The following is a 43,802-nucleotide window of genomic DNA, read 5'->3' as shown; positions in this document are numbered from 1 at the left end:
GATGGGTGGCGCTGAGCGAATTGCGGCGCATGCTTGAGGTGGCACGTTTGGGCCGTTTCCAACCCTGCAGCGCCTGCGATGCAGGCAGTTATTTCGTATGCTGCAAGATTGTGACTCTAGCGAGATCCGATGGCGTGACGAATCCTCTCGTTTCCGTTGTAATACCGCTCTACAACAAAGCCCACTGTATCCTGAAGACGCTTTCTTCAGTGGCAAGCCAGGGCCGAACTGATTTTGAGTTGATCGTCGTCGACGACGGATCAACGGAGGGGAGCGCTGAGCTGGTGAAGGCGGCAGGCGTTCCCGACTTGCGTCTCATCCAGCAGGAGAATGCAGGCGTATCGGCGGCCAGGAATCGCAGCAGCGCAGGGGAAATGGATCGCATTCCTGGATGGCGACGACCTGTGGTCACCCGGCCATCTGGAGAGCCTGCAGCGGCCTACGGACAAGACTGCGGCAATCGCCGTCATCAGCAATCTGCGATTGGAAAGCCGCACCGGTCACCCGTTGATCGATCCAGCGGTGCTGCCGCAAGGGGTGGATGACTATTTTACATTCGCACTTTCCAGCGGGGACTATCCCGCGAGTTCAAGCTCGATCATGGTTCGCAAGGACGAACTGTTCGCGGCAGGGCTCTTTGCGGAAGGAATCGCGTCCGGCGAAGATATCGACATGTGGTGCCGGTTAGCCTGCCGAGGCCCGTTCTTCTACAACGCGAGATTGTCGGCAACTTATACCGGCGCCTGCTCATCGAGCAACCGCGCCGCCGCTCCAATCTTTGCGCAGCGCCTTCCCGGGTTAATAGGAGATGGCAGGGTTCCGCCGGCATTGGTCAAGAGTGCCAAACGATATGCAAATTTCCTGATGCTCGAGTATGCGCGCGCCAGTTACTCACGAAGGATATACGGAAGCGCGTGCAGTCCTGCTTAATGATTGCGTTGCAAGCTACGATGCCCGACGCTTTTTCAAGCGCTTGATGAGGACCTCGTCTCTCGGGCGAATGCTTTCTCGGCTCCGCCCGCTCGGTAGAAGGTCGACAGTTCAGCACGACCCTAGTGCCGAAGTCGAGGCCGTCCGATCCGCTCGGCCCTGATCCATGGCATTCGTTGTCCACGAGCCAGTGTCATGATTGGCCTCATCACGATGTGTCGTGGTAGTAGTTGCTTGAGGGCCAGCTCGAGGCCAACGAGCATGTCCCTCGGCCAGGTGTCCCGTCGTGAACAAATCAGGCCTGACGAGCTGCCACGGCATTGCCATTCCCGTTCCGAGCAGATGACAGGGAAGGCCGAGGCGGAAGCGTGCGTCCGGCCCCGAATTCGCATATGTACGCAGCCCGGAGCGTCGCACCCATAGCGGAGCGCGCTTTTGCAGGATAATACGCGCCACCAGCTCTCGCTGGTCGCGACTCAGCGATGGGGTCCACGTGGGCGGTTCCAGTAGAGCGCGCGTTGCCGGCAGGGCAGCGAAGCGAAAGAAATCATCAGCTCGGATTGCGATCTCCTCGTCATCTCCCCTCGGCATGTTGAGCCTCTATCTGCTCGCGCAGTGGGGGAAGTCGGGGCGCAAAGGCGTCGTGTTTCTGGCCGAAAACGAGAATAAGGCGGAGCGGCTGGGGGCCATCATTCATGCCCTCGACGCCTCGTGCGAAGTACTGGTTTTCCCGCGGCTGGACACGCTGCCGTTCGATCAAATGGAGCCGTCGCACGAAATCGCAGGTCGACGAAGCGCGGTCCTGAGGCGTCTTGCCAAACCCGAGAAGCCCATCCTTCTCGTGTCCACTGCCGAGGCCGTGATGGAGCGCCTGCCAACGCCGGCAAGTTGGTCTCGGCTGACGCTCCGTCTGAAAGTGGGCACGGAGTTCTCCGAGCAAGATCTCCGGGCGCGGTTCGAGGCTCTCGGATACGAGCTCGATGAGGATGCCCGCTATCCCGGTGATGCGCTTTTTCACGGCCAGACATTCGAGATATTTCCCGCCGGAGCCCTCGGGCCATTCAGGGTAGAGCATTCCGGCCGGTTGATACGTCGGATTGTGGCATTCGATCCGATCGAGCATCACATCGTTTTTGAGACCAAAGAGCTGCTCATCGATCCGATGTCGGAGCGGATGATGCTGGGAAACAGGCGCGGAAAACGTTCTACCCTGTTCGAGTATTGCGGCCGGGCCAAGTGGATTGCGGATGCCGGCGTTCAGGTTCACGCCGACAATTGGCTGAGCACGATCGAGGAGGCGGCTGGTCGCGCCGATAGGGAGCACACTTACCTCGGACGGCGCGAATGGAGGGATGCGATCAAGCGCATGGACATCTTGCCGCGACAGGCTCCGTTCCGTCCTGTCCCAGACTTTTCGAAGGCTGCATCACCGAGGAAGGCGCTACGCACGTTCGTCGACGAGACGCGAAGTGCCGGCTTTCGGCTGGCTTTTGTCGCAGCGCAGGAAGATGACCTGCGTGTGATGGAGCGAATGAGCGGAGTCAAGGCGGAGCGCTTTGTGGGTTGGAGTCAGGCGGCGGCGGCACGCAATCGAGAAGCTGCACTTCTCGCCGACTTCGACGCCGGTTTTGTCGTGCCTGACAGTAAACCTCTTGTCGTCGTTACGGCTTCCGACGTGCTCGGCAGCAAGGCTCATCATCCCCAGCCTTTGGCGAGAACCTGGGGTGCCGGTTTCAGCCATCTGAATATGCCGGAGCAGGGTGCTGTGGTCATTCATCTGCAGCGGGGATTAGCCCTGCTCGACGGACTGCAGACTGTGGCGACGGGAGGTGGTGCCTCGCGAGAAATGATCAGGCTCGTCTTTGCGGGTGACAATGCCGTTCTCGTTCCGCCCGCCGACCTCGCCTTGATCTGGCCCTATGCTTCCGAACTGGGCAGGCTGTCATTGGATAAAGCGGACGGAAGTACGTGGTTCGCGCGCCGCACGGAGGCCGAGCACGAGATTCAGATTGCGGGCAGGCAACTCGCCAAACATATCAGCCAGCGTCGCCGTCGGCGGGCTTCGAAACTCGTCCCTCCGGGGCCCCTCTATGAGAGGTTTGTCGCACGCTTTCCGTTCTTCACGACAGTCGATCAGGCGAAGGCCATTCGCGACGTCCTGGATGATCTTGCGGCCGGTCATCCCATGGATCGGGTGATTTGCGGCGATGTCGGGTTCGGAAAGACTGAGGTGGCTTTGCGGGCGGCGGCAGCCGTCGTGCTGTCAGGACGGCAGGTGGCGATCGCGGTGCCGACGACCGTCCTAGCGAGGCAGCATGTCGCGACGTTCCGCAAGCGATTTGCTGCCTTCGATATCGAAGTGGGAAGCTTGTCGCGCGCCACATCGACCTCGGAGCTGAGGGAGACGAAGGAGGGGCTGAAGAGCGGAAGATTGAAGGTCGTAGTTGGAACTCACGCTCTTGTCTCGAAGGACGTGAAGTTCCGCGATCTCGGCTTGGTCATTATCGACGAGGAGCAGCATTTTGGCGCGGCCGAAAAGGCAAAGCTATCAGGGCTCGCCAAGGGTGTTCATGCCCTCTGGATGAGCGCTACGCCGATACCGCGGACCCTCGCGGCAGGCCTCGCGGGCTTCAGGGATCTCAGCGTCATTGCCTCTCCACCCGCTCACCGGCTTCCGGTCGCCACGAGAATTGCGCCGCTTTCCGATGCTGCCATTGCCGCGGCGTTGTTGCGCGAGCAGAGGCGCCACGGGCAAAGCTTCCTGATCTGCCCGCGTATTCAGGATCTCGATCCGATGCTGGTGCGCGTGCAAACGCTGGCCCCGGATCTGCGCATTGTCTGTCTCCATGGCAGGTTAAGCGCAGACGAAATGGACGACCGGATGATGACCTTCGTCGAAGGCGAGGCGGATGTTCTGCTCGCGACCAACATCGTGGAGAGCGGCCTGGATATCCCGCGCGCAAATACGATCGTGGTCTGCTGGCCCGAAAGGTTCGGTCTCGCTCAGCTCCATCAGCTCAGGGGCAGGGTGGGGCGCGGCGGCATACGCGCGTTTGCGTATCTGTTGACCGAGTCGGATGCGGCGCGATCCGAGAAGCGGCTTGCGGTTATGGAGGAGTTCAGCAGGCCTGGTGCCGGTTTTGCAATCAGTGCGCGGGACCTGGACCTCAGAGGAGCGGGAGATCTGCTCTCGGAGCGGCAGTCCGGCCACGTTCAGGTGTTCGGGCCCGTGCTCTACAGCCATCTCTTGAAGCTGGCCTCGGAGAAGGTCGACGACAGAACGGCCGACCTGTGGGTGCCCGACCTGAATCTTCCGATCGCCGACATGTTGCCGGCAGACTATGTGCAATCGGAAGCCGTTCGGCTCGAAATCTACGCCCGCGCCTCTCGGTGCCGAAGCGAGGATGAGCTGGACGACCTCGAAGAGGAGACTCTCCGTCGTTTTGGAAAGTTGCCGCCAGCGGCGCTCGAATTCTTCGCTGCAGCAAGGCTTAGGATCGATTGCAGGCGAAGAGGGATCATAAGGCTGGATGTCGGAGCAGAAGCGGTCGCCGCGACATTCCTTCCGGGACGATTGCGAAAGTCCAAGGCGCGATCGCTGCAGCGTGACGGCGATCGGGTCGTCTATGCCAGCAACGGAGCTGATGGGCCGCTCGGAAAAGTCGAAAACCTCTTCGATGTCCTGGACGAATGATCGCGCTGTCGGCGCAGCGGACGAAAGCGTAACCGCGGAAGGCCGGCACGTTGCACGCGCGACGCCTCGTCCCTTCGAACTAGCGCTCGCGCTCGAAGCTTGTGTCAGCGCCTCCGGGTGAGCCTTGCGAGTTACTTTCCTGCTCCCGTGGTCAGGCCGCTGACAATATAGCGCTCGAGGAAAATGCCGACCAGGACGAGCGGCGCGATCGCCGCCGTCGACAGCGCCGCCATCGACCACCAATTGATGCCCTGCGAGCCAGTCTGGCTGGCCACCATCACGGGGAGTGTCTTCGCGTCCGTGCTCGTCAACAGCGCCGCGAAGAAGTATTCGTTCCAGCACAGCACCAGCGAGAGGATGAATGCGGCCACCATTCCTGGAACGGCGAGCGGCAGAATGATGCGCAGGAAGGCGCCCCAGGTCGACAGGCCGTCGACGAAGGCGGCTTCGTCGAGCTCGATCGGAATCGCGTTGAACTGATCGCGCATGATCCAGATGACGATCGGCAGCACCGTTAGGGTGTAGAGCAGGACAAGACCGAAGCGCGTGTCGAGCAGGGCCAATGCCTTGTAGAGGACGAGGAACGGCAGCGCGAGCACGACCGGCGGCAGGATCAATTGGGACATGAAGAAGAACAGGATATCGTCGTTGCGCATCCAGGCGAATTTGTAGCGGAAGCGGCTCAGGCCATAGGCTGCCAGCGATCCTAAGATCAGCGCTAGCAAGGATGCGCCGACCGACGTGATGACGCTGTTGACGAAGCGGTTCACGAATTCGGAGCGGGCAGTCGAGGTGCCGAACAGTGTATCTGGTGACAGGCCAAGCGAGCGCCATCCTTTCCAGTCCGGCTGAAAATCGACCCAGGGAATCAGGTGGGCTTGCGTCACGTCGACCGCCGATTTGAACGAGGTGGTGACGGTCCAGTAGATTGGGAACAGACAGATAAGCGTCCAGAACAGGAGTGCAGCGTAGATCAGCAAGCGGCCAAGCATCCGCTTGGCGCGCGGCGCTGCGGAATGCTTTCGGACCGGGTTTGATGCCACACTCGACATAGCCAATCGCTCAAACTCCCTTGGTTGGGTCCTAGATAACCTTCTGTGTCCAGCGCTTCGACAGTCGTAACATCACGGTGAGCAGCACGATGATCAACAGCAGATAGACCATGGCGAGCGCCGTGCCGTATCCGACATTCGAGCGGTCGCGGTAGACGCGATAGATGAAGCTCGACACAGTGTCGGTGGCGCCGCCCGGACCTCCGGCGGTGACGTTGATCACGATGTCGGCGAGCTTCAGCTTGAAGATGATGCGGATGATCAGGACGGTGATGCTGACTGGCAGCATGATCGGGAACGTGACGTGCCAGAATGATTGCCAGCCATTCGCGCCATCGACCTTGGCCGCTTCCTGCACCTCCTTTGGCATCGCTTGCAGGCCTGCGAGCAGAATGATCATGATGAACGGGATCGACACCCAGGCGTCCATCGCCTGGATACTCAAGCGCGCCATCCAGGGCGATGCAAAGAAGGCCGGATTATCCCATCCGAGATAGCGCGCAAGCGTCGCTGCAGGGCCAAATCGATATTCCAGGAGGGATTTGCCGACCATCCAGCTCACTGCGACCGGGCTAAGCATCATCGGCAGAAGGAAGACCACACGAAAGAATTTTCGCGCCCGGATATCGGCGCTGAGCAGCAGCGCCAGCCCGAATGCGATCGCGTACTCGCCGAGCACCGCAACCGTGTAGAAGACCATGTTGCCGAGCGCGTTCCAGTAGTAGGTGTCGCTCAGCATTCCTCTAAGATTGTCGAAGCCGCTGAAGCGCGGTCCGTCGATCGATGAGAGATTCCAGTCCAGTGACGCGATGTAGATCCCGAAAATCGTGGGAAATATCACGACTGCAACCGTGAAGAACACGGCCGGCAGCAGAAACAGCGCGCGCTGACCACGTTCGCCGCGGATGATGATTTGCCCGATTCCAAACGCGATAGCCCACAGCACATAGGCGATCATGATCGGGCGCCAATCCGAGAATCCGGTCGCGATTGTACCGGTTGCGTGCAGCCCCTGAAGGAGGATCACGAGCAGGAGGCCGAGCGAAGCGAGCGCGACCAGCGCCCGGCCAGCGTTCTTCCGGCTGACGCTCGCGCGCCGGGGGGCGGGCGCGAGGCGCTCATTGCCCAAATCGACCGAACTCTGCATCGCAATCCGACTCTGCCGATTCTTGCTAAAGTGCGGCTGGCGTCTGAAGCGGCGCCAGCCGGGTCTGGATGGTTCTCGCAGTCGAAGAAGCTACGCGCCGAGCGAGGCCTTGTAGAGCCCGATCTGTCGCTCGCGGCCGATCTGGTCGGTCAGCTTCTCCCAGGCGGCGGCGATGTTGTTCGCGCCGGTCTGGGCATCGACCTTGCCGGCGAAAATCTTCGTCAGCTCATCTTCGGCGATGCTGTAATACTGGAAGATGCCGGGGATGCGCGGCTCCACTGCGCGGTTGGGATGATTATAGGAGCCGAGCTGCGAGTTCAGATAGGACGTGATGTATTTGCGGTCGTAGCCCGCGGCGACCCACTCGTCGAATTGGAAGTGGCTGGTGCGGTGGGCCTGGAAGCCCGACGGATACATCACCATCCAGAGCGACAGGTCCTTGCCGCCGAGATGCGCGGCCGCGCTCCAGGCAGCCTTGTGCTTCTTCTCGTCACCGTTGACCCGTGCCATGACGTAAACGCCCCAGCCGAGATAGGCGCAATTCGGTGCATGATTCGGGCCGCTTGCGAGCTTGTCCCATTTTCCGGTCTTGGCGTTATAGACATCGTCCGAGCCCGGCAGGATGTCGAAGCCGACGACGTCGCCGATCACGGAGGTGTCGCTCGCCTTCGCCACCTGGCCGATGTCGCCCCACCAGGGAATCATTGAGCCGATGCCGGCCAGGAATTGCTGGAAGCCGGTGGTGTTCGGATCGGCATTGAGCTGATCGGCGGGTTCGAATGGCAGCGCGTCGATCACGTCCTGGATGGCGCGCACCCAGGCGGGATTGTTGATGCGCGGCTTCATCGTGTCGATGTCGAACAGCCAGGCCTTGTCGTCGGGGTGCTTGGCATAGGCCGAGGCACGACTGGCCAGGAAATAGAAGCCGAACCCGCCCCAGGGCTTTGGCGCATCGAGGTAGCCGAACGCATTCTGGTTCTTGATCTTCTTGCCCTTGAGGAATTTTGTCACCGCCTGTACCTGCTGCCAGGTTTTCGGCACGCCCCATTCGCTCGAATTGCCCGCGTCTTTCCACGCCTTGGCGAGGGTTGGGTCGGAGAAGACGTCAGTGCGGTAGTTGAAGTTGTGGCAGTCGCCGTCGATGGTGACGCGATAGGTCTTGCCGTTCCAGGTGCCGACGGGCGGCTTCAGGTAGTCGACATAATCGTCGATATCGATCTGCTTCTTGACCCAGTCCGGCATCTCCGACGCCAGCCCTTTGCCGCAGACGTCGCCCTCGAACGGCGCGCCCATCTCGAGGATGTCGAAGTCGACCGTGCCGGTCGCGATCGCTTGCTGTAAGCGCGGATTGTAGTCGGCCTGGGCGAGATCGATCCAGGAAATTTTCGCACCGGTATACGCTTCCCATGGCTTCAGGAAGCCGCGAAACAGGAGATTGTGGAGGTTTTGATTGTTCAGCCCCATGAAGGAGAGCTCGACGCCCTTGAATTCGCCTTCCTTGATGCTCGCCTTGGTCGGGCCGAGGCAGAGCTCGCCGACTTTCTGCCAGTCGGCGTCGGTTGGCGCACCTTTGCCGACACCGGGAATTTGCGTGATCTGGGCGCGCAGATTGGCTTGCGCCAAGGCAAGCTCGGAGAACGTGCCGAGCGCGCCCGTCGTGCCCAACGCGGCGGCGCTGGCCGCGCCTTTCAGCACCGTGCGCCGGTTCGGCCGGAGTGCGGGATGCTGATCATGCTCTTGCTGTTTCATTGCGTAACCTCCCTTCGTTGACGTTATCGTGTCAAGTTATTGGGTTATTGGGCCGCCTGAACAGCATGGTCTGAGGACATGACGCTCGCAGATCTCTTGTCGTCAAGGTGCTGACGGAGGCCGCGTCGAGTATGCAACGACGCAAATCAATGTCAACGAATCCACGCACGAGCAGAAGCTCGGCAGGGCTGCATCAGCTAGTCTGCGTCAGGTGGGATGACGCCTTTCTTGAAGATGAAGCAGCCATAGAAGCGCCGCTCGCCGGTCTGGATGACGCAATAGGATTTCTTGGCGAGGTCATAGAAGGCGAAGCGCTCGATCGAACCCAAGGGGAGAGGGCGGGCTTCGGCGGCGTTGATCTCCTTTTGCACCTCCGCCTGCACAGGCGGAACTTCGTCGGGATGGCCGACGATTTCCATACGCAAGGCGGGTCTATCGACGAAGGAATCGAGGGGCAGTACCGACAGGATCGCGCGCGCGGCGCGAGCTGCGGTGACGTTGTCGATGCGTAGCAGCCGCCCTAGCACGGTTTGGCGGGCGACCGAGTCGGCGGGAAAATTGGTGTCGCAGAGCACGAGATCGTCGCCATGCCCCATCGACCGCAGTGCATAAAGGATATCGGCATTCAGGATGGGGTCGATCGACTTCAGCATGCAGCGCCTCCTTTTGATCAGCTCTTTGGATTGACGACTATCCGACGTCGGGGGCGCCGGTGTCCATATCGGCGTGCAAATGCTGGAGTCTGGTTCAACCGAGATTGAACCAGATTCCTTGGGCGGCTAAGTCGCGTCTGTAAGCTGCCAGATCAGAGCAGTCCGTTCTTCTTCAGGATATCAGGCGCATTTTCCTTCGTGATCAGCATCGTGGGCAGGGTGATCACCGGTTCCAGCTTCTCGCCCTTCAGGAGCTTGACCGCCTGGCGCAGGCCTTCCGCGCCCGGCGTTGCGTAGAGGAATGTCGCCGAAAGCTGTCCCTTCGAGACCCAGGTGACGCCTTCATCCGGCAGCCCATCGATGCCGATGATGAACTTGATGTCCTTGTCTCGCCCCGCGTCCTTGGCGGCGAGATAGGCACCGTAGGCCATCGGATCGTTATGACCATAGACCAGATCGATCTTCTCGTTATTGCGCAGCGCGGTGGTCATGATGTTGTAGGCCTTGTCCTGCTTCCAGTCCCCCGACTGGTTGTTCAGCAGGTACTTGATGCCCGGCTCCTTGTCGGTGAAGGCATGGAAGCCGTCGTGGCGATCATGCGCGGGTTGGGTGCCCATGCCGCCCCAGATCTCGACGACATTGCCGGCCGCCTTGCCTGGTCCGCCGAGGAGCTTCACCGCATGTTCGCCGGCTGCCTTGCCGATCGCGACGTTGTCACCGCCGATAAATTGGGCGATCCGCTTGGTCTCGACGTTGCGATCGAGCACAATGACCGGGATCTTGGCGTCGATCGCCTTCTCGACAACGCCGGTCAGTCCCGCCGACTCCTTCGGCGAAATCAAGAGGACGTTGACCTGTTGCACGATCAGGTTTTCGCAATCGGCAACCTGTTTCTCGGTCTTGTCTTGACCATCGGTAATGATGAGGTCGACATCCGGATGGTTCTTCGCCTCAGCCTGGATGTCCTTGTTGAATTGCACGCGCCACGGCTCCAGCGTGGTGCACTGGCTGAAGCCAACCTTCCACTTGGTGGCGGCCTTGGCAGGACGCCATCCGGTGGGCATGTAGAACGTCATTGTTGCGCCGGCCACAGTAGCCGACAGTTTCAAGAATTCACGACGCTTCATCCAGATCCTCCCTCGCAAATTGCGCCTTGGCAGCGCCTGGCAGCCGATAGGATTCGGCTGTTTTCGGGTCGGCGCGCAGTTTGCCCGATCGGCTGAACCGCCATCGGGCCATGAGCTGGCCGAGATTCTGCTCCTGCACCAGCACGGTGCAGACGATGATCAACCCCTTCATCAGAAGTTGCACATTAGAGTCGATGTTTTGGAGCTGAAGGATATCCGACAGCAGGCCGAAAATCAGAACGCCAACGAAGGTGCCGGCGAGGCCGCCGCGACCGCCCATCAGGCTGGTGCCGCCGATCACCACGGCGGCGATCGCATCGAGTTCGAGGCCGGCGCCGGCATCGGGCTTGCCCTGCCGGTATTGCGCGACGAACAGTACACCGGCAATTCCCGCGAGCAGCCCCGAAATTAGATAGGCGGTAAGCTGGACCTGCGCGACCTTGATGCCGGACAGTTTGGCGGCCTCGACATTGCCGCCGATCGCGTAGGCATAGCGGCCGAAGCTCGTGAACCGCAGGATCGCGCCGAACAGGACGATTGCCGCCAGGAAGAACACGCTCGGCACCGGCAACACGCCCCAGAGCATCGAGCGCAGCATCTCGAAGGCCTCGGTGGCGTTGGTGCCGGTATAAACCGGCACGACGGCATTGTCTTGCCCCGCGGTGAGTCGGGCGACGCCAAGCGCGCTGACCATCATCGCCAGCGTGACGATGAAGGGCTGTAGCCGCCCGGAGACGATCAGGAATCCGTTGATGGCGCCGAGCAGCAGAGCCAAGCAAGGTGCGATCAGCAGAACACCAAGCACGCCGAACTTGGTCTGCACCTGGGTTGTCAGCCACCAAGCAATCGCAATCGCGACGGCAACGCCGATCAGCGTGGGAATCCATACGCTGCGCCAGTGAGAGAGCGCAATCGGTGGGCGTCGCCCCGCGCTAACATCGTGGCCGCGCGCAAGACCCCGGAAGACGAAGCGCACGAAAAGCGCTACCACGGCTCCACCGACCAGGGTTGCTGCCGGAATGCCCATCATCGAGGCCGCAGTCCAGCCCGGCTTGGTGAGCAACATCGCGCAGATCACGGTCGCGAATCCCATGACTGAGCCGACCGACAAATCGATTCCACCGAGGAGAATGACCATGGTCATACCGGTTGCTACCAGGCCTGTGATCGAGACCTGGCGCAGAACGTCGGTCAGGTTGGCGTAGGATAGAAAAATGTTGTTGCCGGAAGAGGTATGCGGCGAGGTAAGTGCGCCGATCAGACAGATAGTCAGCAAGCCCCAATAGAGCTTGGTCCGGGACAAAAGGCGAAGCGTTGCTTTCATGAGGCCGTCTCCTGCGCCCAAGCCGCCATGCCCGGCGCGGCAAGGCGCATCACCGCCTCCTGCGTCGCGCTCTCGCGCGAAAGGATTCCGGTCTGCCGTCCCTCGCACATCACAAGGATCCGGTCGGAGAGCAGCAACAGTTCCGGCAGCTCCGAGGTCACTACGACGATGCCGAGGCCTTGCGCGGCGAGATCGAAGATCAGCCGGTAGATTTCCTGCTTGGCGCCGATGTCGATACCGCGGGTCGGCTCATCGAGCAAAAGAATACGAGGCTCGGTGGCCAGCCATTTGCCGATCACGACCTTCTGCTGGTTGCCGCCCGAGAGCGCCGCGGCTTGCTGGCTGATGCCGGTGCAACGGACCGAGAGCCGGCGGACCATTTCGGCCGCCAAGGCGCGTTCCGCAGCAAAAGCACGTAGGCCAAAGCGCGACATCGCGCTGATCGAGGGCAGCGCGATATTGTCACAGATCGAGGCGGTAAGGTGCAGGCCACGTTCCTTGCGGTCCTCGCTGACGAGCGCCACGCCGAGGCGATAGGCGTCGGCCGGCGAACCAATCTCGACGGCTACGCCATCAATGGCGATCTCGCCGCCCCGCCAGCCGCGTGCAACGCCGAAGATCGACTCCAGGATCTCCGTCCGTCCGGCGCCGAGCAGGCCGCCGATGCCCAGCACCTCGCCGCGTCTGAGTTCAAAACTTATGCCGTGCAGCGTTCTTTTCCATCCATGAGGGCCGAGTGTGTCAAGTGTCAGATCGGACACGGAGAGGACGATCGCGCCGTTTTGCGCCACGGTGCCGCGGTCGCTTGCGATCATGTCGCGGCCCACCATCGCCGAGATGATAGCGCCGCGTGACAATTCGCCGATCGAAGCCGTGACGACCCGCCTGCCGTCGCGCAAGACCGTCACCCGATCGGCGAGATCGAGCACCTCCTCGATGCGATGCGATGTGTAGATGATGGCGACGCCTTCGGACGCGAGCTGCCGCACGATCTTGAACAGCGTCCCGCATTCCGACGACGAAAGTGCCGAGGTCGGCTCGTCCATGATCAGGATGCGGGCATTGAGCGATAGCGCCTTGGCGATCTCGACCAATTGCTGCTCACCGACGCGCAATTCGGCAACGCGGCTTTCGGCGGCGATCGTGACGCCGAGGCGCTGCAGCAGGCGTTCTGCCGCTCTCACCATGCGGCGGCCATCGATGAGCATGCCTCCGATCAGCGGCTCGCGACCAAGAAAGATATTGTCGGCTACGCTCAACTCGGGAACGAGATTGAGCTCCTGATGAATGATCGCAATGCCGGCATTCTCGGCGTCGCGCACGCCGGTGAACGATGCCGTGCAGCCCTCGACCAGAATGGCGCCCTGATAGTCAGTGTGCACGCCAGCGAGGATCTTCATCAACGTGCTCTTGCCGGCACCGTTTTCGCCCATCAGCGCGTGCACCTCGCCGCGACGCAGATCGAAGTCGACATCTTGGAGCGCCTTCACCCCAGCGAAGGATTTGGAGACTCGATCGGCAAGCAGCACGACCTCACCGGAGTGCGCGCCGGCCGCTGACTTCTTGCCGATCTCGACAAGCGGAGAGGGCGGGGACGCGCGTCGCCCTTCACGCGCTTTGACGGCGCCGAAGCGTGTCTCCATCTGGATTTCCTCCCGGGTCCGCTTTGCCCCCGCGTCCAGTCGTCCCAGGGGTAGGCTGCCCATTGCTCTTTTGCTGATATGCTAGTTATATCAGCCGTCACCCGTCAAGCGTTTGTCCGCGGAATTGAGCTTCGCAATCTGAAAAAGTGAAAATTAGCCTCGGGGAATCACAGCATGCATTCAGTCGGCGGGTTCAGCCGAGGCACCGTTGCCGCACGAGCACGCAATGCGGGCGGCTCGAAGGTCGACCGGGCTTACGTGGCGCTGAAGCGGGCCATCGTCTCGGGCGTGCTCGCGCCGGAAACTCCGATCAACAAGAATGAGTGGTGCGCCACTTTCGATGTGTCGAGACTTTCCATCACGACGGCGATCAATCGGCTCGCCTTCGAGGGGCTTGTCATCGTCGAGCCGCAGCGCGGCTCCTACGTCGCAAAGATCCGCCTTGAGGATGTGCGGCAATGGATGTTGATGCGCCGCGCGCTGGAGATGGAGGTTGTTGCGGTCTGTGCGGCCGACATGTCGGCTGATGCGACCGAAGCCCTCGGCCAAAATATCGCCTACCAAAGGGCTGCGATCAGCAGCGGAGATCTCGAGGGCTTCCACGAGCTCGACACCAGGTTTCATCGTCAGATGACCGAGAGCCTTGCCCTTGCGCGCGTTGGCGAGGTGCTTGATTCGATCCGCACCCATCTCGAACGCGTGCGCCGGACGCTGCTTCCCGAGCCCGGGCGGCCCGAGGGAACTTTCCGCGAGCACGAAGCCATCTATCGGGCGATTGCCGCGCACGCACCGGAGCAGGCAAGGAGCGAAATGGCCAATCATCTCGATCGTGTGTCGCGGGAGCTGCAGGCCTTTGTCGCGAAACATCCCGGCTTCTTCGAGGAATAGGGCCGTATCGACCGACATCGCGCTTCAGGCAAAAGCATCAATGTATCTCGGCATCGATCTCGGCACCTCGGCGGTCAAGACCGTTCTCGTTGACGGCACCCAGCGCGTGATTGCAAGCGAGAGCCGGCCGTTGACGACCGCCTCGCCGCAGCCCGGCTATTTTGAGCAGGATCCCGCGCAGTGGATCGATGCGACCTTTGCCACGCTGGATGCCTTGAAGGAGACGCATGCCGGCGAATTGGCGGCGGTCGAAGGCATCGGGCTGTCCGGCCAGATGCATGGCGCCACGCTGCTCGATGCGCGCTCAAGGCCGTTGCGGCCTTGCATCCTCTGGAATGACGGACGCTCCGCCACTGAGTGTCGTATTCTGGAGCAACGCTGGCCCGCCTTGCGTACGACGTCGGGCAACAAAGCGATGCCCGGATTCACGGCGCCGAAGCTGCTCTGGATCGCGACGCACGAACCTGAGATTTTTGCGGCCACGAAACTCGTCCTGCTTCCCAAGGCCTACCTGCGCCTGGTCCTGACCGGCGAAGCGATCGAGGACGTCTCGGACGCGTCGGGATCGTTGTGGCTCGACGTCGCGCGCCGGGATTGGTCGGATGCAGCATTGGCGGCGACCGGCCTGTCGCGCAAGCACATGCCGCGTCTGGTCGAGGGTTGCGCGCCCGCAGCAACACTGCGCAGCGAGCTGGCGCGGCGCTGGGGCATGACCAGACGGCCGATGATCGCGGGCGGCGCCGGCGACAACCCGGCGGGTGCCGTCGGCATCGGCGCGATCCGGCCGGGAACCGCGTTCGTGTCGCTGGGAACCTCGGGTGCCTTGCTGGTGCCGACCAACAGAATTGCCGCCAACCCCGATCGCGTCGTGCACACCTTCTGCCACGCCATTCCCGCAATGTGGATTCAGGCCGGTGCGATCCTCTCGGCGGCGTCCTGCCTCGCCTGGATCGCGCAGTTGTTCGGCGTCGCCGAGGCCGAACTGCTGGCGCCGCTCGGGTCGCGCCCGCAGGAGCCGTCCCCCGTGAGCTTCTTGCCTTATCTCGCGGGCGAGCGGACGCCGCACGACGATCCCGTCGTGCGCGGCATGCTCGGTGGTTTGAGCCATGGCACCGATCGTGGAACGATCGTGCAGGCCGTCCTCGAGGGCGTTGCCTTTGCGCTGGCCGATTGCCGCGATGCGCTCGTGGATGCCGGCCTTGCGGTCGCGGAAGCCGACGCCATCGGCGGCGGTTCGCGGTCCCGGTTCTGGCTGTCGGTGCTGGCAAACGTTCTGGATGTTCCGATCCATCGCTTTGCCGGTGGTGAAACAGGAGCGGCATTTGGTGCGGCGAGATTGGGGCGGCTTGCTGTCACGGGCGAAGCGATCGAGGCCGTCTGCACGCCGCCGCGACGCATCGAGACATTCGAACCTGAACGGGCGCTCGTCGATGCCTATGCCGAGCGGATTCCTGCGTGGCGCGAACTGTACCGGCCGCGCCACTAGCATCGATCTGGCGTTGCACATACTTCGGTATGCCGTCTTCGGTATTGCTCTGTGCCGCGGCGTTTTGTTTAATGCGCGAACCGCGCTGGCAAAAATCGAGACGCGGGTGGGAAACGCATTGTGCGTCGGGAGGCACGATGGACGATCCGATCCTCGAGATGCGCGGGGTCTCAAAATCCTTTTTCGGCATCAAGGCGCTGCGTGCGGTCGATCTCACCGTCTATGCTGGCGAGATCCATGCGCTGATGGGCGAGAACGGCGCCGGCAAATCGACGCTGATGAAGATATTGTCCGGTGCCTACAGGCCCGATCCCGGCGGGGAGATCCGCATCGAGGGTAGGCCGGTGCGGATCGAAGGCCCGCTCGGCGGCCGCGCTGCGGGCATCTCCATCATCTATCAGGAGCTATCTTTAGCCCCCAATCTCAGTGTCGCCGAGAATATTTATCTCGGCCGCGAGATATCGCGTTCAGGTTTGTTGGCGCGCGGCGCCATGCGCCAGGGCGTCGGTCCGATCCTGGAACGGCTGGGCGCAGACTTCTTGCCATCGACGCTGGTGGCGCATCTGTCCATGGGCCAGCGGCAACTCGTCGAGATCGCGCGTGCGCTGCACGCGCGATCAAAAATCCTGATCATGGACGAGCCGACCACCGCTTTGTCGGCCGGCGAGAGCGAGCGGCTGTTCGCGCTAATCCGGCAGCTCCGGGCGGAGGGGCTTGCCATTATCTACATCTCGCACCGCATGGACGAGGTCTACGCGCTCGGCGACCGCGTCACCGTGCTGCGCGACGGCCGGCTGGTCGGCTCGCTCGACAAGCAGGACATCCGCGCCGACACCATCGTCCGCATGATGGTCGGGCGTGACGTCTCCTCGTTCTACAAGAAGGATCATGATCCCGAAGCGGGGCGCGGGCACCCCGTGCTTGTGGCAGTCGATATGGCCGATGGACAGCGCGTCAAAGGTTGCTCGCTCACCGTGCACGCAGGTGAGGTGGTGGGGCTCGCAGGCCTCATCGGCGCGGGTCGCACCGAGCTTGCGCATCTCATCATCGGCGCGTCGCCCAAGACCTCCGGTCGTCTCGAGTTGGAAGGACACCCGGTCGAGATCCGCACGCCTGGTGAGGCGCTCGACGCCGGGATCGCCTATCTGACCGAAGACAGGAAGGCGCTCGGCCTATTCCTGGACATGTCGTGCCTGGACAACATCAATCTCGCGATGCTCGGCCGGGATGCCAGGCTCGGCTATGTCCTCGACCGCGACAAGGCCCGCGACCGTGCCAACAGGGCATTTGCGGCGCTCGGCATTCGTGCCGCCAATGTCGGCGTCACCGTCGGCACGCTGTCCGGCGGCAACCAGCAGAAGGTGCTGCTGTCGCGCTTGCTCGCGATCCGGCCAAAGGTCCTGATTCTCGACGAGCCGACGCGCGGCGTCGACGTCGGTGCCAAGTCCGAGATTTATGCGATCATCGACAATCTCGCCAAGGCTGGCGCCGCGATTCTCGTCATCTCGTCCGACCTGCCGGAGATCATCGGCATCTGCGACCGCGTAATCGTCATGCGAAGCGGGCACATCGCCGGGGAGATCAGGCGCGAGGCGACGGCGCCCTTGAACCAAGAAGACATCATGGCTCTCGCCACGGGTATGGAGCAGCTCGATGCATGACAGCCCTCCGAAGGCAGAAGCCGCCACCGCTGCAGGGCTTGTCGCCGCGCAGGAAACCAAGCGTCAGCGCATCAGGCTTCTGATCCGCGCGGCTGGCATGCTACCGGTTCTGCTGATCCTCTGTATCGGGTTTCATTTCCTCTCCGATGGCCGCTTCTTCACCGGACAAAACCTCGGCATCGTGTTGCAACAGGCCGCCGTCAACACCGTGCTCGCCGCGGGCATGACTTTCGTCATTCTTACCGGCGGCATCGACCTCTCGGTCGGCTCGATCCTGGCGGCCTCTGCGATGGCCGGGCTGACGGTCTCCAAGCTGCCCGACCTCGGCGCGCTCTGGCTGCCGGCCGCGGTTCTCACTGGCCTCGGCTTCGGCGTCATCAACGGTGCGCTGATTGCACTCCTCCGCCTGCCGCCATTCATTGTCACGCTCGGTTCCCTCACCGCCGTACGGGGGCTCGCGCGGTTGCTCGGCGCCGATACCACTGTGTTCAATCCTTCAATTCCTTATGCCTTCATCGGCAACGGCTCGCTGACGCTCGTTCCCGGCGTCGTGTCGATCCCATGGCTTTCAGTAATCGCCTTGCTCGTCATTCTCGTCTCATGGCTGGTGCTGCGCCGAACCGTGCTCGGCGTGCATATTTATGCGGTAGGCGGCAATGAGAGTGCGGCGCGGCTTGCCGGCATCAAGGTCTGGGCCGTGCTGACCTTCGTCTACGGCGTGTCGGGACTTTTCGCGGGGCTCGGCGGCGCCATGCAGGCCGCGCGGCTTTATGCGGCCAATGGCTTGCAGCTTGGCCAGTCCTATGAGCTCGACGCGATCACCGCCGTGATCCTCGGCGGCACTTCATTCGTCGGCGGTATTGGCTCGATCTGGGGCACGCTGGTTGGCGCGCTGATCATCGCCGTTCTCTCGAACGGCCTCATCCTCATCGGTGTCTCCGACATCTGGCAATACGTGATCAAGGGTCTGGTGATCATCGGCGCCGTGGCGCTTGATCGTTACCGGCTGCAAGGCTCGGCGCGCACCTGAGTGCGCAAGGCCCGATACGAAGTTTCCGTTGCGGCAACTGGTCTGCCGTGCCGGGGATGAAGACAGACCAGGGAGGAAGCCAATGTTTAAGACGATCACGCTCGCCGGCGCCGCGATGGCGCTTGCCCTAAGTACCGCGCCATCCTTCGCCAAGGAGCTCAAGTCGATCGGCGTCTCGCTCGGCTCGATGGGTAACCCATTCTTCGTCGCGCTGTCGAAGGGCGCCGAGTTCGAGGCCAAGAAGACCAATCCCAATGTGAAGATCACCACGGTCGGCTTCGAATACGACCTCGGCAAGCAGGTCACCCAGATCGACAATTTCATTGCTGCCGGCGTCGACCTGATCCTGTTGAACCCAGGCGATCCCAAGGCGATCGGGCCGGCAATCAAGAAGGCGCAGGCAGCAGGTATCGTCGTCGTCGCGGTCGACACCGCGGCAGAAGGAGCCGATGCTACCGTGACCACGAACAACGTCCAGGCCGGCGAAATCTCCTGCCAGTACATCGTCGACAAGTTGGGCGGCAAGGGCGAAGTCATCATCGAGAACGGGCCGCAGGTCTCTGCCGTGATCGACCGCGTCGTCGGCTGTAAGAGCGTTTTCTCGAAGAATCCCGGCATCAAGGTGTTGTCCAGCGACCAGGACGGCAAGGGCTCGCGCGAAGGTGGCCTCACCGTCGCGCAGGGCTATCTGACCCGCTTCCCCAAGATCGACGCCATCTTCGCCATCAACGATCCGCAGGCGATCGGCACCGACCTTGCGGCGCGCCAGCAAAGCCGGAGCGGCATTGTCATCACCGCGGTGGACGGCGCGCCCGACATCGAGGCCGCACTCAAGGACCCCGCGGCGCCGCAGATCCAGGCTTCCGCTTCGCAGGACCCGTTCTTCATGGCGCGGCGCGCCGTGCAGGTCGGTGTCGGCATCCTCAATGGCCAGAAGCCGGCCTCGACCGTCGAGCTCTTGCCGTCGAAGCTCGTGACCCGCGACAACGTCAAGGATTACAAGGGCTGGACCTCGGACCGGTCGCAATAGCCACTCCACATCGGCTCTAGCGGTCCGAGGCGCTCAGGCGGTGCCTGGCTGACAAAGCCCGCGCTTCGGAGATCCTAGCGATTGCATCGATCGACCGACGTAAGGAGCCTCACGCGACTAGTCGTGTGAGGCCCCGGCGGAGCCGTTGACCGCCGCTGGTGTCGGATAAGGCTACAAGGTCCTTTGTTCAAAAGGACCTTGACCCGAAGCCCCTGCTTGACCTGCAACGGGCCGGACCGCTCTCGGGCGCGAGGCACACAGAGAGGCGAGCGCTCCAGCGGAGCTTCGTCAGCGATGAGCGGTCAATTGTCGCCGGTAGTGTTCGGCGTCCCAATTCAAAAGCGCTTGCTCATTCTCGACCGAGAGGTAGCCGATCTCGGCACTCAGAGGTAAGCGACTGGTCACAAGCGCTAGACAGGTCAACAAGGCCTCAGCCCCAGAGCTGGCGTCCTTCCGAATGACGGCGCCAATGCCTGCAGTGAGAGCGGCAACGGGCAGGGGCAGTCGATTGGCGCTGGCGTGCGCCGTCATGGCAGCCAGGTCTTTGCCTTCATCCAATCTTGGCAGACCCGGACCGAGGAAGACCACGTGGTCTGGGTACAGCGAGCCGCCTGTCGCAATCGCACGGCTAAAGCGGTCGGTGCCAATGCTGTGGCATAGCGGATCTGCTGGCAAGCGGTAGTCTGTCCCCGTGCATATCTTGCGAAGCGCTTGCGCGTTCACCGGTGGCGCGCGGCGCGGCGCTAGCGCGAGTCGCTTTTCCACCTCGTAGACCAGGGCTTCCGCCGCGTCGCAGTCTGCCGCGCCGACCACCAGGCCGTGATTGCCGAGGATCAGGACATCGATCGCATTCTGTGCGATGACGGCGTTCACGGCACGCGCCAATGGTAATCCCGGGTGAAAATAGTCGAGGCGATGCCAAGCCAACCCATCTAGTCGTTGAGCAAGCTCATCGGGCGCGTCGGTTCGCACCGCCCATGCGATCGTGTTGACCGAGTGGACATGCAGGACAACCGGATGCGGCATCAGTGCGTGGAGCGACGTCTCGATCGAGGCGCGCAATGTCGTCGTGGCATGCGGCGCAAGCGGCACCCGCTCGTCCCCCTGCGCCAGCGCGACGCGTGCGGCTGAAAGCGAGACCGGCACGAAAATGTCCTTGGCTTCTGCATCCGCAAGCCAGGTGCCCGACGCCTTTACCCAGAGCACGTCGTCGTGCTTGATCGACGAATTGCCACCGGCAGCCTGCACCAGCAGCATGTTGTTGCCGACGCGTGCCGACATGCGACGAAGATCTCCGAGTTGGGCAGGGGCTTGCATCGCGGTTGTCTCACCAGGCTAGACGGCTCATGATCCAATTCGGCGTGCGGCTCTGCGAGCCGGCCAGCGCGTAGATCGCTGTCGGCGTATCGGGCGCCCATGCCAGCGCCTCCCTGTGCACGCCTGAGGTGAGGAGCAGCGTCAGCATCCCGGCGGCCCTCGCGCCAGCGATATCGTGATCAAGGGAATCGCCGACCATCAGAACGCGCTTTGGATCGGGCCGGCCCAATCGTTCCAGCGCCGCATCAAAGATCGGCGCGTGCGGCTTGCCGACATATCTCACGTGGCCGCCAAGTGTCTCATAGAATTTCGCCAAGGCTCCTGGTGCCGGAATCAATCGGTCTGCGCTGAACATGGTCAGGTCAGGATTGGCGCAGAGCATCGGCAGCCGGCGTGTCGCAGCCGAGATCAGGACGTTGCGCCAGTGCTTTGGTTCGGCGACGGCATCGTCAAGGCCGCCCAGCAGAATGAACTCGGCCTTCCGTACGTCGGTCGCGACCGCGAGATCGAGTCCATCAATGATGGAATGATCGCCGCCGCGCGTAATGACCAAACAAGAGCGGCCGAGACCGGCGAACGGCTCGCGGTCTCGCGCGTACAGACCGCTCCAGGTCACTTCGCCCGACGTCAGAATGCCATCATAGGCGGCTGGCGGCAGCCCGAGTTGCTCCAGCCGCTCTTCATTGCTGCGTGCACGCTTGCCGGAGTTGGAGAGCACCAGCACGCGCTTGCCAGCGCTTCTGAGTCTTGCCACGCAGTCGCGCGCCGGCGGAAAGACGGGGCCGCCCTCGTGCAGCGTGCCCCATTGATCGAGCAGCACGTGGTCGAACCGGTCGGCGATCGCGCTCAGTGCTTCGATTTCGATGGTGCCGTTCCTCATGACGGACTGCCCTGCAAGGCAAGCAGCGCTGCGCCATAGCTGGCCTCGCTTTGCTCGGCGGTGACCACGGGAACGCCGAGACGGCGATGCCGGATCTGTGTCCACGCATCGTTCTTCGCGCCACCTCCGATGCTGATGACACGGCGGGGCGGCGGCGCACCGAGCCGGGCCAGTTGCTGGTATGCGAGCGCCTCGACCGATGCGATGCCCTCGAGCAGGGCCTGGAAGAAACGGTGGTCTTCCGGAGGGCGCGGCGCAATCCGCGCGGCCAGCGTCGGGTCGGCAATCGGGAACCGTTCGCCCGGCTTGGCGAGAGGATAGTAGTCGAGGCCTGTCGGCTCTTCCGGCCTCAGGAGCGGCGTCAGTCGCTCCATATCCGAGGCGGTGAAATGCGTCAGCAACGCGCCGCCGCCCGAATTGGATGCGCCGCCAGCAAGCCAGCGTTCGCCAAGCCGGTGCGAATAGACGCCCTGGTCTGCGGCAAAGATCGGTTGCGTCGCCAGCAGCTTGACCACCAGCGTCGTGCCGAGCGAGGTGACGGCATCGCCAGGCGCATCCGCCCGTGTCGCGATGAAGGCGGCGACGCCGTCGGTGGTGCCCGCCGTAACCTGGGCTGACGGTGACAGGCCGAGCGTGCCTGCAATCTCGGGAGCAATTGCCGCAAACGGGGTTCCAGGCACCAGTACCTCGGGCAGGATTTTGCGGGGGACGTCGAGTTGATCGAGCCAGACTGGCCAGGCGCGCGTGACGGGATCGTAGCCGAGCTTCAAAGCATTGTTCTCGTCACTGACGCCGTGCCGCCCGGCAAGCCGGCCGGCGATCCAGTCGGCCTGGTGCACGGCGAAACGCGCGTCGCCGGCACTGGTGCGGCCCAACAGGTGAAGCAGTTTTGCCAGCGCGCTGCTCGCACCGTGTGCGCCGCTTTCCGCGGGTGCCACGGCGGCAATGCGGGCCGCCTCGGCCTTCGCCCGCGCATCGTTATACATCAGCCCCGGCGTGCAAGGGCGGCCGGCTGCGTCGATCAAGAGCAGTGTCCCGGACGTGCCATCAACAGAGACACGCTTGACCTGGCCAAGATCGATTTTGTGGCCGAGCCTGCCGACCGCAGCCACCGTCGCCGTCCACCAGAGTTCCGGATCCTGATCGATCGCATCACCATCCTGGCGGGGCGAGGGCAGAGCGGCCGACTCCATGCCCAGAATATCGCCATGCGCATTGATGGCGCAGGCGCGGACGCCTCCGGTTCCGACGTCTAGACCAAGGAATACTCCCGTCATTCGACCTCACAACACTGCGGTGATGTTCTTTCGACTGACAACGCAATCTTCGCTCGACTGCACTGCAGCACGTCTGGGGGATTGACGTTCCAACCGGTCTCTGCAATTTTTTGCAAGATGTGAAGAAATTTGCAAGCGGGCTTTTTGGGCGTGGCGACACCTTCCGACAGGCTGCCGACGGTTGATGGCGAAGCGTCGCTCGCGACACGGGCCGCGTGGCTCTACTTCGCCGCCGGGCTGACCCAGTCCGAGGTCGCGGACCGGCTCAACATCCAGAGCACCAAGGCGCATCGGCTGATCGCGCGCGCGAGCCGCGAAGGCATGATCCGCGTGTTCGTGGAAGGGCCGGTGGCCGAATGCGTGGCGCTGGAGAACATGCTCGCTGAACGCTATGGACTCAGCTTCTGCCGTGTCGCGCCCGATCTCGGAGAGGGCGACCTGCCCCTGAAGGCGCTGGCGCTCGAAGGCGCGAGTTTCCTGCGGCAGATTCTCGAGCGCGGCGAACACAAGATAATCGGCGTCGGTCACGGCCGCACGCTCGCAGCCATGGTCGAACAACTACCGCAGACGCAGGCTCGCGGCGTGCAGTTTGTGTCGTTGCTCGGCGGCTTGACGCGGAAATTCGCGGCCAATCCGTTTGACGTGATCCATCGCCTGGCGGAGCGCACCGGCGCGGAGGCCTATCTTCTTCCCGTTCCGGTGTTCGCAAATTCGGTCGCCGACCGCGCCGTCCTGATGCAGCAGTTTGGCATTGCCGACGTCTTCGCGCTCGCTCGCAAGGCATCGCTGCTGTTCGTCGGTATCGGCCAGATCCACGCCGACGGCTTCCTGGTTTCGAGCGGCATGATCAGGCCCGACGAAGTCGTCGAACTGAAGCGCGCCGGCGCCTGCGCCGACCTGCTCGGACATTTCTTCAATGCCGATGGCGAGATGCTCGACATTGATCTCTCGGCGCGCGCCACCTCGATGGAGGCGGCGGATCTCAGGAAACATCGCATCGTCGCCATTGGCGGCGGACTGGCCAAGGTGACGGCGTTGCGTGCTGTGCTGCGCAGCGGCCTCCTGCACGGGCTCATCATCGATGAGCTGACCGCTCAGGCACTCACTACCGACAAGCCGGAGGCAACATCCGGTAAGGGCAAGAACAACAAGGCCAAAAGCAAGGGTCGCAAGGGAAAGTAAACGCGCACAATGGGAGGTTACAATGTTCGATCGCGAGAAGAATCTGTTCGATTCCTACGCCGCCAAACGCATCAGCCGGCGTGATCTGCTCGACGGCGCGACCAAGCTCGGCATCGCCGGCGTCGCCGCCAATGCCGCCTTCACGTCTGCCATGTCGCGGGCGATGGCGGCAGACTTCAACTGGAAGGCCTATAGCGGCAAGACGGTCAAGCTGCTCCTGAACAAGCATCCATACGTCGATGCCATGATCGGCGATCTCGAAGCGTTCAAGACACTCACCGGGATGAACGTCACTTACGACATCTTCCCGGAGGACGTCTATTTCGACAAGGTGACGGCGGCGCTGTCCTCGAAATCGGATCAGTACGACGCCTTCATGACCGGTGCCTATATGACCTGGACGTACGGCCCGGCCGGATGGATCGAGGATCTCAACCCCTACATCAAAGACCCCGCTAAGACCAACCCGGCCTTTGCCTGGGACGACGTGCTGCCCGGTCTGCGCGCTTCGACGGCGTGGGATGGCGTCGCGGGCTCCGAGCTCGGTTCGGGCAAGGCCAAGCAGTGGTGCATTCCTTGGGGCTACGAGCTCAACAATATTACCTACAACCGCAATATCTTCGACAAGGTCGGCGTCAAGCCGCCAAAGAACCTCGACGAGATGCTGGAGGTCGCCGCGAAGATCACCAAGGACGCAGGCGGGCCTTACGGCGTCGGCGTTCGCGGCTCACGCTCCTGGGCTACCATTCATCCGGGCTTCCTCTCGGCCTATTCGAACTTTGGCCAGAAGGACTTTGTGATGGAAGGCGGCAAGCTGAAGGCCGCGATGAACACCAAGGCCTCGAAGGAGTTTCACGAGAAATGGGTCAAGATGATCCAGACTTCCGGCCCGAAGAACTGGTCGACCTACACCTGGTATCAGGTCGGCACCGATCTCGGCGCCGGCGCCTCGGGCATGATTTTCGACGCCGATATTCTCGGCTATTTCATGAACGGCGGTGAGAACAAGGAGCGCGGCCACCTCGGCTATGCGCCGTTCGCCGCAAACCCGGCCGCCAAGGCGCCGACGCCGAATGTCTGGATCTGGTCGCTTGCGCTGTCGAGCTTCTCCAAACAGAAGGACGCAGCCTGGACATTCATGCAGTGGGCGGCCTCGACTGAGCACGATTTGTTCGGCGCCCGCAAGATGGACTTCGTCAATCCGGTGCGTACCTCGGTCTGGAAGGACTCGGAGTTCCGCGACCGCATTGCAAAGTCCTATCCGGGCTATCTCGAGCAGCACGATGTCTCCGCGCCGGGCGCCAAGATCTACTTCACGGCGCAGCCTCTGTTCTTCGATTTGACGACGGAATGGGCGGCATCGCTTCAGAAGATGGTCGCCAAGGAGGTCAGCGTCGACGAAGGTCTCGACAAGCTTGCCGACAGCATCAACCGCCAGCTCAAGCAGGCAGGTCTTGGCTGAATCTCGCGTGGGTTAGCGGCTTTCGTGGTGTCTCAATTCCTCCAGCGCCACGACAACCCGCCGGTTCGGGCGCCTACCCGTTCCGAGCCGGCGGTGTTGCAGCGAAGATGTGAGCTCGTATCATCATGAGCATGGTCCAACTCCTTCAGACAAATGCGCTTCCGCGGCGCACCACGAGGCTGCGCGGCCGGGTCCTGCCTTATGTGCTGAGCCTGCCGGCTCTGCTGGTCTGCATCGCGATTCTCGTGCCCTTCGTGACGGCGGCGGTGTATTCGCTTCAGCGCTACCGGCTGAATCTACCTTACTTGCGCGGCTTCATCGGGGTCGACAATTACATCGATTTCCTTTCGGACCCCGCCTTCTGGAATACGTTGCGCATCTCGCTGGTCTATACCGCGGCGACGGTGATTCTGGAGCTTCTGTTCGGCCTCGGCATCGCGCTGTTGCTGCGGCGCCCGACGCGCTTTCACAATGCGGTGTCGATCGTGCTGTTGCTGCCGTTGATGACGGCACCGGCCATCGCCTCGCTGATGTGGAAGCTGATGACCAATCCGAGCTTCGGCATCCTCTCTTATCTGGTCGGCCTATTCGGCCTGCATGATTTCAAATGGGCGTCCGACCCGTCGACTGCGCTGTTCACGGTGGTTCTGGTCGATGTCTGGGTCTACACGCCGTTCATCATGATCCTGCTGCTCGCCGGGCTGCGCTCGCTGCCGCGTCAGCCGTTCGAGGCGGCAGCGCTCGATGGTGTGCCGGCGAGCTTCGTGTTCTTCCGCATCACGCTGCCGATGCTCGCGCCCTATATCATCACGGCCTCGCTGTTCCGCCTGCTCGACTCCATTCAGCAGTTCGACATCATCTACGCGATGACGCAAGGCGGGCCGGGCGATCGGCTGATGGTGTTTCAGGTTCAGGCCTATCTGGAGTTCTTCCAGTACACAAATGTCGGCCGCTCGGCGGCGCTGTTGATGATCCTCTGGTTGATCACCAACATTCTGTCGAACATCTTCATCAAGAACTGGCTGCGGCTGCGGGCCCGCGCCCATGGCCACGCGTAAGGCAGGAGGCGACGATGGATCACTCCAGTCTCGCAGGTCGCATCTTCCGGAGCGTTGCGCTTGCGCTGGTGCTCGTCTTCTTCATGTTCCCGATCGTCTGGATCTTCCTGATGTCGTTCCAGACCAACGAGCAGATCTTGCGGATCCCGCCGCGCATCCTGTTCGAGCCGACGCTTGCCAACTATGAGGCGCTGATCTCGGGCCAACTCCGCACCGCGGCGGGAAATCTCGAAATCTCGTTCATGCGCAATCTCATGAACAGCTTCGTGCTGTCGAGCGCGGCGGTGCTGTTGGCCTTGCTCCTCGGCGTGCCGGCGGCCTATGCCTTTGCCCGGTTCAAGTTTCGCCTCGGCGAGACCATCGCCTTCACGCTGCTGTCGTTTCGCTTTGCGCCGCCCTTGCTCGTGCTCTTGCCGCTGTCGCTCTACTACCAGCAGCTTGGGCTCAACGACACCTATTTCGGCATCGTCTGGGTCTATCAGCTCATCGCGCTGCCGTTGATCCTGTGGATCGTGCGGGGCTACTTCGAGGACATCAGCCCGGACATCGAGCACGCCTACCGGCTTGCCGGACATTCCTGGCGCGAGGCCTTTACGCGGATTGCGGTGCCGCTCGCCGGGCCAGGCATCGCGGCAGCGGCCCTTCTGTCCTTCATCTTCTGCTGGAATAATTTCGTGTTCGCGCTGATCCTGGCATCGGCCGACAAGCAGCCGGTGACCGTTGGCGCGCTCGCCTTCGTCACGGCGTCCGGCATCCAGTATGGTCAGATCGCGGCTGCGATCGTGCTCTCGGTGACGCCGACGTTGCTGCTCGCGCTCTATGCGCAGCGTTATCTGGTCGAGGGTCTATCGCTCGGCGCGGTGAAGGGCTGACAGCATGGCTCGTCTCGAACTCAGCGCCGTCAGCAAGGCATTCGGTCCGGTTCGCTGCGCCGATAGCATCTCACTGGCAGTCGAGCCCGGCGAAATCGTCGCGGTCTTCGGACCCTCGGGGAGCGGCAAGACCGTGCTGCTGCGCATGATCGCGGGCATGTTCGAGCCTGATGACGGGGATATTTTGGTCGGTGGTCATTCGATCGTGGGCGCCGCGCCCGAGCGGCGCGGGATCGGCATGGCTTTCCAGAACTTTGCCCTGTTTCCGCACATGAGTGCGCAGGATAACATCGCAAGCGGCTTGCGTGCCAGGGCGGGCGCCGGAGAGGTGGCCAGCCGGGTCAAGTCGATCAGCCGGCTCCTGAAGATCGAGCATGTATTGGGCCACATGCCCCGCGAATTGTCGAACGGGCAGAAGCAGCGCACGGCGCTCGCGCGTGCGCTGGTCGGAAACCCGGATGTCTTGTTGCTGGACGATCCGCTCCGCAACGTCGACGCCAAGCTCCGCTACGAGATGCGGCTCGAACTACCAAACCTGCTGCGCCGCAGCTCCGCCGCGGTGCTCTATGTCACTCAGGACTATCGCGAGGCGATGGCGATCGCGGACCGGATAGCGGTCATCATCGGTGGGAATCTGGCGCAGGTCGCAAGACCCGAAGAGATCTATGCCCGGCCGGCATCGGTTGCAGTTGCTCGCCTGTTCGGCGATCCCAGCATCAATCTCGCCGAAGTCGTGCCCGTGGTCGATCAGGGGTATCTGATGGGCGAAATTGGCGGGGCCCGGATTCGGCTCGGGTCGCTTGATAACCAGCCGGCGGATCACGCTCCGTGCTGGCTGGGCGTTCGGCCCGACGATCTAGCGGTCCTCCGGTCGGCAAGTGAAGACGCCATTCCGGCGCGTGTTGTCGCGGTCACGCCGATGCATGAGCGGGCCGTGCTGCTGTTGCGTTTCGCCGACGGCACTGAATGGCTTGCGGCGCGGCCGCAGGATGCGCCGATTGCCAGTGCCGATGATGGCGTGTTCGTCCGCTTTGCGCCGGAAGCGGCGCTCCTGTTCGATCGCGCGACCGGACTTCGGGTCGGTCTGTCGCATCGGCGGCAGGCGGCGTGAAGGGGCACACGACCATGGGCATGCTCGAAATCCGGAATGTCGACAAGGTGTATCGCAGCCGCGGCAAGCCACCGGTACATGCCGTGCGCGCGCTCGACATGGAGGTGAAGAAGGGCGAGATCGTCGCGCTGCTGGGCTCCTCCGGCTGTGGCAAGACCTCGACGTTGCGCATGATCGCGGGCTTCGAGAGTGTCACCTCGGGATCAATCGCGCTGTCGCAGCGGCGGATCGACGAGCTGGCGCCCGCCAAGCGAAAGGTGGCAATGGCCTTTGAAGGCTATTCGCTCTATCCGCCCCTGAGCATTCGCGAGAACATTGCCTTTGCGCTCAAGGCGCAGCAGCTCCCGCATCGCGAGGTGAAGCGCCGTGTCGATGCGATCGCGCGGCTGGTCGAGATCGAGGATATTCTCGACAGCTTCCCGCGTTCCATCTCGGGCGGCCAGCAGCAGCGCGTGTCGCTGGCCCGGGCGCTGGTGCGCGATGCCGATCTCTATCTGCTCGATGAGCCGATGGGCCAGCTCGAGCCGCAGCTTCGCGCCGTACTACGCGGGCGGATCAAGGGCCTCCTGGCCGAGCGCGGCATGACGGCGATCTTCGTCACCCATGACCAGACCGAAGCGAGCGCGCTGGCCGATCGTATTGCCGTCATGGAGGACGGCGTTCTCCAGCAATTTGCAAACGAGAAAGAGCTGAAGAACCGCCCCGCCAACCTGTTCGTCGCGAGCTTTATCGGCGAGCCGCCGATGAACCTGCTGGACACGGACGTGGCGCGGGTCGACGGCGGTTTCCGCCTCTCGATAGGTTCGGATATGGCATTCCAGATTCCGGGCGATACACTCGACCAGGTCGCGAGGTCGACGCTCGAGCAGAGCAAGCGCGTCCGGGTTGGTATTCGTCCGCAAAGGATAGCCGTCGGAGCCGGCGATCTGCGTGTGCGCGTCGTGTCCAATCAATGGCTCGGCGACCAATCCCATATTGCCGGCGAATGCGCGGGCCATCTCTTGATTGCCGTGACCGCGAACCGGATTGGGGCGCGGCCCGGCAACGTCGTGCCGTTTGCGCTGGAACCCCGCTACCTGCATATCTTCGGCACTGAGGGTACCTGCATTCGCCATGCGGAGGGCGCCTGACCATGCGCACCACGTCTCGCCGCGACGTGATCATCGGCATCGATGCCGGCACCTCTCTGATCAAGACCGTGGCGTTCACGCGCGATGGGCAGCAACTCGGCGACGTCGCGCTGCCTAACAGCTACAGCACGGCTGCCGGCGGACGCGTTGAACAGGACATGTCGCGGACCTGGAACGACACTGTGACGGCGGTGCGCGGTCTCGTTGCGGCCGTGCCTGATCTCGCGACGCGCCTCGCCGCGATCGCAGTCACCGGGCAGGGCGACGGCACATGGCTGATCGACGATGACGGCCGTCCGGTCGCACCCGCGCTGCTGTGGCTGGATTCGCGTGCCGCCGGCATCGTCGAGGAAATCCGCGCCAGCGAGTGTAACGCGGCGCTCTATCGGCGGACCGGCTCTGGGCTCAACGCCTGCCAGCAGGGACCGCAACTGGCCTGGCTCCAGGCGCATGCGTCAGAGGCTTTATCTCGCGCGCGGACTGCGTTTCATTGCAAGGACTGGCTCTACTTCCTGCTCACCGGCCAGCGCGCGACTGATCCATCGGAGGCAACGTTCTCCTGTGGCGACTTTCGCAAGCGCGGTTTCGATGCGGAGACCGCGCGCCTGATCGGCATCGCCGATTGCATCGCCCTGTTTCCCGACGTCGTCGACGGGATCGGAACAACCCATCCGCTCAGCCCCGCCGCCGCGATGGAGACCGGACTGCCGCAAGGCGTGCCGGTCTCGCTTGGCTATGTCGACGTGATCTGCAACGCGCTGGGGGCGGGCCTCTACGATCCGGCGCCCGATGTCGGCTGCACCATCATCGGGTCGACGGGCATGCATATGCGGCTGGCCGAGAGCCCCGATGCGGTGACGCTGAATGCCGAAGCGACGGGCTACACCATGCCGTTCCCTGTTCCCGGTCACTATGCCCAGATGCAGTCCAACATGGCGGCGACGCTGAACATCGACTGGCTGCTCGATCTTGCCCGCGACCTGCTGGCCGCGGAAGGCATCGTCCGCTCGCGCGCCGATCTGATCGGCCGGCTCGACGAGCGAGTCCTCGAGGCGCGCCCGGGCGACTTGCTGTTTCATCCCTTCATCTCCGATGCCGGCGAGCGCGGGCCTTTCATTGCGCATGAGGCCTGTGCGCAGTTCCTTGGCCTGCGCACCCGCCACGGCTATTGGGACCTGATGCGCGCCGTGATGGAGGGGCTCGCGTTTGCCGCTCGCGATTGCTATGCGGCGATGGGCGCGCTGCCGGGCAACGTGCGGATTACCGGCGGCGCCGCGCGAAGCCGGGCACTCTGCGCCATCCTGGGAGCTGCGCTTGAAAGCAATGTTCAGGTCTGTAGCCGTGGCGAAGCCGGCGCCGCAGGTGCAGCCATGATCGCCGCTGTCGCAACCGGACTCTATCCGGACATGATGGCCTGTGCGGAGGACTGGGTGAGACCACATTTGAACGCGCCACAACGGCCCGATGCGGCCTTGGCCGCGCACTATGGACGGATGTTTCCCGCCTATCTCGACGCAAGGCTCGCCGCCCGGCCGGTGTGGAAGCGGCTTGCGGCGCTGCGCACGGAGGCCGGCCATGTCTAAGGCCATCGCCATCGTCGGTGACCGCTTCATGCTACCGTCGGTGTTCGCCGAACGGATCACCGCGGCCTGTGGCGAGGGCATTGAGATCCGTATTCTGGAACAGCCCTGGCCGGATGAGCCGATGGAGCACGGCTATGCCGACACGAAGGTCGATGGCCTGAAGGAGTTCATGGGGGATCCGGACGAAGTCGCGGATTTCATCGGCGATGCGTCGTTGTTGGTGACGCACCTCGCGCCCATTTCACGATCGATGCTTGAACGGTTGCCGAACCTGAAGTTCATCGCAGTGTCGCGCGGCGGCCCGGTCAATATCGACATGCAGGCCGCGCGCGATCACGGGGTCATCGTCGTCAACACCCCCGGCCGCAACGCCAGTGCGGTCGCCGAATTCACGATCGGTGCCATTCTGGTCGAGACGCGGCTGATCCGCAGCGGACATGAATCCTTGCGCGGCGGCGAATGGCGCGGCGATCTCTACCGCGCAGACCGCACCGGTCGCGAGCTCGGCGAGATGACGGTCGGTATCGTCGGCTATGGTGCCATCGGCAGCCGCGTGGTGAAGCTGCTCAAGGCTTTCGGCTGCAAGATCCTGGTGGCGGACCCCTACGTCCAGCTCAGCGCGCAGGACCGCAATGACGGCGTCGAACATGTCGGGCTCGCGGACCTCCTCGCGCGCGCCGACGTGATCAGCCTGCATGCGCGGGTGACCGGCGAGACCACTGGCTTCATCGATCGCGATGCGCTCGCGCGGGTCAAGCCTGATGCGTTCCTGATCAATACTGCCCGTGGTCCCCTGGTCGACTACCAGGCGCTCTATGACGCGTTGTCCTCAGGCCGGCTTGCGGGCGCCATGCTGGATACTTTCGCGATCGAGCCGGCGCCGCCGGACTGGCCGCTGTTGCAGTTGCCGAACGTAACGCTGACGCCGCACATCGCCGGCGCATCGTTGCGCACCGTCACCATTGCCGCCGACCAGGCGGCGGAGGAGGTTCGGCGGTATCTCGCCGGCGAGCCGCCGCTCAATCCGTGCTGAAGACGAAAGGTGATTTGAGATGACCCGCGAAGAACGGCAATTGCGCGAGGCGATCATTGCCAAGTGTCGATGGATGAATGCGTCTGGTCTGAACCAGGGGACATCGGGGAACATCTCCGCGCGCTACAAGAACAGGATGCTGATCACGCCGTCGGCCACGCCTTACGACGCGATGAAACCCGAGATGATCGCCGCGATGCCGCTCGAAGGCGAATATGGTTCGTGGGAGGGGCCGTTGCAGCCGTCGACCGAATGGCGCTTCCACCTCGACATCATGCGGGGCCGACCGGATGTCGGCAGCGTCGTTCACACCCATTCGACCTACGCCACCGTGCTCGCGATCGCGCGCAAGCCGATTCCAGCCTGTCACTACATGATGGCGGCGTTCGGCGGCCATGACATCCGCTGCGCCGGCTACGCGCGTTACGGCACGGCAGAATTGTCGGAGCTCGCACTCGCAGCGCTCGAAGGTCGCAACGGCTGCCTCCTCGCCAATCACGGCATGATTGCCGTCGGTGCCAATCTCGACAAGGCGATGTGGCTCGCCGTCGAGCTCGAGACCATCGCGCGGCAGTATTATCTCTCGCTCGCGCTGGGCTCGCCGCACATCCTCACCGAAACAGAGATTGCCGAGACGGCAAGAGGGTTCTCGACCTACGGATTGCAGCCGCCAAAGGCGAAGCCCGTGAGGGCGCGCACCACGGCGAAGGCCGCAGCCGGCCGGCGCGTTGAGAAGAAACGCAGCAGGACGCGATGACGGGAACTGCGCCGGGCACGGGCAGGGATCACGGGTTGGTCGATATCGCCGTTATCGGCGGTGGCATCAATGGCGCCGGCATTGCCCGTGATGCGGCCGGGCGCGGCCTGAAGGTGCTCTTGTGCGAGAAGGGCGACTTTGCCGAAGGAACGTCATCGCGCTCTGGCAAGCTCGTGCATGGTGGGCTGCGCTACCTCGAATATTACGAGTTTCGCCTGGTGCGCGAGGCCTTGATCGAGCGCGAGGTGCTGCTCGCGTCCGCGCCGCACATCATCTGGCCGATGCGTTTCGTGCTGCCGCATTCGCCGGAACAACGGCCGGCCTGGCTGGTTCGCACCGGCCTGTTTCTGTATGATCATCTCGGCGGTCGCAAGCGCCTGCCGCCGAGCCGCGGCCTCGATCTCGCGCATGCGCCTGAGGGCGCGCCGCTGCGCGCAGAATTCCGTCGCGGCTTCGAATACTCGGATTGCTGGGTCGACGATGCGCGGCTCGTGATCCTCAATCTGGTCGACGCCGCACGCAACCGCGCGATCATCCTGCCGCGCACCCGGGCAATATGCGCGCGGCGAGAAACGGACGCATGGTGTCTGGAGATGCAGGGCGAAGATGGCAGTGCGCAGAGCGTCCGTGCGCGGGCGCTGGTTAATGCGGCGGGGCCGTGGGTTCAGGACGTGGTCCAGGGCGTCGCCGGACTGAACTCGTCGTATAATGTGCGGCTCGTCAAGGGAAGTCACGTTGTGGTGCCAAAATTCTGGAGCGGGTCGCAGGCCTATCTGCTGCAGAACGAGGACCGGCGCGTCATCTTCGTCAACCCTTACGAGAGCGATCTGGCGCTGATCGGCACGACAGACATTTCCTATGACGGCCGCGCGGAAGACGTCGCGATCGACGAGAGCGAGATTGCGTATCTGCTCGGGGTGCTGCGCCGGTACTTTCGTGCGCCGCCGGACGAGCGGGAAATCGTCCATGCATTTTCCGGCGTCCGGCCGCTTTACGACGACAATGCCGAGAATCCGTCGGCGGTGACGCGCGACTATGTGTTCGAGGTTCACGGCGGGCAGGGCGTGCCGCCGTTGCTGTCGATCTTCGGCGGCAAGATCACGACCTACCGCCGGCTCGCAGAACACGCGTTGCAACGTCTGGAGCCATGGTTTCCGAAGATGTCGACGGCCTGGACTGCGGGTCAGCCGCTGCCGGGCGGCGATATCGGGGGCAGTTTCGATGCCTTCATCGTCGAGCTGGCGCGCGAATATCCCGATCTTCCGCGCAGGCTGGTCCATCACTATGCGCGTCTCTATGGCACGCGTGCACGCGAATTGGTCGGAACGGCGCGCGTCTCCACCGATCTCGGACGCCATTTCGGCGGAAATTTCTATGAGTGCGAAGCCGCGTTCCTGCGCGAGAAGGAGTGGGCTAGGGGTCCTGAGGACTTCCTGGACCGGCGCACGAAGCATGGTTTGCATCTGACGGCGCCGCAACGGGACGCTTTCGCGCGTTCCATCTGAGATCACCGCCACGACCAGTCGGGGGCGTCGGTAGAGCGAGGCGAATCGGACGCGCGCGTATCGCGCGGGCGTTCGGTGCCGCGCCGGCAGGAGGCTAACGGCGTGCCGCTGACCTGGCTTGCCAACGAGCTTTCGTGCACGGGCATCGGGATGAAGGCTGGGCAGATGATCAGCACGGGCACGCTGACGGGCATTCTGCGGCCGAAGGCAGGAGAGACTTTCGTTGGCGACTTCGGACCGTTTGGAAGTGTCAGTGCCACCTAGCCCCGTGGGTTGAAGCTGCGATGTTGATCGTTTTCGTCAGAAGTAGGGGGCGAACTTCAGAATAACGTCGCAAGGGGAGGGCTTTCGCGCGCGACTTAAGAGCTAATGGTGCTCGTCCCGGCAGCGCTTCGCTCGATTGATCAGGAGAGGCTCTGCTTGTTGCCGTGAGAACAAGAAATGGCGTCGGAGCTCGAGTTGTTCCCCATAATCCTACGATGCGGCCGCCGCGGGCGATCACCAGCCGCGCGACAACGTGCCCGGGACCTTCAATCCGCTATTCCCGAACGGCTACCATTTCACGCTCGCGGGCTATCGGCCCGCCAATAGACTGAATAGATATTGGCCGTAGGTGTTGCCCTTGAAGTCAGCGGCGAGTCCTTCGAGCTGACTGTCGTCGATCCAACCCTGTCGCCAGGCGATCTCCTCGGGCGAGGCGATCTTCAGGCCCTGGCGCGCTTCGACTGTCGCCATGAACTCTGAAGCTTGCAGCAGACTTTCCGGGCTGCCCGTATCAAGCCAGGCGAAGCCGCGGCCCAACTTTTCGACCATGAGCCGGCCTTGGCGCAAATAATGATTGTTGACATCCGTGATCTCGAGCTCGCCTCGTGGCGAGGGCTTGAGCGTAGCAGCGATGTCGGCAACCTGCTCGTCGTAGAAGTAGAGTCCGGTCACTGCAAAATTTGAGGGCGGATTCTTCGGCTTCTCAATGATGGCGCGCACGCCGCCATCTGGATCGAAATCGACCACGCCGTACTGGCTCGGCTCGCGCACCCAGTACGCAAATGTGACGGCACCGACGTTGCTTGTAGCCGCGCGCCGCAACTGGGACGATGAAAATGCTCCATCCTGCACCGTCTCCCAGTAGGGCTTGAAACTGCAGCGTTTCGTGGGAATGCGTGATGAGCAGGATCTCACGGATGCCGCCAGCATCAGCGTGGTCAGCGGATAGTAGATCATCGGCTTGTCGTACACGGCCAGGAGCTGCTTGCTCACGCCCCGCGTAATCGGCCACAGTCGACTTCCGGTGCCCCCAGCGAGGATGATCCCCTTCATGCCGCCACCTCTAAAAGCGGGGTCTACAATGTGTGATGGTCCGACAATCGCCACAGAATCTCGCGGGCGACGAGCCTCGCCCCAGGGCGGAGCCGAGAAAGCTGGCATCGCTGGTCACACGCTTTCCGGACGACTGCTTCCGGGAGCGTTCGTCACCGATCACGAGATGATCAGCCTGGAAGCGCATCACGGGGATCATGAATGCCAACCCAAAGTGAACCGCACCGCGAGCCAACGATCCTTGCCGCCAAACCTTCTCGTCAACTTTGCTGAGCGCCACAAAGGATTAGTTCGTTAGGATCGATCCCGCGAAGCATCGCGTGCGCCCGGCGCAGGACCTCGGCAGTACTATCCACCGCTCAGGTGCGTCGAAAGAGAAAGCCCAACACCTGTGATGCTTCCGGTGCCTTTCGATAATGTTGACGATCAGTGCCGAAGGCGAGGAACTCACGCTGCAGAATGAATCCGGAGCCTGTCACCTGCCTCAAGAATTCGTCATAATTGAAGACCCATGAAATGTAATCGGCTTCCAGGCCGTGGCGCTGCGGTCGCTGAACGACCACGAAGCTCCGCGCCTTGTGCACCACAGGCACACTCATGACGAATAGCCAACTTTCTGCGGCATCGGCGAGCTGGCGGACGACAGCTTGCCAATTGGGAGCATACTGCAAAGAGTTGTTTGCCATCACCAGGTCGTAGCGGCGGCGGAAACAATCATCGGACGAGGTAAAGGATACCTCCGGCAGCAGTGCGCGGCCGCCCGTACAGAGATCGGCCCGCTCTTTCACCGTGAAATCGAGGGCGACCTCCGGCAGAAATGCGTTGCCGACGGCCGCATAGTGACCCAACGCACCGCCCCAATCGAGAACGGAAAGCCGTGTCTTACGATGGGCCGCCCGTGCCAGGACGTAGCCGTAAGTCATCAGGACATTATGGGCCTTGAAGTCCGGCAGGTCAGTAAACCAGGGCGAGAAAGCAAGGGGCTCTGTGCCGTCGACGGCTCGCTTGTAGGGCTCCCAATTGTCTAGCATGCTTCGAAGGACAGTAGAATCATCCCAGCCGAAGCTCCTGCGGTCGTCCTGCGGCCAATGATCGGCAACGTATTCCCACTCTGCGCCGCCCACCTGGGATGCCATCCTGGCAACGATCGGCGGCAACAGGAGGCGCGCTATCCCGCGCGCGCCGACAGCTCGAGACCAGATCGCGCGCTTATAGGCATGGACGAGAACTCTCGCCCGCGATCTTAGAGCCGGAAACACGGTGGCTGGCGCGTCGGTCGGCTTCACGGTCGCTTGCTCCCGGGATGTCGGACGACAGGGGCATCGCTTGAGAGCGCAAACGATCTCACAACTGAGAGCGCAAACGATCTCACAACACATGCTGCCACAAGTCTGCGGCGGGACAATGTCCTAAGCTCGGTGCGCCGATGAAGTGGTGGTCCAGCACCGCCCCGCGAAAGATTGAAACGCATGCCTTGGGAATTCGAGACTAGCCCAAACGCCTCTCCGGGTGGCCTGATGAGCAGTCTCTTGCTGGAGGCAACTCGAGATAGCTTCACGACGATCCCGTCGACTGAGTCTGTATCTCTCATGGCTATTGTCGTGACTGGCGGTGCCGGCTTCATAGGTTCCACCCTAGTGCGCTCGCTCATCAGCGAGGGGGACCGCGTTATCACGGTCGACAAGTTAACTTACGCCGGCAATCTGTCAAACTTAGCGCCGATTGCTGGGAGCCAGTTGCACACTTTCGTTCGAGCCGACATTTGCGATCGAGCGGCCGTGCGGGCCATATTTGCAGAGTATCGGCCGCGTGCAGTTTACCATTTTGCCGCGGAGAGCCATGTTGACCGCTCGATCGATACGCCTGCCGCGTTCATCGAGACCAATGTCGTCGGCACTCTGACATTGCTTGAGGCCGCACTCGACTATTGGCGCAGCCTTGATGCGAGGAGCCGCGCTTCCTTTCGATTCCTTCAGGTTTCGACCGACGAGGTCTACGGCGAGCTCGGCGTTAGCGGCGAGTTCAGCGAGACGAGTCCCTATCGGCCAAACTCGCCGTATGCGGCGAGCAAGGCGAGCGCGGACCATCTCGCCCGAGCTTGGTGCCGTACATATGGCTTGCCTATTCTTCTTTCAAATTGTTCCAACAACTATGGGCCATATCAATTTCCCGAGAAAATGATCCCGCTTATGATTCTGAAGGCGCTCGGGGGCAACGAGATGCCCGTCTATGGAAAGGGTCTCAACGTGCGGGATTGGCTGCACGTCGAAGACCATTCTGTAGCGCTGCGTCTGATCGTTCGCGCGGGACGGGTTGGCGAGACCTATTTGATCGGTGGTCGCGCGCAGGCTCGCAACATCGACATTGTGCGTGCCATTTGTCACTTGCTGGATGTGCGGCGGCCTGCGGGTAAACCGCACGATCGGCTGATCACGTTTGTCGCGGACCGTCCGGGCCACGACGCACGTTACGCGATTGATCCGCGCAAGCTCGAAATGGAGTTGGGCTGGCGGCCCATGTATGATCTCCAGCGTGGCCTAGCCGCAACCGTCGATTGGTACTTGGAGAACCAAGATTGGTGTCATCGCGCGTCCACAAGCTATCAACAGGAGCGGCTGGGGCTTGGCCGGGGCGTGGGATGACGGGCGGTAGAGATAATCTTGGCTGGCGGTACGCGGGCGCGGCTTTGGCCTATTGCACGAGGCGACCGCTTGCGAGAATGGCGGCAATGCCGACTGGTCGCGGTCGCCGATTCTCTACAAAACGAGTAAGATCCAAAGGTGCAAGATCAGTCAATCTCTTGCACCTGCGCCAGTACACCCGAGATGACCTGTGAAACTGCAACATCAGCTAGCTCCGGATAAATCGGAAGGCTCAAGACTTCGGAAGCCGCACGCTCGCTCTCTCTGAGACCCGCTGGACCGATGGCGACACGACCTTCATAAGCCGGCTGGAGGTGGACTGGAATCGGATAGTGGATGTTCGTCGCAATCCCCAAGCGCCGCAACGATGAACGCAGGATCTGACGATGCGTTGAACGGACGACGTATTGGTGGAAGACATGAGTCGAGCCGCTGTGCCGTGCCGGGAGGCCGAGCCCACTTTGCTTCAAGCCGAAATCGTAGGCCGCAGCGATCGCTTGGCGACGTGCATTGTCGGCCTCCAATGTCCCTAGCTTCACGTTCAGTACGGCTGCTTGCAACTCGTCCAATCGAGAGTTCACGCCTGCGATGTCGCTGACGTAACGCGTGCGCCAGCCATACTCCCGCAGCATTCGAACGTTCTCCGCCAGCTTCTTGTCTGCCGTAACTACAGCGCCCCCGTCGCCGAACGCGCCCAAGTTCTTTGTGGGATAAAAACTGAAAGCCGCCATATCACCAAAGGTTCCAAGGCGCCGTGTCCCGAGCGTGGCGCCGTGGCATTGAGCGCAGTCTTCAATCACACGCACGCCGCATCGGCGCGCCAAATCGACAATTGCTTCGAGATGGCCGCATTGCCCATAGAGGTGAACCGGAATGACGGCCGAGATGCGTCCCACCGGTTGGGCCAGGGCATCCGCGAACGCTTGAACATCGAGCGTATAAGTTGCAGGGTCGATATCAATCAGCAGCGGTCGGGCACCTGTCAATTCGATTGCCGCCACCGTGGCAACGGCTGTGTGCGACGGCACCGCGACGTAGTCGCCGGCGCCGACGCCAATTGCCCGGAGTGCCAGGACCAGCGCGTCGGTGCCGCTCGCGACCCCAACCGAAAACTGGCAGCCGATATAGGTTGCGAATGCTTCTTCAAAGGCCGCGACCTCATTGCCCAAAATGTACCAGCCGCTGGTCAGCACACGTGAGATCGCGGCATCAATTGCCGATTGCCTCACAAGGTAGGACGCTCTCGGGTCGCTCTGTGGGATTGCCAGGTCAGACATAGTGCGCCAGATGTTCTCGAAAATAGGTTAGGGAGCGGGTAAGCCCCTCACGAATCCCTACGGCCGGTCTCCAACCGGTCGTGCCACGAAAAAGGTTATCGTCGGCCACATAGTCGCCAATGTCGATACGCTGGCGCTCGGGCGGGAAGCTGCGCACCACGAAGCGGCCGCCGCCGTTTGCGGAGACGAGGAGATCGCCAAGTTCGCTTAGTGTGAGAGCTTCGTCACCGCCAAGATTGAAGATACGACCCTTGGCATTAGGGCGCGCGGCGGCCAAGAGGAGGGCGTCCACCGCATCGTCCACATATGTGAAGTCGCGGCGCTGCTCACCTCCCCAAACCTCAAAGGGTTGACCCTCCAGCACCCGACGTAGCCAGATGCCAATAAACGTCTGCCGCGCATCTTTGATGCGCATGCGCGGTCCGTAGGTATTTGTGAGGCGCAATACAGTCGTGCGTATACCGTAAACGTTGTGATAGAGGATATGGTAGAGGTCACCGGCCAGCTTGTTCACACCGTTCACGTCAGGCGGCCTCGTGGGATGCTTTTCGTCCACTGGAAGATAGTCGGGCTTCCCATAGACTTGACGTGTGCTCGCAAAGACCACAATCACCCCTGGATTGACCATTCGACAGCTTTCCAAGAGCGCGAGTTGGGCGCGGCAGTTGACGTCGAGGTCAGTGATGGGATCGGCCATCGACTCAAGATGGCCTGTCTGGCCTGCCAAATTGAATAAATAATCGCATCCGGGCAGCAAGCCACCGAGTTTTGGTACGTCACGAACATCGATCATCTCCACACGCAGTCGGTCCTGAATTGGTGCGATGTTGTGAAGATTGGCGCCAGAAGTCGGAGCAAGACTGTCTACAAGCGTCACTTCGCTGCCCAACTTGACAAGACGCGCGGCCAGGGTCGAGCCAATGAAGCCAAGACCACCCGTTATCATCACGCGCGCGCCGCCGAAGGCGAACTTGAGATCGGGAGTGGGCGACGCTTGCGTTATCATTGTATCTCAATCCAGCGAGATTGCGTCTTGCAATTCGGCGCCATCCGGGACGTGGATTTGGAATCCGGAGTGGCGATAATCTCCGATACCGTGAAGCCAATTGATTGCGCGGCGAGGTCATTCGTCTTATCGATCAGCTTTGTTGGCGAGTGTTTTTCAGCGATCAAGCTTGCGCATGTGATTGGCCGGAGGCGAGTAGCGCCCAAGGACTGGGGCGTCGCTGATAGCAATACGGTCTGTGTCGTGGTTGAACTCCTCGTGCGGCCGCTCGATCGCCTCATTGTGCATGCTTGGTGACCAATTCGAACGAAGGAAGTTGGTCCAAGAGGAACGAATAGTCCGTTCTGCCCAACTGCCGAGGGCAGCATCATCACGACAACAAACTGGTCAGCTCCCATACTAAATATCCTTCGTTCCGGGTCTTAGCCGCGCGAAAAGCCTGATTTCATGAGCCGAGCACTGCAGGTGATCAATAATCATAATCCTACAACCCTATCATGAGCGGCAGGATACATCGCCGGGTCGACCACCCGGTCCCTCGCGTATCTCGTCTCGTCCACCAGATCCTTCATGTACCGATATCCGTAGACGAACCACATCAGGGACGCGATCTTGATCGAGAAGAACGAATAACTGACGAGCAGGTTCAGAGGAATGAAGATCATGATCCCATGGACATAGCTGCGCGACGCCGCGGTCCAGTTAGGCGCGAACAGGCAGATCGCGAGCCAGATGACAACTACGCCGATCAGCGACTGCGAAAGGATGAAATAGACGATGCCGTTATCCGCAACGCTCTCGGCTGTTGCAGCATTGAGGCCCATCAGTCCGAGGACATCGAGCTGGGAAAGTGCGTCGATCGTGCTGGTAATGCGGCCGCTAAAATTATCGGACACTTGGCCGTTACTGAACGTCCAAACATATCCTGCCGCGAGAAACAGAATGACCGGCAGGTAGCTGACCGACCAGCGGCCCGTGACGTTGCGGAGAACCCCCACGAGAACGATGACCAGGATCGAGATTGCCGCGAGCCTGCCGTCGCAAGCGACGAGAAGGAAGAATGTCGAGCCGATGAGGTAGAGCTTGACCAGGATGTTCATCTCATACCAGCTGGCAACGATGAGGGCCGCCGCGATGGCGCAATAATTGCCGAGAGAAACCGGCTCCAGGAAAACCGAAGAGACACGATGCCACTCGACAAAACTGAAGAATCGTGTGCCGGGGCGCGTCGCGCTCACGAATAAGGTCGATCCGGTGTTCCAGAACGATTGGGCGCTAAAATCCCGCGTATTGATGTAGTAGCTCAGAATTTTGAAAAGCTCTGCGTAGGCGTACGGACTTACCACTTCAAAAACGGCAACGGTGACAATGATGGTATGAAGGGTCAGAAACGGCAGCGCAAAGCTATTCCCCTGATAGGTCATTCCCAGCATGATGAATATCGGTATAACCAGGACGTCTCTTACGTATTTCGCGTTGAACGCGCCGTTTCCGGCAGAAATGAGCAGACCCGTCGAAACGATGAATAGAGCCAACAACAGCCATGGCCACATCTTCCGGTCGGCGTAAGATACAATGATCGCGATGGCGCCAGCGTAGATGGTGACTTCGGCCAGGACAACATGGACGCGCGCAAGCGCTACGACATGACCGTTGACGATTGAAAGGATCGCATTAAAGCAGACCGCACAGACCAGGACAGATGCTGCGAGGGCTGAACTCATGTTGAGCGCTTTGCGACGTACGGTCGCCCTCACGAGGCGGCTCGGATGGCACACCGAACTATAGGTCATTTCGCGGGTTTCGGCCAGAGCCGCGCATGCCGCAAAATCCGCACCGACCGAGAAAGCAACTGTGTTTTTCGTGACCAGTTGACCTGCCGAGTGGCGGTATCACTCCTGCGCGGCCACGATGCTCGTGAATCAATGAGGACTGCCGCTTTGATGTCGAGGTACTCGGGCAGGATATGTAGGCCTGCACCGCGTATTCCGTCTCCGTGAACCGGATCGTGCCGGCGGGCTTCGCTCGTGGAACTTGGGAGTGATTCTTGGGAATGGCCGTTCGCAGGCCGGAGTGTTCGCGAAGCCTGGGGGAGCAAACGTGCACTACAAAATCGTTCAGTGGTCCAGAAGGACTACTTCTTGAGTAGACCATCTCATTCTGAAAATGCCTTCTTCCGCGGCGAGCCAGATTGATGCTTCGTATGAGATCATAGTTGCTGACGACGGATCGACGGTCGGCACACCGAGTTGGTGAAAAAGGCGGCCCGCAATTGCGCCGCCGCGAGCGGGCGAATGCCGTCTCCGCCACGCGTAAGCGTAGGATTGCGGCGGCGGAGCGGACATGGATGGCGCTCTTCGATGGGTGATCTCTGGTCGCACGACCAGCGACCCTCTGCATGAGGTGAACGGCAAGGAGGCAATTCCCACCTTCACAACGTTCGACCGCAAAGCCGCGAAGCCGGCTGATCGATCCGCCTTTGCGAGCAGGCCGTGCGATCTGCCTTGGATTGTGGTTATGGGGAAGTCGGTGCGGCAGTGCACTTGATCCCCGTGATCCCTCGCCAGTCTGTTGACGTCAGCAGCAAGACGCGCCTGTTGTCATCAGGCGGCTCGGTTACGCGCAGGAGGCACGCAGATCCGCCGCTATTCAAAAGGATTAGTTACTTCGGACCGATTGCAGCATTGCACCAGCTGTCGCCATGAGTCTTGTGGACGGAGCGCATATGACGACCAAAGCTTTTGCACTAGATTGTGTTGGCGCTGCCGGAACGGATGAATTGAAGCGCAATGAGGCCGACAGGAAGATCGCGTCGTTGTGTCGAGGAGCGAAACGGTGGGTCGTCTGCCGGCAGCCTCCATCCTAACGTCGGCGTGCGGCATCTTTCGTTGCCTAGGATGACGCGGAATCGGCACGCTATCTCGACGCCAACAACCGGCATCGCTGCTTTCCTTGGGACAAGGTGGTAGCTCTCCGGGC

Annotated in this window: 34 protein-coding genes and 2 pseudogenes; 21 read left to right on the top strand and 15 right to left on the bottom strand. The window is 62.0% G+C overall.

Translation table 11 applies throughout. From position 1 onward, the window contains the following. Nucleotides 1–29: 29 nt before the first annotated feature. Nucleotides 30–930: pseudogene (locus MTR72_RS36110) on the top strand (glycosyltransferase family 2 protein). Between the two features lie 589 nt (nucleotides 931–1,519). Next, nucleotides 1,520–4,624, top strand: a complete 3,105-nt coding sequence (locus MTR72_RS36105; protein WP_341512026.1) for a DEAD/DEAH box helicase — start codon at nucleotides 1,520–1,522, stop codon at nucleotides 4,622–4,624. Between the two features lie 131 nt (nucleotides 4,625–4,755). On the opposite strand, the gene MTR72_RS36100 is transcribed toward MTR72_RS36105, so the two are convergent. From MTR72_RS36100 to MTR72_RS36070, 7 genes are all read right to left on the bottom strand, one after another. Continuing rightward, nucleotides 4,756–5,616: a carbohydrate ABC transporter permease gene (locus MTR72_RS36100; protein WP_280964674.1), complete on the bottom strand. Its 861-nt coding sequence runs from the start codon at nucleotides 5,614–5,616 to the stop codon at nucleotides 4,756–4,758. A gap of 91 nt (nucleotides 5,617–5,707) precedes the next feature. Further along, complete coding sequence (locus MTR72_RS36095; protein ID WP_280964673.1) at nucleotides 5,708–6,823, bottom strand: carbohydrate ABC transporter permease; 1,116 nt, start codon at nucleotides 6,821–6,823, stop codon at nucleotides 5,708–5,710. A 90-nt stretch (nucleotides 6,824–6,913) separates the two neighbouring features. After that, a complete protein-coding gene (locus MTR72_RS36090; RefSeq protein WP_280964672.1) occupies nucleotides 6,914–8,572 on the bottom strand; it encodes an extracellular solute-binding protein in 1,659 nt (552 codons plus the stop codon). A 197-nt stretch (nucleotides 8,573–8,769) separates the two neighbouring features. After that, entirely contained in the window at nucleotides 8,770–9,225 is a 456-nt protein-coding gene (locus MTR72_RS36085; RefSeq protein ID WP_280964671.1) for an RbsD/FucU family protein, read from the bottom strand. A 152-nt stretch (nucleotides 9,226–9,377) separates the two neighbouring features. Continuing rightward, nucleotides 9,378–10,301 carry a substrate-binding domain-containing protein gene (locus tag MTR72_RS36080; RefSeq protein ID WP_445819676.1) on the bottom strand — a complete coding sequence of 308 codons (924 nt, stop codon included), beginning with the start codon at nucleotides 10,299–10,301 and terminating at the stop codon, nucleotides 9,378–9,380. Between the two features lie 37 nt (nucleotides 10,302–10,338). Further along, entirely contained in the window at nucleotides 10,339–11,676 is a 1,338-nt protein-coding gene (locus tag MTR72_RS36075; RefSeq protein WP_280964669.1) for an ABC transporter permease, read from the bottom strand. Beyond that, nucleotides 11,673–13,319, bottom strand: a complete 1,647-nt coding sequence (locus tag MTR72_RS36070) for a sugar ABC transporter ATP-binding protein (protein WP_341512025.1) — start codon at nucleotides 13,317–13,319, stop codon at nucleotides 11,673–11,675. Before MTR72_RS36070 ends, MTR72_RS36075 begins: the two co-directional genes overlap by 4 nt. A gap of 174 nt (nucleotides 13,320–13,493) precedes the next feature. On the opposite strand from MTR72_RS36070, the gene MTR72_RS36065 reads away from it, so the two are divergent. The 5 genes from MTR72_RS36065 (at nucleotide 13,494) to MTR72_RS36045 (ending at nucleotide 19,414) form a co-directional block, all read left to right on the top strand. Continuing rightward, nucleotides 13,494–14,207: a GntR family transcriptional regulator gene (locus MTR72_RS36065; RefSeq protein WP_280964667.1), complete on the top strand. Its 714-nt coding sequence runs from the start codon at nucleotides 13,494–13,496 to the stop codon at nucleotides 14,205–14,207. A 40-nt stretch (nucleotides 14,208–14,247) separates the two neighbouring features. Next, the gene (xylB, locus tag MTR72_RS36060; protein WP_280964666.1) at nucleotides 14,248–15,693 is read left to right on the top strand and encodes a xylulokinase; all 1,446 of its coding nucleotides are present in this window, start codon (nucleotides 14,248–14,250) and stop codon (nucleotides 15,691–15,693) included. 137 nt (nucleotides 15,694–15,830) lie between these two features. Continuing rightward, the gene (locus MTR72_RS36055) at nucleotides 15,831–17,354 is read left to right on the top strand and encodes a sugar ABC transporter ATP-binding protein (RefSeq protein WP_280964665.1); all 1,524 of its coding nucleotides are present in this window, start codon (nucleotides 15,831–15,833) and stop codon (nucleotides 17,352–17,354) included. Continuing rightward, nucleotides 17,347–18,384, top strand: coding sequence for an ABC transporter permease subunit (locus tag MTR72_RS36050; protein ID WP_280964664.1), 1,038 nt, complete (start codon nucleotides 17,347–17,349; stop codon nucleotides 18,382–18,384). The genes MTR72_RS36055 and MTR72_RS36050 overlap by 8 nt, the downstream gene beginning before the upstream one ends. Before the next feature lie 82 nt (nucleotides 18,385–18,466). Further along, complete coding sequence (locus MTR72_RS36045; protein ID WP_280964663.1) at nucleotides 18,467–19,414, top strand: ABC transporter substrate-binding protein; 948 nt, start codon at nucleotides 18,467–18,469, stop codon at nucleotides 19,412–19,414. A gap of 288 nt (nucleotides 19,415–19,702) precedes the next feature. On the opposite strand, the gene MTR72_RS36040 is transcribed toward MTR72_RS36045, so the two are convergent. The 3 genes from MTR72_RS36040 to MTR72_RS36030 are packed head-to-tail and all read right to left on the bottom strand — an operon-like array spanning nucleotide 19,703 to nucleotide 22,888. Continuing rightward, complete coding sequence (locus tag MTR72_RS36040; protein ID WP_280964662.1) at nucleotides 19,703–20,731, bottom strand: class II aldolase/adducin family protein; 1,029 nt, start codon at nucleotides 20,729–20,731, stop codon at nucleotides 19,703–19,705. A 10-nt stretch (nucleotides 20,732–20,741) separates the two neighbouring features. Further along, complete coding sequence (locus MTR72_RS36035) at nucleotides 20,742–21,611, bottom strand: TIGR01459 family HAD-type hydrolase (protein WP_280964661.1); 870 nt, start codon at nucleotides 21,609–21,611, stop codon at nucleotides 20,742–20,744. Continuing rightward, a complete protein-coding gene (locus MTR72_RS36030) occupies nucleotides 21,608–22,888 on the bottom strand; it encodes an FGGY-family carbohydrate kinase (protein ID WP_341512024.1) in 1,281 nt (426 codons plus the stop codon). The genes MTR72_RS36035 and MTR72_RS36030 overlap by 4 nt, the downstream gene beginning before the upstream one ends. Nucleotides 22,889–23,038: 150 nt before the next feature. Here MTR72_RS36030 and MTR72_RS36025 point away from each other — a divergent pair, with 150 nt between their 5' ends. From MTR72_RS36025 to MTR72_RS40625, 12 genes and pseudogenes are all read left to right on the top strand, one after another. Then, nucleotides 23,039–24,070, top strand: coding sequence for a sugar-binding transcriptional regulator (locus MTR72_RS36025; RefSeq protein WP_280964659.1), 1,032 nt, complete (start codon nucleotides 23,039–23,041; stop codon nucleotides 24,068–24,070). Nucleotides 24,071–24,092: 22 nt separating this feature from the next. Next, nucleotides 24,093–25,532, top strand: coding sequence for an extracellular solute-binding protein (locus MTR72_RS36020; RefSeq protein ID WP_280964658.1), 1,440 nt, complete (start codon nucleotides 24,093–24,095; stop codon nucleotides 25,530–25,532). A 131-nt stretch (nucleotides 25,533–25,663) separates the two neighbouring features. Continuing rightward, nucleotides 25,664–26,590, top strand: a complete 927-nt coding sequence (locus MTR72_RS36015) for a carbohydrate ABC transporter permease (protein WP_445819675.1) — start codon at nucleotides 25,664–25,666, stop codon at nucleotides 26,588–26,590. A 14-nt stretch (nucleotides 26,591–26,604) separates the two neighbouring features. Then, nucleotides 26,605–27,462, top strand: a complete 858-nt coding sequence (locus MTR72_RS36010) for a carbohydrate ABC transporter permease (protein ID WP_280964656.1) — start codon at nucleotides 26,605–26,607, stop codon at nucleotides 27,460–27,462. A gap of 4 nt (nucleotides 27,463–27,466) precedes the next feature. Then, nucleotides 27,467–28,573 carry an ABC transporter ATP-binding protein gene (locus tag MTR72_RS36005; protein ID WP_341512023.1) on the top strand — a complete coding sequence of 369 codons (1,107 nt, stop codon included), beginning with the start codon at nucleotides 27,467–27,469 and terminating at the stop codon, nucleotides 28,571–28,573. Nucleotides 28,574–28,593: 20 nt separating this feature from the next. Continuing rightward, nucleotides 28,594–29,703 carry an ABC transporter ATP-binding protein gene (locus MTR72_RS36000; RefSeq protein ID WP_280971020.1) on the top strand — a complete coding sequence of 370 codons (1,110 nt, stop codon included), beginning with the start codon at nucleotides 28,594–28,596 and terminating at the stop codon, nucleotides 29,701–29,703. A gap of 2 nt (nucleotides 29,704–29,705) precedes the next feature. After that, nucleotides 29,706–31,286 carry an FGGY-family carbohydrate kinase gene (locus MTR72_RS35995; RefSeq protein WP_280964654.1) on the top strand — a complete coding sequence of 527 codons (1,581 nt, stop codon included), beginning with the start codon at nucleotides 29,706–29,708 and terminating at the stop codon, nucleotides 31,284–31,286. After that, nucleotides 31,279–32,319, top strand: a complete 1,041-nt coding sequence (locus MTR72_RS35990) for a 2-hydroxyacid dehydrogenase (RefSeq protein WP_280964653.1) — start codon at nucleotides 31,279–31,281, stop codon at nucleotides 32,317–32,319. Before MTR72_RS35995 ends, MTR72_RS35990 begins: the two co-directional genes overlap by 8 nt. Nucleotides 32,320–32,338: 19 nt before the next feature. Continuing rightward, nucleotides 32,339–33,076: a class II aldolase/adducin family protein gene (locus MTR72_RS35985; protein WP_280964652.1), complete on the top strand. Its 738-nt coding sequence runs from the start codon at nucleotides 32,339–32,341 to the stop codon at nucleotides 33,074–33,076. Next, nucleotides 33,073–34,581, top strand: coding sequence for a glycerol-3-phosphate dehydrogenase (locus MTR72_RS35980; RefSeq protein ID WP_280964651.1), 1,509 nt, complete (start codon nucleotides 33,073–33,075; stop codon nucleotides 34,579–34,581). Before MTR72_RS35985 ends, MTR72_RS35980 begins: the two co-directional genes overlap by 4 nt. 102 nt (nucleotides 34,582–34,683) lie before the next feature. Next, complete coding sequence (locus MTR72_RS35975; RefSeq protein WP_280964650.1) at nucleotides 34,684–34,845, top strand: hypothetical protein; 162 nt, start codon at nucleotides 34,684–34,686, stop codon at nucleotides 34,843–34,845. 220 nt (nucleotides 34,846–35,065) lie between these two features. Further along, a pseudogene (locus MTR72_RS40625) lies at nucleotides 35,066–35,158 on the top strand (alginate export family protein); the annotation flags it as partial. On the opposite strand, the gene MTR72_RS35965 reads toward MTR72_RS40625, so the two are convergent. Both MTR72_RS35965 and MTR72_RS35960 read right to left on the bottom strand, forming a co-directional pair. Continuing rightward, nucleotides 35,155–35,898 (bottom strand): sugar nucleotidyltransferase, encoded by a 744-nt coding sequence (locus MTR72_RS35965; RefSeq protein ID WP_445819674.1) that lies wholly within the window; start codon nucleotides 35,896–35,898, stop codon nucleotides 35,155–35,157. The pseudogene MTR72_RS40625 and the gene MTR72_RS35965 sit on opposite strands and share 4 nt — an antisense overlap. A gap of 359 nt (nucleotides 35,899–36,257) precedes the next feature. Continuing rightward, on the bottom strand, nucleotides 36,258–37,184 hold the full coding sequence (locus MTR72_RS35960) for a hypothetical protein (protein WP_280964649.1): 927 nt from the start codon (nucleotides 37,182–37,184) through the stop codon (nucleotides 36,258–36,260). 303 nt (nucleotides 37,185–37,487) lie between these two features. Between MTR72_RS35960 and rfbB the strand changes: the two genes are divergently transcribed. Then, a complete protein-coding gene (gene rfbB / locus MTR72_RS35955) occupies nucleotides 37,488–38,540 on the top strand; it encodes a dTDP-glucose 4,6-dehydratase (RefSeq protein ID WP_280971019.1) in 1,053 nt (350 codons plus the stop codon). A 146-nt stretch (nucleotides 38,541–38,686) separates the two neighbouring features. Here rfbB and MTR72_RS35950 read toward each other — a convergent pair whose 3' ends face one another. Both MTR72_RS35950 and MTR72_RS35945 read right to left on the bottom strand, forming a co-directional pair. Then, on the bottom strand, nucleotides 38,687–39,817 hold the full coding sequence (locus tag MTR72_RS35950) for a DegT/DnrJ/EryC1/StrS family aminotransferase (RefSeq protein WP_280971372.1): 1,131 nt from the start codon (nucleotides 39,815–39,817) through the stop codon (nucleotides 38,687–38,689). Continuing rightward, nucleotides 39,810–40,823, bottom strand: a complete 1,014-nt coding sequence (locus MTR72_RS35945; protein WP_341512021.1) for an NAD-dependent epimerase/dehydratase family protein — start codon at nucleotides 40,821–40,823, stop codon at nucleotides 39,810–39,812. Before MTR72_RS35945 ends, MTR72_RS35950 begins: the two co-directional genes overlap by 8 nt. A 27-nt stretch (nucleotides 40,824–40,850) precedes the next feature. On the opposite strand from MTR72_RS35945, the gene MTR72_RS35940 reads away from it, so the two are divergent. After that, a complete protein-coding gene (locus MTR72_RS35940; RefSeq protein ID WP_280964646.1) occupies nucleotides 40,851–41,120 on the top strand; it encodes a hypothetical protein in 270 nt (89 codons plus the stop codon). 179 nt (nucleotides 41,121–41,299) lie between these two features. Here the strand turns inward: MTR72_RS35940 and MTR72_RS35935 are convergent, their stop codons facing one another. Continuing rightward, nucleotides 41,300–42,547 (bottom strand): hypothetical protein, encoded by a 1,248-nt coding sequence (locus MTR72_RS35935; RefSeq protein WP_280964645.1) that lies wholly within the window; start codon nucleotides 42,545–42,547, stop codon nucleotides 41,300–41,302. Nucleotides 42,548–43,802 lie beyond the last annotated feature (1,255 nt).

This window comes from Bradyrhizobium sp. ISRA442 (genome assembly GCF_038085055.1).
GTDB lineage: Bacteria > Pseudomonadota > Alphaproteobacteria > Rhizobiales > Xanthobacteraceae > Bradyrhizobium.
The sequence above is the reverse complement of the archived record's forward strand: the minus strand, read 5'-3'. Positions and strand labels throughout refer to the sequence as shown.

Coding starts and splice junctions, on each gene's coding strand:
- MTR72_RS36105 (WP_341512026.1), top strand. CDS start 1,520: ATGTTGAGCCTCTATCTGCTCGCGCAGTGGGGGAAGTCGGGGCGCAAA.
- MTR72_RS36100 (WP_280964674.1), bottom strand. CDS start 5,616: ATGCTTGGCCGCTTGCTGATCTACGCTGCACTCCTGTTCTGGACGCTT.
- MTR72_RS36095 (WP_280964673.1), bottom strand. CDS start 6,823: ATGCAGAGTTCGGTCGATTTGGGCAATGAGCGCCTCGCGCCCGCCCCC.
- MTR72_RS36090 (WP_280964672.1), bottom strand. CDS start 8,572: ATGAAACAGCAAGAGCATGATCAGCATCCCGCACTCCGGCCGAACCGG.
- MTR72_RS36085 (WP_280964671.1), bottom strand. CDS start 9,225: ATGCTGAAGTCGATCGACCCCATCCTGAATGCCGATATCCTTTATGCA.
- MTR72_RS36080 (WP_445819676.1), bottom strand. CDS start 10,301: ATGACGTTCTACATGCCCACCGGATGGCGTCCTGCCAAGGCCGCCACC.
- MTR72_RS36075 (WP_280964669.1), bottom strand. CDS start 11,676: ATGAAAGCAACGCTTCGCCTTTTGTCCCGGACCAAGCTCTATTGGGGC.
- MTR72_RS36070 (WP_341512025.1), bottom strand. CDS start 13,319: ATGGAGACACGCTTCGGCGCCGTCAAAGCGCGTGAAGGGCGACGCGCG.
- MTR72_RS36065 (WP_280964667.1), top strand. CDS start 13,494: ATGCATTCAGTCGGCGGGTTCAGCCGAGGCACCGTTGCCGCACGAGCA.
- xylB (WP_280964666.1), top strand. CDS start 14,248: ATGTATCTCGGCATCGATCTCGGCACCTCGGCGGTCAAGACCGTTCTC.
- MTR72_RS36055 (WP_280964665.1), top strand. CDS start 15,831: ATGGACGATCCGATCCTCGAGATGCGCGGGGTCTCAAAATCCTTTTTC.
- MTR72_RS36050 (WP_280964664.1), top strand. CDS start 17,347: ATGCATGACAGCCCTCCGAAGGCAGAAGCCGCCACCGCTGCAGGGCTT.
- MTR72_RS36045 (WP_280964663.1), top strand. CDS start 18,467: ATGTTTAAGACGATCACGCTCGCCGGCGCCGCGATGGCGCTTGCCCTA.
- MTR72_RS36040 (WP_280964662.1), bottom strand. CDS start 20,731: ATGCAAGCCCCTGCCCAACTCGGAGATCTTCGTCGCATGTCGGCACGC.
- MTR72_RS36035 (WP_280964661.1), bottom strand. CDS start 21,611: ATGAGGAACGGCACCATCGAAATCGAAGCACTGAGCGCGATCGCCGAC.
- MTR72_RS36030 (WP_341512024.1), bottom strand. CDS start 22,888: ATGACGGGAGTATTCCTTGGTCTAGACGTCGGAACCGGAGGCGTCCGC.
- MTR72_RS36020 (WP_280964658.1), top strand. CDS start 24,093: ATGTTCGATCGCGAGAAGAATCTGTTCGATTCCTACGCCGCCAAACGC.
- MTR72_RS36015 (WP_445819675.1), top strand. CDS start 25,664: ATGGTCCAACTCCTTCAGACAAATGCGCTTCCGCGGCGCACCACGAGG.
- MTR72_RS36010 (WP_280964656.1), top strand. CDS start 26,605: ATGGATCACTCCAGTCTCGCAGGTCGCATCTTCCGGAGCGTTGCGCTT.
- MTR72_RS36005 (WP_341512023.1), top strand. CDS start 27,467: ATGGCTCGTCTCGAACTCAGCGCCGTCAGCAAGGCATTCGGTCCGGTT.
- MTR72_RS36000 (WP_280971020.1), top strand. CDS start 28,594: ATGCTCGAAATCCGGAATGTCGACAAGGTGTATCGCAGCCGCGGCAAG.
- MTR72_RS35995 (WP_280964654.1), top strand. CDS start 29,706: ATGCGCACCACGTCTCGCCGCGACGTGATCATCGGCATCGATGCCGGC.
- MTR72_RS35990 (WP_280964653.1), top strand. CDS start 31,279: ATGTCTAAGGCCATCGCCATCGTCGGTGACCGCTTCATGCTACCGTCG.
- MTR72_RS35985 (WP_280964652.1), top strand. CDS start 32,339: ATGACCCGCGAAGAACGGCAATTGCGCGAGGCGATCATTGCCAAGTGT.
- MTR72_RS35980 (WP_280964651.1), top strand. CDS start 33,073: ATGACGGGAACTGCGCCGGGCACGGGCAGGGATCACGGGTTGGTCGAT.
- MTR72_RS35965 (WP_445819674.1), bottom strand. CDS start 35,898: ATGAAGGGGATCATCCTCGCTGGGGGCACCGGAAGTCGACTGTGGCCG.
- rfbB (WP_280971019.1), top strand. CDS start 37,488: ATGGCTATTGTCGTGACTGGCGGTGCCGGCTTCATAGGTTCCACCCTA.
- MTR72_RS35950 (WP_280971372.1), bottom strand. CDS start 39,817: ATGTCTGACCTGGCAATCCCACAGAGCGACCCGAGAGCGTCCTACCTT.
- MTR72_RS35945 (WP_341512021.1), bottom strand. CDS start 40,823: ATGATAACGCAAGCGTCGCCCACTCCCGATCTCAAGTTCGCCTTCGGC.
- MTR72_RS35935 (WP_280964645.1), bottom strand. CDS start 42,547: ATGAGTTCAGCCCTCGCAGCATCTGTCCTGGTCTGTGCGGTCTGCTTT.